Annotated in this window: 59 protein-coding genes and 1 pseudogene (1 of these 60 running past the window's edge); 39 read left to right on the top strand and 21 right to left on the bottom strand. The window is 65.6% G+C overall.

The window, feature by feature from the left end; all coding sequences use genetic code 11:
- Positions 1–403 carry the 5' portion of a GFA family protein gene (locus tag AC1DIO_RS26840; protein ID WP_441507294.1) on the bottom strand. It extends 26 nt beyond the left edge of the window, so the window shows 403 of its 429 coding nt (coding positions 1–403); the start codon lies at positions 401–403; its stop codon lies beyond the left edge, outside the window.
- 136 nt (positions 404–539) lie between these two features.
- Here AC1DIO_RS26840 and AC1DIO_RS26835 point away from each other — a divergent pair, with 136 nt between their 5' ends.
- From AC1DIO_RS26835 to lhpI, 7 genes and pseudogenes are all read left to right on the top strand, one after another.
- The gene (locus AC1DIO_RS26835) at positions 540–1,070 is read left to right on the top strand and encodes a GNAT family N-acetyltransferase (protein WP_441507293.1); all 531 of its coding nucleotides are present in this window, start codon (positions 540–542) and stop codon (positions 1,068–1,070) included.
- Positions 1,071–1,341: 271 nt separating this feature from the next.
- Positions 1,342–3,054: pseudogene (rpsA, locus tag AC1DIO_RS26830) on the top strand (30S ribosomal protein S1); the annotation flags it as partial.
- Between the two features lie 88 nt (positions 3,055–3,142).
- Complete coding sequence (locus AC1DIO_RS26825; RefSeq protein ID WP_441507292.1) at positions 3,143–4,432, top strand: Hsp70 family protein; 1,290 nt, start codon at positions 3,143–3,145, stop codon at positions 4,430–4,432.
- Positions 4,433–4,517: 85 nt separating this feature from the next.
- Positions 4,518–5,486, top strand: a complete 969-nt coding sequence (gene sppA / locus AC1DIO_RS26820) for a signal peptide peptidase SppA (protein ID WP_441507291.1) — start codon at positions 4,518–4,520, stop codon at positions 5,484–5,486.
- 28 nt (positions 5,487–5,514) lie between these two features.
- Complete coding sequence (gene ihfB / locus AC1DIO_RS26815) at positions 5,515–5,799, top strand: integration host factor subunit beta (protein ID WP_043231503.1); 285 nt, start codon at positions 5,515–5,517, stop codon at positions 5,797–5,799.
- A 49-nt stretch (positions 5,800–5,848) separates the two neighbouring features.
- Positions 5,849–6,187 carry a LapA family protein gene (locus AC1DIO_RS26810; RefSeq protein ID WP_441490233.1) on the top strand — a complete coding sequence of 113 codons (339 nt, stop codon included), beginning with the start codon at positions 5,849–5,851 and terminating at the stop codon, positions 6,185–6,187.
- A gap of 14 nt (positions 6,188–6,201) precedes the next feature.
- Positions 6,202–7,152: a bifunctional Delta(1)-pyrroline-2-carboxylate/Delta(1)-piperideine-2-carboxylate reductase gene (gene lhpI / locus AC1DIO_RS26805; RefSeq protein WP_441490232.1), complete on the top strand. Its 951-nt coding sequence runs from the start codon at positions 6,202–6,204 to the stop codon at positions 7,150–7,152.
- Between the two features lie 6 nt (positions 7,153–7,158).
- On the opposite strand, the gene AC1DIO_RS26800 is transcribed toward lhpI, so the two are convergent.
- A complete protein-coding gene (locus tag AC1DIO_RS26800) occupies positions 7,159–7,332 on the bottom strand; it encodes a DUF3309 family protein (protein ID WP_441507290.1) in 174 nt (57 codons plus the stop codon).
- Between the two features lie 97 nt (positions 7,333–7,429).
- Entirely contained in the window at positions 7,430–8,416 is a 987-nt protein-coding gene (locus AC1DIO_RS26795) for a Bug family tripartite tricarboxylate transporter substrate binding protein (RefSeq protein ID WP_441507289.1), read from the bottom strand.
- Between the two features lie 160 nt (positions 8,417–8,576).
- Here AC1DIO_RS26795 and mepA point away from each other — a divergent pair, with 160 nt between their 5' ends.
- Positions 8,577–9,524 (top strand): penicillin-insensitive murein endopeptidase, encoded by a 948-nt coding sequence (mepA, locus tag AC1DIO_RS26790; protein ID WP_441507288.1) that lies wholly within the window; start codon positions 8,577–8,579, stop codon positions 9,522–9,524.
- Positions 9,525–9,532: 8 nt separating this feature from the next.
- Here the strand turns inward: mepA and AC1DIO_RS26785 are convergent, their stop codons facing one another.
- Entirely contained in the window at positions 9,533–10,663 is a 1,131-nt protein-coding gene (locus AC1DIO_RS26785) for an extensin-like domain-containing protein (protein ID WP_441507287.1), read from the bottom strand.
- Between the two features lie 377 nt (positions 10,664–11,040).
- Between AC1DIO_RS26785 and AC1DIO_RS26780 the strand changes: the two genes are divergently transcribed.
- Complete coding sequence (locus AC1DIO_RS26780; protein WP_476854349.1) at positions 11,041–12,285, top strand: amidase; 1,245 nt, start codon at positions 11,041–11,043, stop codon at positions 12,283–12,285.
- A 332-nt stretch (positions 12,286–12,617) separates the two neighbouring features.
- Here the strand turns inward: AC1DIO_RS26780 and AC1DIO_RS26775 are convergent, their stop codons facing one another.
- Positions 12,618–12,926 (bottom strand): hypothetical protein, encoded by a 309-nt coding sequence (locus AC1DIO_RS26775; protein ID WP_441507285.1) that lies wholly within the window; start codon positions 12,924–12,926, stop codon positions 12,618–12,620.
- Positions 12,927–13,114: 188 nt separating this feature from the next.
- Between AC1DIO_RS26775 and AC1DIO_RS26770 the strand changes: the two genes are divergently transcribed.
- From AC1DIO_RS26770 to AC1DIO_RS26760, 3 genes are all read left to right on the top strand, one after another.
- Complete coding sequence (locus tag AC1DIO_RS26770; protein WP_441507284.1) at positions 13,115–14,107, top strand: Tim44 domain-containing protein; 993 nt, start codon at positions 13,115–13,117, stop codon at positions 14,105–14,107.
- Between the two features lie 201 nt (positions 14,108–14,308).
- Entirely contained in the window at positions 14,309–15,115 is an 807-nt protein-coding gene (gene dapB, locus AC1DIO_RS26765) for a 4-hydroxy-tetrahydrodipicolinate reductase (RefSeq protein ID WP_441507304.1), read from the top strand.
- Positions 15,116–15,125: 10 nt separating this feature from the next.
- Positions 15,126–15,749, top strand: coding sequence for an alpha-ketoglutarate-dependent dioxygenase AlkB family protein (locus tag AC1DIO_RS26760; protein WP_476854348.1), 624 nt, complete (start codon positions 15,126–15,128; stop codon positions 15,747–15,749).
- Positions 15,750–15,764: 15 nt separating this feature from the next.
- On the opposite strand, the gene AC1DIO_RS26755 is transcribed toward AC1DIO_RS26760, so the two are convergent.
- The 3 genes from AC1DIO_RS26755 to AC1DIO_RS26745 all read right to left on the bottom strand — a co-directional run bounded on the left by AC1DIO_RS26755 (position 15,765) and on the right by AC1DIO_RS26745 (position 19,917).
- On the bottom strand, positions 15,765–16,385 hold the full coding sequence (locus tag AC1DIO_RS26755; RefSeq protein ID WP_441490223.1) for a trimeric intracellular cation channel family protein: 621 nt from the start codon (positions 16,383–16,385) through the stop codon (positions 15,765–15,767).
- A 3-nt stretch (positions 16,386–16,388) separates the two neighbouring features.
- The gene (gene grpE, locus AC1DIO_RS26750) at positions 16,389–17,009 is read right to left on the bottom strand and encodes a nucleotide exchange factor GrpE (protein WP_441490222.1); all 621 of its coding nucleotides are present in this window, start codon (positions 17,007–17,009) and stop codon (positions 16,389–16,391) included.
- Between the two features lie 88 nt (positions 17,010–17,097).
- Complete coding sequence (locus AC1DIO_RS26745) at positions 17,098–19,917, bottom strand: [protein-PII] uridylyltransferase (protein WP_441507303.1); 2,820 nt, start codon at positions 19,915–19,917, stop codon at positions 17,098–17,100.
- 287 nt (positions 19,918–20,204) lie between these two features.
- Between AC1DIO_RS26745 and AC1DIO_RS26740 the strand changes: the two genes are divergently transcribed.
- The 4 genes from AC1DIO_RS26740 (at position 20,205) to AC1DIO_RS26725 (ending at position 23,438) form a co-directional block, all read left to right on the top strand.
- Positions 20,205–21,179: an aliphatic sulfonate ABC transporter substrate-binding protein gene (locus AC1DIO_RS26740; protein WP_476854355.1), complete on the top strand. Its 975-nt coding sequence runs from the start codon at positions 20,205–20,207 to the stop codon at positions 21,177–21,179.
- A gap of 29 nt (positions 21,180–21,208) precedes the next feature.
- Entirely contained in the window at positions 21,209–22,036 is an 828-nt protein-coding gene (locus AC1DIO_RS26735; protein WP_441490220.1) for an ABC transporter permease, read from the top strand.
- A gap of 12 nt (positions 22,037–22,048) precedes the next feature.
- Complete coding sequence (locus AC1DIO_RS26730) at positions 22,049–22,831, top strand: ABC transporter ATP-binding protein (RefSeq protein WP_441507282.1); 783 nt, start codon at positions 22,049–22,051, stop codon at positions 22,829–22,831.
- Between the two features lie 97 nt (positions 22,832–22,928).
- Positions 22,929–23,438 carry an OsmC family protein gene (locus tag AC1DIO_RS26725; protein WP_069877739.1) on the top strand — a complete coding sequence of 170 codons (510 nt, stop codon included), beginning with the start codon at positions 22,929–22,931 and terminating at the stop codon, positions 23,436–23,438.
- On the opposite strand, the gene AC1DIO_RS26720 is transcribed toward AC1DIO_RS26725, so the two are convergent.
- Positions 23,439–24,623, bottom strand: a complete 1,185-nt coding sequence (locus AC1DIO_RS26720; protein ID WP_441507281.1) for a DNA recombination protein RmuC — start codon at positions 24,621–24,623, stop codon at positions 23,439–23,441.
- 116 nt (positions 24,624–24,739) lie between these two features.
- On the opposite strand from AC1DIO_RS26720, the gene AC1DIO_RS26715 reads away from it, so the two are divergent.
- From AC1DIO_RS26715 to truA, 3 genes are read left to right on the top strand one after another with little or no spacing between them, the layout of a single operon-like run.
- On the top strand, positions 24,740–25,258 hold the full coding sequence (locus tag AC1DIO_RS26715; RefSeq protein WP_441490217.1) for a peptide deformylase: 519 nt from the start codon (positions 24,740–24,742) through the stop codon (positions 25,256–25,258).
- Between the two features lie 35 nt (positions 25,259–25,293).
- The gene (gene fmt / locus AC1DIO_RS26710; protein ID WP_476854347.1) at positions 25,294–26,223 is read left to right on the top strand and encodes a methionyl-tRNA formyltransferase; all 930 of its coding nucleotides are present in this window, start codon (positions 25,294–25,296) and stop codon (positions 26,221–26,223) included.
- A 56-nt stretch (positions 26,224–26,279) separates the two neighbouring features.
- A complete protein-coding gene (gene truA, locus AC1DIO_RS26705; protein ID WP_441507279.1) occupies positions 26,280–27,017 on the top strand; it encodes a tRNA pseudouridine(38-40) synthase TruA in 738 nt (245 codons plus the stop codon).
- Positions 27,018–27,024: 7 nt separating this feature from the next.
- Here truA and AC1DIO_RS26700 read toward each other — a convergent pair whose 3' ends face one another.
- From AC1DIO_RS26700 to AC1DIO_RS26690, 3 genes are all read right to left on the bottom strand, one after another.
- The gene (locus AC1DIO_RS26700) at positions 27,025–27,612 is read right to left on the bottom strand and encodes a hypothetical protein (RefSeq protein ID WP_441507278.1); all 588 of its coding nucleotides are present in this window, start codon (positions 27,610–27,612) and stop codon (positions 27,025–27,027) included.
- Between the two features lie 69 nt (positions 27,613–27,681).
- On the bottom strand, positions 27,682–28,884 hold the full coding sequence (gene dapE / locus AC1DIO_RS26695; protein WP_441490213.1) for a succinyl-diaminopimelate desuccinylase: 1,203 nt from the start codon (positions 28,882–28,884) through the stop codon (positions 27,682–27,684).
- Positions 28,881–29,306 carry a DUF805 domain-containing protein gene (locus AC1DIO_RS26690; RefSeq protein WP_441507277.1) on the bottom strand — a complete coding sequence of 142 codons (426 nt, stop codon included), beginning with the start codon at positions 29,304–29,306 and terminating at the stop codon, positions 28,881–28,883. The genes dapE and AC1DIO_RS26690 overlap by 4 nt, the downstream gene beginning before the upstream one ends.
- A gap of 188 nt (positions 29,307–29,494) precedes the next feature.
- Here AC1DIO_RS26690 and AC1DIO_RS26685 point away from each other — a divergent pair, with 188 nt between their 5' ends.
- The 11 genes from AC1DIO_RS26685 to AC1DIO_RS26635 all read left to right on the top strand — a co-directional run bounded on the left by AC1DIO_RS26685 (position 29,495) and on the right by AC1DIO_RS26635 (position 39,270).
- A complete protein-coding gene (locus AC1DIO_RS26685) occupies positions 29,495–30,109 on the top strand; it encodes a ribonuclease D (protein WP_476854346.1) in 615 nt (204 codons plus the stop codon).
- A gap of 208 nt (positions 30,110–30,317) precedes the next feature.
- Positions 30,318–31,034, top strand: coding sequence for an LPS export ABC transporter periplasmic protein LptC (gene lptC / locus AC1DIO_RS26680; protein WP_441490210.1), 717 nt, complete (start codon positions 30,318–30,320; stop codon positions 31,032–31,034).
- Between the two features lies 1 nt (position 31,035).
- Positions 31,036–31,833 (top strand): LptA/OstA family protein, encoded by a 798-nt coding sequence (locus AC1DIO_RS26675; protein ID WP_476775449.1) that lies wholly within the window; start codon positions 31,036–31,038, stop codon positions 31,831–31,833.
- 144 nt (positions 31,834–31,977) lie between these two features.
- Positions 31,978–32,790 carry an LPS export ABC transporter ATP-binding protein gene (gene lptB, locus AC1DIO_RS26670; protein WP_476854345.1) on the top strand — a complete coding sequence of 271 codons (813 nt, stop codon included), beginning with the start codon at positions 31,978–31,980 and terminating at the stop codon, positions 32,788–32,790.
- Positions 32,791–32,955: 165 nt separating this feature from the next.
- Positions 32,956–34,485, top strand: a complete 1,530-nt coding sequence (rpoN, locus tag AC1DIO_RS26665) for an RNA polymerase factor sigma-54 (protein WP_441507275.1) — start codon at positions 32,956–32,958, stop codon at positions 34,483–34,485.
- A gap of 166 nt (positions 34,486–34,651) precedes the next feature.
- Positions 34,652–35,239, top strand: coding sequence for a ribosome hibernation-promoting factor, HPF/YfiA family (gene hpf / locus AC1DIO_RS26660; RefSeq protein ID WP_476854344.1), 588 nt, complete (start codon positions 34,652–34,654; stop codon positions 35,237–35,239).
- Between the two features lie 85 nt (positions 35,240–35,324).
- Positions 35,325–35,786, top strand: a complete 462-nt coding sequence (ptsN, locus tag AC1DIO_RS26655; protein ID WP_441507274.1) for a PTS IIA-like nitrogen regulatory protein PtsN — start codon at positions 35,325–35,327, stop codon at positions 35,784–35,786.
- A gap of 115 nt (positions 35,787–35,901) precedes the next feature.
- On the top strand, positions 35,902–37,518 hold the full coding sequence (locus AC1DIO_RS26650) for a fumarate hydratase (protein WP_441507273.1): 1,617 nt from the start codon (positions 35,902–35,904) through the stop codon (positions 37,516–37,518).
- Complete coding sequence (locus AC1DIO_RS26645; protein ID WP_441507272.1) at positions 37,515–37,853, top strand: hypothetical protein; 339 nt, start codon at positions 37,515–37,517, stop codon at positions 37,851–37,853. Before AC1DIO_RS26650 ends, AC1DIO_RS26645 begins: the two co-directional genes overlap by 4 nt.
- Positions 37,854–37,889: 36 nt before the next feature.
- Positions 37,890–38,546, top strand: coding sequence for an MBL fold metallo-hydrolase (locus AC1DIO_RS26640; RefSeq protein WP_441507271.1), 657 nt, complete (start codon positions 37,890–37,892; stop codon positions 38,544–38,546).
- 112 nt (positions 38,547–38,658) lie between these two features.
- The gene (locus AC1DIO_RS26635) at positions 38,659–39,270 is read left to right on the top strand and encodes a LysE family translocator (RefSeq protein WP_476854343.1); all 612 of its coding nucleotides are present in this window, start codon (positions 38,659–38,661) and stop codon (positions 39,268–39,270) included.
- A 182-nt stretch (positions 39,271–39,452) separates the two neighbouring features.
- On the opposite strand, the gene AC1DIO_RS26630 is transcribed toward AC1DIO_RS26635, so the two are convergent.
- From AC1DIO_RS26630 to efp, 3 genes are all read right to left on the bottom strand, one after another.
- Complete coding sequence (locus AC1DIO_RS26630; RefSeq protein ID WP_441507269.1) at positions 39,453–39,938, bottom strand: GNAT family N-acetyltransferase; 486 nt, start codon at positions 39,936–39,938, stop codon at positions 39,453–39,455.
- Between the two features lie 6 nt (positions 39,939–39,944).
- Positions 39,945–40,463 (bottom strand): DUF1993 domain-containing protein, encoded by a 519-nt coding sequence (locus tag AC1DIO_RS26625; protein WP_441507268.1) that lies wholly within the window; start codon positions 40,461–40,463, stop codon positions 39,945–39,947.
- 94 nt (positions 40,464–40,557) lie between these two features.
- Positions 40,558–41,151, bottom strand: a complete 594-nt coding sequence (gene efp, locus AC1DIO_RS26620) for an elongation factor P (protein ID WP_441490200.1) — start codon at positions 41,149–41,151, stop codon at positions 40,558–40,560.
- A 91-nt stretch (positions 41,152–41,242) separates the two neighbouring features.
- Here efp and epmA point away from each other — a divergent pair, with 91 nt between their 5' ends.
- The 8 genes from epmA (at position 41,243) to AC1DIO_RS26580 (ending at position 46,817) form a co-directional block, all read left to right on the top strand.
- A complete protein-coding gene (epmA, locus tag AC1DIO_RS26615; protein WP_476854342.1) occupies positions 41,243–42,307 on the top strand; it encodes an EF-P lysine aminoacylase EpmA in 1,065 nt (354 codons plus the stop codon).
- Entirely contained in the window at positions 42,304–43,356 is a 1,053-nt protein-coding gene (locus tag AC1DIO_RS26610; RefSeq protein WP_441507266.1) for a lysine-2,3-aminomutase-like protein, read from the top strand. The genes epmA and AC1DIO_RS26610 overlap by 4 nt, the downstream gene beginning before the upstream one ends.
- Before the next feature lie 32 nt (positions 43,357–43,388).
- Positions 43,389–44,033 carry a DsbA family oxidoreductase gene (locus tag AC1DIO_RS26605; protein WP_441507265.1) on the top strand — a complete coding sequence of 215 codons (645 nt, stop codon included), beginning with the start codon at positions 43,389–43,391 and terminating at the stop codon, positions 44,031–44,033.
- A gap of 70 nt (positions 44,034–44,103) precedes the next feature.
- Positions 44,104–44,862 carry a hypothetical protein gene (locus AC1DIO_RS26600; RefSeq protein ID WP_441507264.1) on the top strand — a complete coding sequence of 253 codons (759 nt, stop codon included), beginning with the start codon at positions 44,104–44,106 and terminating at the stop codon, positions 44,860–44,862.
- A 25-nt stretch (positions 44,863–44,887) separates the two neighbouring features.
- A complete protein-coding gene (locus AC1DIO_RS26595; RefSeq protein ID WP_441507301.1) occupies positions 44,888–45,472 on the top strand; it encodes a histidine phosphatase family protein in 585 nt (194 codons plus the stop codon).
- Entirely contained in the window at positions 45,469–46,176 is a 708-nt protein-coding gene (gene pyrF, locus AC1DIO_RS26590; RefSeq protein ID WP_441490195.1) for an orotidine-5'-phosphate decarboxylase, read from the top strand. Before AC1DIO_RS26595 ends, pyrF begins: the two co-directional genes overlap by 4 nt.
- Before the next feature lie 41 nt (positions 46,177–46,217).
- Positions 46,218–46,505, top strand: coding sequence for a DUF1330 domain-containing protein (locus AC1DIO_RS26585; RefSeq protein WP_069877716.1), 288 nt, complete (start codon positions 46,218–46,220; stop codon positions 46,503–46,505).
- 3 nt (positions 46,506–46,508) lie between these two features.
- The gene (locus AC1DIO_RS26580) at positions 46,509–46,817 is read left to right on the top strand and encodes a DUF1330 domain-containing protein (protein WP_441490194.1); all 309 of its coding nucleotides are present in this window, start codon (positions 46,509–46,511) and stop codon (positions 46,815–46,817) included.
- Here the strand turns inward: AC1DIO_RS26580 and AC1DIO_RS26575 are convergent.
- The 6 genes from AC1DIO_RS26575 to AC1DIO_RS26550 are packed head-to-tail and all read right to left on the bottom strand — an operon-like array spanning position 46,802 to position 52,700.
- Complete coding sequence (locus AC1DIO_RS26575) at positions 46,802–47,683, bottom strand: glucosamine kinase nucleotide-binding domain-containing protein (RefSeq protein WP_441490193.1); 882 nt, start codon at positions 47,681–47,683, stop codon at positions 46,802–46,804. The two genes, AC1DIO_RS26580 and AC1DIO_RS26575, sit on opposite strands and share 16 nt — an antisense overlap.
- Positions 47,680–48,939, bottom strand: a complete 1,260-nt coding sequence (gene murA, locus AC1DIO_RS26570) for a UDP-N-acetylglucosamine 1-carboxyvinyltransferase (RefSeq protein WP_441507263.1) — start codon at positions 48,937–48,939, stop codon at positions 47,680–47,682. The genes AC1DIO_RS26575 and murA overlap by 4 nt, the downstream gene beginning before the upstream one ends.
- The gene (locus AC1DIO_RS26565; RefSeq protein WP_476767800.1) at positions 48,939–49,388 is read right to left on the bottom strand and encodes a GNAT family N-acetyltransferase; all 450 of its coding nucleotides are present in this window, start codon (positions 49,386–49,388) and stop codon (positions 48,939–48,941) included. Before AC1DIO_RS26565 ends, murA begins: the two co-directional genes overlap by 1 nt.
- Positions 49,385–50,203, bottom strand: coding sequence for an ABC transporter permease (locus AC1DIO_RS26560; RefSeq protein WP_441507261.1), 819 nt, complete (start codon positions 50,201–50,203; stop codon positions 49,385–49,387). Before AC1DIO_RS26560 ends, AC1DIO_RS26565 begins: the two co-directional genes overlap by 4 nt.
- Positions 50,203–51,153 carry an ABC transporter permease gene (locus AC1DIO_RS26555; RefSeq protein WP_441507260.1) on the bottom strand — a complete coding sequence of 317 codons (951 nt, stop codon included), beginning with the start codon at positions 51,151–51,153 and terminating at the stop codon, positions 50,203–50,205. The genes AC1DIO_RS26560 and AC1DIO_RS26555 overlap by 1 nt, the downstream gene beginning before the upstream one ends.
- 17 nt (positions 51,154–51,170) lie before the next feature.
- On the bottom strand, positions 51,171–52,700 hold the full coding sequence (locus AC1DIO_RS26550) for an ABC transporter substrate-binding protein (RefSeq protein WP_441507259.1): 1,530 nt from the start codon (positions 52,698–52,700) through the stop codon (positions 51,171–51,173).
- 153 nt (positions 52,701–52,853) lie between these two features.
- Here AC1DIO_RS26550 and AC1DIO_RS26545 point away from each other — a divergent pair, with 153 nt between their 5' ends.
- Positions 52,854–53,957 carry an anhydro-N-acetylmuramic acid kinase gene (locus AC1DIO_RS26545; protein WP_476767798.1) on the top strand — a complete coding sequence of 368 codons (1,104 nt, stop codon included), beginning with the start codon at positions 52,854–52,856 and terminating at the stop codon, positions 53,955–53,957.
- The last annotated feature ends 144 nt before the right edge of the window (positions 53,958–54,101 follow it).

Raw genomic sequence — 54,101 nt, 5'->3', positions numbered from 1 at the left:
TTTCCTCCACATGCCACCATCCGGGCCGCCCGTCGCGATAGCTGTGGGAGGTCGGCATCAGCTCCGCCGAGAGCGGCTTGTCGAAACAGCCGAGGAGCAGCGCCATGACGGGATCGTCATCGACTGCGCCGATGCTGCTTCCACAGGCCGGGCAGAAGGCCCGGCTCGAATAGTCCGACGAACGGAAGAGCGACGGTGCCCCGCCGGGGCCGGTCCAGGCGATTGCGTCCCTGGCGAACTCGACCCAGGCGACTGTCAGTGCTCCGGTATGGCGCTGGCATAGGGTGCAGGAGCAGGTGTGCGGCTTCTCGGCCGGGCCCTTGGCCTCGAAGCGGATCGAGCCGCAAAGGCATCCGCCGGTATAGTGCGTCGGCCTGGCCGTTCGCCGGTCGTCATGATTCACTGCCCCAACTCCCGCGGTGTCCTCACCGCCGGTTCGCCCTATCCCGTCGCCGCGTGGACTGGAACCCCCATCGGTCATCGGAGTATGTCCAACGCGATTGCCGAGTGCTGCGGAGCGATGAATGACTGGATGTGACATGGCCGAAATCACGATCCGCCTCGCCGTGCCGCAGGACGCCGGCCGCCTTCCGGAGGTCGAGCGTTCCGCCGGCCAGATTTTCCGAACCGTACCAGACCTGGCCTGGATCGCGGACGATGCCGTGATGTCGGCCGAGCCCCATCTCGTCAGCATCGTCGCTGGCACGAGTTGGGTTGCTCTTGACGTGACAGGCGAGGTCGTCGGMTTCCTCAGTGCCGAGCGGATCGACACCGAATTGCATGTCTGGGAGCTGGCGGTCCGTGCAGACCGCCAGGGCAGGGGCATCGGCACTCACCTGGTTGGCGCAGCCATCGGCCATGCCAGGGCAAGTGGGCTGCGGGCCCTCACACTCACCACCTTCCGGGCTCTTGCCTGGAATGAACGCTTCTATGTCCGGCTCGGCTTCGTGACGCTCGAGGACGGCGCGATCGAGGGAAGGCTCCGCGCGGTCCTGGAGCGCGAAGAGATACACGGGCTTCCCATCGCGCGCCGCTGCGCCATGCGCTTCGACCTGATTGCGAGCAGCTGACGGGCAAAACTCTTGCCGTGCGTCGCTTGATCGACTACATCCGCCTCGTCCGAAGGGCCGTGATCGATCACAGCCGGGGGCGGCCTTTGAGGCTGGCTCCCGTTTGGTGTTGGAAGCGAGCTCGTCGGATACGGATCATGTTCGACGGCTCAGCGCCGCCAGCCTCCCTGCGAGGCAGCCTCCATGAGGCGCCGTCGGAGACGGTCCGGACCGCAGCACCAACCCAAACGGCGCTTGCCGGCTATCGCGGGATACGCGACCGGCGTCAGGAGAATGCATGTCAGCCGTAGAAAGCTATCACGCGGGTCGCGAGGACTTCGCCGCCCTGCTCGAGGAATCCTTCGCCCGTAACGACGCGCTTGAAGGTTCCGTTATCAAGGGCATCGTCGTCGCCATCGAGAAAGATATGGCGATCATCGATGTCGGCCTGAAGACTGAAGGCCGCGTCGCCCTCAAGGAATTCACCGGCCCCGGCCGCGACCAGGACATCAAGGTCGGCGACGAGGTCGAGGTCTATCTCGACCGGGTCGAGAACGCCCTCGGCGAAGCCGTGATCTCGCGCGACAAGGCTCGCCGCGAAGAAAGCTGGGTCAAGCTCGAGAAGGCCTATGAGGCTCGCGAGAAGGTCACCGGCATGATCTTCAACACGGTCAAGGGTGGCTACACCGTTGACCTCGACGGCGCCGTCGCCTTCCTGCCGCGTTCGCAGGTCGACATCCGTCCGATCCGCGACGTCGGCCCGCTGATGGGCCAGCCGCAGCCGTTCGAGATCCTCAAGATGGATCGTCGTCGCGGCAACATCGTCGTTTCGCGCCGCACGGTTCTCGAAGAGACCCGCGCCGAGGCCCGTTCCGAGCTGGTCGCCAGCCTCGAAGAGGGTCAGGTCATCGACGGCGTCGTCAAGAACATCACCGAATACGGTGCGTTCGTTGACCTCGGCGGCATCGACGGCCTGCTGCACGTGACCGACATGGCCTGGCGCCGCGTCAACCATCCGTCCGAGGTCGTAACCATCGGTCAGACGGTCAAGGTCAAGATCATCAAGATCAACCAGGAGACGCACCGCATCTCGCTTGGCATCAAGCAGCTGCTGGCCGATCCGTKGGATGGCATCGCCGCCCGTTATCCGGTCGGTGCGCGCCTCAAGGGCCGCGTCACCAACATCACGGACTACGGCGCGTTCGTCGAAGTGGAGCCGGGCATCGAAGGCCTCATCCACGTCTCCGAGATGTCGTGGACCAAGAAGAACGTCCACCCCGGCAAGATCGTCTCGACCTCGCAGGAAGTCGACGTCGCGATCCTCGAGGTCGATCAGGTCAAGCGCCGCATCTCGCTCGGTCTCAAGCAGACCCTGCGCAATCCGTGGGAGGTCTTCGCCGAGACCCACCCGTCGGGTTCGGTGGTCGAGGGCGAGGTCAAGAACAAGACCGAGTTCGGTCTCTTCCTGGGTCTCGAAGGCGACATCGACGGCATGATCCATCTCTCCGATCTCGACTGGAACCGTCCGGGCGAGCAGGTCATCGAAGAATACAAGAAGGGCGATATGCTTCAGGCTGTCGTTCTCGATGTGGACGTCGAGAAGGAGCGCATCTCGCTCGGCCTGAAGCAGCTTGGCGGCGATCCCTTCGTGGATGCCGGCGAGTTCAAGAAGGGCCAGGTCGTCACCTGTGAGGTGATCGAGGTCAAGGAAGCCGGTCTCGACGTCAAGATCACCGGCACCGACATGACCACCTTCATCAAGCGCGCCGAAATCGCACGCGAGCGCTCCGAGCAGCGCCCCGAGCGCTTCGCGGCTGGCGAGAAGGTCGATGCCCGCGTCATCCTGTTCGACAAGAAGGCTCGCAAGATCCAGGTGTCGATCAAGGCGCTGGAAATGGCCGAAGAGAAGGAAGCGATCGCTCAGTTCGGCTCGTCCGACTCCGGCGCCTCGCTTGGCGACATCCTCGGCGCGGCCCTCAAGAAGGCCAGCACCGAGAAGAAGTGATCTTCGGGCCGCGTCTCGCGGCCTGACACATCCATCAGCCCGCGCGGAGAAATCCGCGCGGGCTTTTGTTTCGGCGAAAGGAAGCGGCATGAACGACATCGCGATCGGCATCGATTTCGGCACCACCAACAGCGTGGTCGCCCTGGCACGGCCGGATGGTTCGGTCTCGACCCGCAGCTTTGCGACGAAGCAGGGCGCCGTCGACGCCTACCGCTCGGCGCTGATGTTCTGGCGTGAGGGCCGGCCGCCGCAGGCCCGTGTCGTGCATGTCAGCGGACCTGATGCGCTCGACATGGCGCTGGGCATGACGACCGAGCATCGCTTTCTGCAATCGCTGAAGACGCATCTGTCCAGCCGCGCCTTCCAGGAGACGCGCCTGTTTGGAAAGCTGTATCGGCTCGAGGACCTGATCGGCGTCTTCCTCGCCGATCTCAGTGCCGGGCTCGACGATCTCTCGGAGACGCCACTGATCTCGGGCCGCCCGGTCGTCTTCGCCGGCGAGCGCCCGGACGAGGAACTGGCCGTGAAGCGCCTCTCGGCCTCCTATGCGAAGGCTGGCATGCCCAAGGTCGATTTCGCCTATGAACCGCTCGGCGCGGCCTACTGGTATGCGCGCGACCTGAAGACGCCCCAGACCATGCTGGTCGCCGATTTCGGCGGCGGCACGAGCGACTTCTCCGTGATGCGCTTCGAGCCTGGCGGGGCAGGGCGGCTGGAAGCGATCCCGCTCTCGCATGCCGGTGTCGGCGTCGCCGGTGACACCTTTGACTATCGCATCATCGAACACGCCGTTTCGCCGCGGCTCGGCAAGGGCTCGCAGTATCGTTCCTTCGAGAAGCTGCTGCCGATTCCCGCCCATTACCACGCGGCCTTCGCGCAGTGGCACAGGCTCTCGCTGATGAAGAGCCGCGAGACCATGGCCGAGCTCAAGGCGCTGATCCGCGACGCGGTCGAGCCCGGCAAGCTCGAGGATCTGCTGACCGTGATCGAATACGATCTTGGCTATGAACTCTATCGCGCCGTCTCGGCGGCCAAGGTTGCGCTGTCGTCGCAGGACGAGACCGTGCTGAACTTCCGCCAGATGGATGTCAGCATCGAGGGGACGATCCGCCGGACGGATTTCGAAAGCTGGATCGCCGAGGACGTCGCGTCGATCGAGGCGGCGCTCGATCGCGCCCTCGTCGAAGCCAAGGTCGAATCCGGTGCGATCGAGGCCGTCTTCATGACCGGCGGAACATCGCATGTCCCGGCCGTGCGCGCCCTGTTCGATCGTCGCTTCGGCTCGGAACGTGTTCACATCGGTGACGCCTTCCGGTCTGTCGCGAGCGGCCTTGCGCTATTGGCGCTCGATCGGCAAAGAGCGACGCTCGACGCCTGAGGCCGAGCGTCGCCTTGCCCCGTCGCTGCGGCGAGGCTACATCACGGGCCCAGCCAGCGTCCGTGACCCCAGGAGCGTTTACCCCATGTCGTCCGATGCAGACCTGCTCGCCGACCGCCGCAACCTGCGGCGTAAGCTGACGCTCTGGCGCCTGCTCGCCGTTCTTGGCGTCATCGCGGCGGCTGTCGTCGCGGGGCTGGCCTGGAGCGGCAACGCGCCCGGTTCGACCTCCCGCGCGCATATTGCGCGGGTCACCATTTCGGGTTTCATCTCAGGGGACAGGCGCACGCTCGATCTCATCAAGTCGCTCGAGGACAGTCGGGCGTCCGCCGTCGTGGTTCGGATCGACAGTCCCGGCGGCACCACCAGCGGTTCCGAGGCCTTGCACATCGCGCTGCGCAGTCTGGCGGCCAAGAAGCCGATGGTGGCGGTCGTTGACGGGCTCGCCGCCTCGGGCGGCTATATCGCGGCCATGGGCGCGGACCGCATCGTGGCGCGCCAGACCTCGCTCGTCGGCTCGATCGGCGTGCTCTTCCAGATTCCCAATGTCGGCCGCCTGCTCGACACCGTCGGGGTCAAGGTCGAGGAGATCAAATCGAGCCCGCTGAAGGCGGCGCCGAACGGCTTTGAGCCGACCTCGCCTGAGGCGCGCGCCGCGCTGCAACGTGTGGTCGAGGATAATTACGATTGGTTCAAGCGCCTCGTCGGGGACCGCCGCAAGCTCGGAGAGACCGAGATTGCCGTCGTATCGGACGGCCGCGTCTATTCCGGCCGGCAGGCCGTCGGCCTTAAGCTGGTCGACGAGATCGGCGGCGAGCCGGAGGCGATCGCCTGGCTCGAGCGCGAGAAGAATGTCGCGAAGGATTTGCCGGTGCGTGACTGGCGCCGCCGCAACGAGGCCTCCGCCTTTGGTCTGTGGAGCGCTGGCGAGGCGATGGCCCGCGCAGCCGGTCTGGAATCGCTGGCCGTGATCCTTGCGCGGGCTGCCGATCAGCCGGTTGGCCTGCGGCTTGACGCGCCCTTGGCGCTCTGGCAGCCTGTCGCCGAAAAGTGATGTTGATACAATCGGTTATATTGGACACATGATAAAATCTGAACTCGTTCAACGCATCGCCGAGCGCAACACTCACCTCTACCAGCGCGATATCGAGAACATCGTCACGGCTATCCTCGACGAGGTCGTCAAGGCGCTGGGGCGTGGTGACCGTGTCGAACTGCGCGGCTTTGGTGCATTCTCCCGCAAGGCCCGCGCCGCAAGGGTCGGCCGCAACCCTCGCACCGGCGATGCGGTCGAGGTCGAAGAGAAGTTCGTGCCGGTCTTCAAGACCGGCAAGGAGCTTCGCCAGAGGCTGAACGGCAAGCACTGACATCCAGCCGGATGTCAGGCTCGCTCGTGCGGCACGCGAGGAAAAATCCATGAAAGCTTTCTTCAAGGCGCTGATCCTCGTGCCGGTCGCCTTGGCGATCGTCCTCTTCTCGATCGCGAACCGGGGCCCGGTGCGGGTCTCGCTCGATCCGTTCAGCCGCGACGCGCCGACGCTGGCCTTCGATCTTCCGCTCTTCGCCGTGGTTCTGGCCGCGATTGCTGCGGGGGTCCTGATCGGCGGCCTCGCCTCATGGATCGCGCAGGGCAAGCATCGCAAGGCGGCGCGACGCAATCGTCGCGAGGCCGAGGCTCTGCGCAGCGAGGCGCAGTCATTGCGGGCCGCTGTGCCCGATTCCGCCCTGCCGGCTCTGACCAGCCGCAACAACTGATTGACGAAAGACAGATGCGCGTTATCCCCGCGGCGGAGATCGACCGCCTTCTCACTTTCCCCGCCTTGATCGATGCGCTGGATGGAGCCTTTCGCGGCGACATCGTCACGCCTGTGCGCCATCACCACGAGATCGAACGGCCGGCCGATCATGCCACGCTTCTGCTGATGCCGGCCTGGACCGGGCCGACCGCGCCGGAGGCTTTCCTCGGCACCAAGGTCGTCACGGTCTATCCGTCGAACGGCTCGCTGAGCCTGCCGAGCGTGATGGGCACATACTTGCTCATGAACGGTTCGACGGGCGCGCCGCTCGCCGCGCTTGATGGCGCGCGCCTCACGGCCTGGCGGACGGCCGCGGCCTCCGCGCTCGCCGCACGCAAGCTCGGGCATCCCCATGGCAAGCGCATGCTGATGGTCGGCTCGGGCGCGCTGGCGCCTTTCCTGATCAAGGCGCACGGTGCCGTGCGCGATTTCGAGGATATCGCCATCTGGGGCCGCCGGCGCGAGGGAAGCGAGGCGGTGGTGGAAGCCCTGGCCGCGGAGGGTATTACCGTTCGCGTCAGCGACGACCTCGAGGGCGACGCACGGCAGGCCGACCTGATTTCCTGCGCGACTCTGTCGCGAGAGCCCATTGTCATGGGCCGCTGGCTGAAGCGCGACGCCCATCTCGACCTCGTGGGCGCCTTCAATCTGTCGATGCGCGAGGCCGATGACGAGGCTCTGCACCGTGCGCGCGTCTTCATCGACACTGAAGCCGCCCTGGTGGAGGGCGGGGATGTGGCGGTCGCGATCAAGGCCGGTGCTTATGAGGCGGACAAGGTCGCCGGCACGCTGGCTCAACTGTGCCGCGGCGAAGTCGCCGGGGCCAATGAGGACGGCGAGATCACGCTGTTCAAGTCGGTCGGTACCGCGATCGAGGATCTCGCCGCGGCCATGCTGGTCTGGCACCTCGCCAATCCTAGCTGAATCCCGTCAGACACGGACGGGCACGCCCCCGATTGCACCTAGCAGCCAAAGCACCAGAACGACCATCAGAACGACGCCGACGACACCGCCGAGGCCGGCATTGCCGTAGCTGCGATGGCCATAATACCCGCCGCCGCCGAGCAGCAGGATGACCAGCAGAACGATAACGAGTGTAGACATGACGCGCCCCTCTCCCTGTCGCATCGCGCTGCCGCGATGCGACAGGATGCGACAGGGAAACGTCTGGGGTGTACCGAGAGTTCCCCAGGAGTGCCGCTTACTCCACCTTGACGCCGACCTCGCGGATCAACTCGCCCCACTTCTTCATTTCCGCCTGCAGAAAGGCGCCGAGCTCTGCCGATGTGTTGCCGACGGGTTCGGCCGCCAGAAGGTCCATCTTGGCCCGAAGCGCTGGATCGGCGAGCCCGGCCTTGGTGTCGGCATGGATCTTGTCGATGACGGCCTGCGGGGTCTTTGCCGGAGCGAAGAGCGCGAACCAGGAGGAGACATCGAAGCCCGGAACGACGTCGGCAATCGGCGCGAATTCCGGAGCGGTCGCCGAGCGCCTCGCCGTGGTGATGCCGAGGCCGCGGATCGACCCCGAGCGGACATGGGGCAGCGCCTGGGTGATGTTGTCGAAGATCAGGTCGACCCGCCCGCCGATCAGGTCCTGCGTTGCCTGCGCGGTTCCGCGATAGGGCACGTGGACCATCTTGGTGCCGGTCAGCTTCTGGAACAATTCGCCGGAGAGATGGACCGAGGTCCCGACGCCGGATGAGGCATAGGTCAACTTGCCGGGATTGGCCTTGGCATAGGCGACGAGCTCAGCCGTGTCCTTGACCGGGAGATCCTTGTTGACGACCAGCAGGTTCGGCACCAGCGCAACCATGGTGATGGGGGCAAGATCCTTGGCCGGGTCGTAGTTCAGCTTGGCGTAGAGATACTGGTTCGTCGCCATGCCGACGGAGACGATCAGGAAGGTGTCGCCATTGGGCTCCGCCTTGGCGACGACATCGGTGCCGATATTGCCACCGGCACCGGGCCGGTTCTCGACGACGATGTTTGTGCCCCATGCCTGGCCGAGCTTGTCGGCGACGAGGCGCCCAAGCACGTCCGTCGCTCCCGCTGGCGGGAAGGGCACGACGAGTTTCAGCGTCCGGCCCTGCGGCCAGGAGCCCTGCGCAAAGCTCGCCGTGCCGGGCAAGGCCAGGCTTGCACCAAGCCCTCCAAGCAGCGCGCGGCGGTTGATCGTGGTGTCCGTCATCAGCGTTATCTCCTCCCATGGGCGCGCGATCTTCTTCTGGGCGAAGGCGCCCGATCGCTGCGTAGCCAAGGCTGCAACCCTGCGTAGGCGTTGTCCATGCCTGATACGTGTGACGTTTCTCGTGCTTGACCTGATCTCCAAAACCCGGCGTTCTCGGGCGATGCAGAGCACGAATCGCCCGCTCCTGGCCCTGTCCGCCTTGCTCCTGGCCGCGCTGACGGCACCGGTCGTGCATGCGCAGTCGACTGCGGAGGAGGAAGCGAAGCGCCGGACGGCCAATATCGCGGCCTTTCCCGAGGCGGCGCGTGCCCTGTTCGGGCAGAAGACGACGCCGGCCAGCATGCAGGCCCGTGCCATCGGCTCCTATGCGAGGGGGTGTCTTGCCGGTGCGACGACGATGCCGGTCGACGGCGAAAGCTGGCAGGTGATGCGGCTGGCCCGGAACCGCAATTGGGGCCATCCTGCGCTGATTTCCTATCTGGAGACGCTTGCCCGCAACGTCCCCAGGATCAACGGCTGGCCCGGCCTGCTGGTTGGCGACATCTCCCAGCCGCGCGGCGGCCCGATGCTGACCGGCCATGCTTCGCACCAGATCGGCCTCGATGCCGATGTCTGGCTCACGCCGATGCCGAAGCAGCGCCTCGACAGTGACGCGCGCGAGAATATGTCGGCGGTGAACATGGCGCGAGCCGACTGGCGCGATGTCGACCCGAAGAACTGGACGCCCGCCCATACCAGGCTGATCAAGTCCGTGGCTGCCGAAGCGCGTGTCGAGCGCATCTTCGTCAATCCCGCGCTCAAGGTTGCATTGTGCCGCGAGGCTGGTGCGGATCGCTCATGGCTCGAGAAGGTCAGGCCGATGTGGGGCCATAACTACCATTTCCATATCCGGCTGAGCTGTCCGGCGGGAATGGAGGGGTGCTCCGGCCAGGAGCCGCCGAATTTTGGCGACGGCTGCGGCGCGGAACTGACCGGCTGGGTCGAGCGGCAATACAAGGCGATCTTCAATCCGCCCAAGCCGCGCCCGGGACCGAAGCCCAAACCGAAGCCGCCGATGTCCGTCGATGCATTGCCGGCGGAATGTCGGCAGGTGCTGGTCTCCCGCTGACGCTGCCCTCAGTAGCGCCGGCCGCCGCCGGTTTGCGCCCGGCCGTAAGCGAAGGGGTCGTTGCCTGGCGAGATCTGCGGCTGTGCCTGCTCCTCGCCCTGCATGTCCATGACGCCATTGCCCTCATCATCGCCTACGATCAGTTCTTCGGCCGGCGGGACGGAGCCCGGCAGCCTCAGCGGGCCTTGCGCCGCGCTCGGTGGTGTCTCCGGTCGGTAGCGCGGCGGGTTGAGCGGCTGCTCGTCGAGATAGCGCCGCTGTGCATCGAGGCTCTGGCCGCCTTGATGGTTTGCGACCGGATAGCCGCCGTTGACCGCGCCGGGGGGGCGCAAGCCGTCGCTGGGCTGCCGTAGCATGCTGCCTGAGGCGCCTGCCACCATGGGTGGGAGGTTGTCGCGCATGGACTTCTGCGCGGTCGAATAGGTGCGTGCCGGGTCCGGCGGCGGCAGGTTGTAGTTCGGGGTGTATTTGATCACCGGCTTGCAGATCTGCCGGCCCTTGGCGTGGCGCGCCAGATCGATGTGGAAGTGATCGTAGTGGAACATGTCCGCACCCGGCCCGAGCACGGTCGAAAACTGCTGGCAAGCGCCGACGAAAACCTCGCGCAGGAAGGCCTGCTCTTCAGGCGAGCCGTGCCAGCCGTCCTTGACGGTGATGTTGCGCCCGTCATTCAGCCGGAAGGAGAACACGTCGACGGCATTGCCGAAGGCATGCTCGGATGTGCGGCTGGTGCCGGTGCCGTTGTTCATCGCCCGGCAGGAATAGGAGCCTGCCCTGAGCTCGATCACCTGCGCGCCGAGTACGTTCTGCGCCGCTGGTTGCACCACTTCGGCCAGCCACTTGTCGGTGGTGGCGACGATGGGGCAACCGAGCGTGGCATTGCTGGTGAGGTGAACCGAGCCACCCGAGAAGGCGGAGACACGGAGCGGCCTGGTCATGCCGCAGGTGCCCGGCCCGTCGATCGGCTTCTCGCGCAGGCTGACATAGGACGAGAGCGGGACCTGACGGGAGGCCATGCAGGCGGCTTCCGCCTGGTCGCGCCAGGCGGCACGCTGTGCTTTCTGGAACTTGCCGCAGCCGGCAAGTCCAGTGGCGCCGATGACGCCGAGCGCGAAGAGGGCGAGATGAACGCGTCGCATGACCGATCAAATGCGACCCGGTTGGTGAACGGTTTCTCAACCCAGTGAGCCCCGTACGCCACAGGCGGATTAACTTTGGAGCGGCGGTTAACGAGTGGTTAGCGGGCCAGTCCGGCCTGACCTAAGGCGATCCGGCGCATCGACGTCATGCGCCAAGGGGGATGTCCGGCGGTATCGCAGCGCGCTGAAATCATGCCAGCATCTGCTCTCAGCATCGGCCCCTAAAAGTGGAATGCAGTTTTTGGGAAAGCCGATGCAACGCAGAAGACATCGGCCCCTAAACGTGGAACGCGGTTTTCGGGAAAGCCGATGCAGACACAGGTGGTTGGATCATCGATCCGACGATCCAACCAAAGCCAGCCCTTCGAGGATCTCGCATGCTGTCCGTTCGCGCCATTGCCCATCAGGTTTCCAGCGGCGCCGTGAGCGCGTCGGCCGCGCTGGCCGATTGCGCCACCCGCATCGCTGCCAAGGAGCCCGACATTCGCGCCTTCGCCAGTCGGCCCGAACGGCTGGAGCCCGGCTCCGGCCCGCTCGCGGGGGTCGCATGCGGCGTCAAGGACATCATCGACACCGCCGATCTGCCGACCKGCATGGGCTCCCCGATCTATGATGGCTGGCAACCGCGCGCCGACGCGCCGATCGTGATGGCGCTCAAGGCCGCCGGGGCGACAATCGCGGGCAAGACCCACACCACCGCCTTTGCCTTCCTCGATCCGGCGCCGACGCGCAATCCGCATGATCTTACCGCGAGCCCGGGAGGGTCGTCGGCAGGTTCGGCGGCGGCGGTCGCAGCCGGTATGATCCCCTTGGCGATCGGTACGCAGACCGGGGGCTCGGTCATTCGGCCCTCGTCCTATTGCGGTGTCGCAGGCATCAAGCCGTMCTATGCGTTGCTGCCGACCGTCGGCATCAAGCCCTTCTCCTGGTCGCTCGATACCGCCGGGCTGATGGCAGCGAGCGCCGACGATCTGGGTTTTGCACTCGCGGCCCTGACGGGCCGGCCTGAGCTGGACGCTGACATGGCGAGGCTGGAGGGCTCGCGGATCGGCGTGACGCGCCAGCCCTTTGCCGGGGAGCCGGAGGCGGGTTCCGAAGCCGCGCTGGCCGCGGCTCTCGCTCTTGTCGCGAAGGCGGGAGCGACCGTGGTCGAGCTCGCGACGCCGCGGGCCCTGGTTGAAGCCTTCCACGCCCATGGCCCGCTGCAGGATTTCGAGGCCGCGCAGGCGCTCTCCTGGGAGTATCGCAACCATCGCGGCGTGATCCCGCCCAAGCTCTCGGCCTATCTCGATGCGGCGGGAGCCGTTTCGCCGACGCAGTATGACGACGCGCGTGCGCTATCGCGCCGCGGGCGTGATGCCTGCCGTGACCTCTTCGCCGGGGTCGACGTCGTCGTGAGCTATGCCGCGCCAGGCGAAGCGCCGGATACGCTGGGCTCGACCGGCGATTCCCGCTTCAACCGATTGTGGACTTTGCTCGGCACGCCATGCCTGACGATTCCAGTGACGACGGGGCCTCGCGGATTGCCGGTGGGGGTTCAGATCATCGGTCGTTTCGGAGCGGATGAGCGCGTCATCGCTGTGGCGAAGGCTTTGGAAAGACTTGTCGTCTCAAGGAGATGATCTTCTTTGTCCACAAATCAAATCAATGATTTAATGAAGTGTTAGGGATACAATAGGCTCTGCCACGCCGCCGTCATGAGGCAGCCCCCTTGCGGCCATCGTCAGTTCTGCTAGCTTCGGTGACAGGTCAATGACAAAGGAGGATGCGATGAGCCTCACGCTGAGTCTCGACCGGTTGGCGATGGGCGCGGCCTTTGTGTTCATGATCGCCATCGTGTTGGGGGCGTTCTGACTGCCGTCAGTCTTAAGTCGAATGGACCGCAAGAGCGTTTGAAAAAAGACGCCGCCGAACACGGGTTCGGCGGCGTTTTTCTTATGCCGGAATGGGTCGATCAGCTTTCCGGGCAGGGATTCTCCGTGATCTGCCAGGACATCATGTTGATGACCCGGCCGCATTCGGCGAGCCGCCGCCCCTGCGTCGTCTTGATGCAGGCGGTCAGCCCTTCCGCAATCTTCCGTCCGTCGCTCCAGCAGAAGCAGAGCGGCTCGGGCGCCTGCGCGAGCCGCGGTGGATCGAGGGCGACAGCCGGTTCACCCGCTCTCGGTGCAGTGAACGGGGCAAGTGTGAGCAGCGTGGCAAGGGCGAGGCAGCGCAGCGCGTGCGGTGCTTTCTGGCGCGGCCTCCGTGACATCCGGATCATGGCACACTCCTTCGCCGGCCCGCGCACGGGCGATTGGGCGAATGAGCCAGTTTAGCACGGCTCCGGGCCCCGCATGAAACATTGATTATTATTTTGGCTCACGCGCTTGGCCGCCCCGACCTTGCGCAAGGGCAGGGCGCGCGCCATATTTCGCGGCAGCGGGCCCAACGGGGGCTCCGGGAGGAACCATGTCACTGATTTCACTTGCTCGGCGTGGCCGGGTCGTCGCCGTGGTCGCTGGTGCGCTTTTGCTCGTTCCCGTGCTGGCCGAGGCTCGTCCTGGTGGCGGCAAGGGTTTCGGCAGCCGCGGCACGCGTACCAATTCGGCTCCGGCCCCGACGAATACAGCGCCGACGGGCGCACAGCCTTTCCAGCGTAGCGCTGCTCCGACGCCGTCTCCGTCGATGGCGGGTCCGGCCGCTGGCGCGGCGGGTGCTGCCGCACAGGCGGCGCGTCCGTCCATGGCACGTAACCTGATGATGGGCGTCGGCGCCGGCCTGCTCGGCGCTGGCCTGTTCGGCATGCTTTCGGGCTCGGGCTTCTTCAGCGGCCTGGCTTCGCTGGCCGGCATCTTCGGCTTCCTGTTGCAGATAGCGCTGATCGGCGGCCTGATCTTCCTCGCGATGCGCTTCTTCCGGCGCCGGTCCGAGCCGCAGCTCGCCACCGCTGGCGGACCGATGTCGCGTGAGGCCGCCCAGCCTCAGCCGAATCCGCGCATGTCTGCGATGGGCGGCCTCGGTGGCGGCGCGCCGCGCGCGGCGTCCAAGCCGGTCGAGATCACGCTCGCGGGCGAGGATTTCAGCAGCTTCGAGCGGCTGCTCGGCGAAGTGAACACGGCCTATTCGAACGAGAACCAGCAGGTTCTCCGCGAGAAGCTGACGCCCGAAATGGCCGGCTATTTCGCTGATGACATTGCCGAGAACGCCGCCAAGGGGCTGGTTGATCGGGTCTCCAACGTCAAGCTGCTGCAGGGCGATCTCTCGGAAGCCTGGCGGGAGGACGATTTCGAGTTCGCAACCGTTGCGATGCGCTTCAGCCTGATCAACGCGCTGACCGAGCGCGCCACCGGTCGCATCGTCGAGGGCAATGCGACCGTCCCGCAGGAGGTCACGGAACACTGGACCTTCGTGCGCTCGCGCGGCGGTGACTGGAAGCTCTCGGGCATCCAGCAGGCTGCCTGACGCGACAGGCATCGTAGCAAGGATCGACGGCCGGGAGCTTCCCCGGCCGTTTTCGTTTCGGCGCTGTGCGGGCCGGTCTTGTCGCCTTGTTCGAGCATCCACCCGGGGACGAAGGCAGAGTGGTTTCGCGTGATGCGGTGATGCTCTATAGCCGCTGCGTCACCATCCTCGACTGGTCAGGAGCTTCCCCTCATGAGCGACATGCGTCTCGTCGTTGTCGGCGCCGCCGGGCGCATGGGGCGAATGCTGATCAAGGCGATCACCGAGGCCGAGGGCTGCACCGTTTCGGCCGCGATCGAGCGTTCGGGCTCCGCTGCGCTGGGGCAGGATGCCGGCATTCTGGCGGGCTTGCCTGCACTGGGGGTGCCGGTGACCGACGATGCGCTGCCGGCCTTCGTTGAAGCTGAGGGCGTGCTGGATTTCACGGCGCCTGAGGCCACGGTCGCTTTTGCGGCCCTCGCCGCGCAGGCCCGCATCGTCCACGTCGTCGGGACCACGGGTATGGAGCCGGTCCATCTCGCCAAGCTCGAGGCGGCTGCGCGCCATGCTGCGATCATCCGCTCCGGCAATATGAGCTTGGGCGTGAACCTGCTGGCAGCCCTGGTCCGCAAGGTTTCTGCCACGCTGGGTACGGACTGGGATATCGAGATCGTCGAGATGCATCACCGGATGAAGGTCGATGCGCCATCGGGCACGGCGGTGCTGCTCGGCGAGGCCGCGGCACAGGGGCGGGATGTCTCTCTCGCTGAGACCCGCGTCGCCTCGCGCGATGGCCATACCGGCGTCCGCCCTCCCGGCGCGATCGGGTTTGCGGCGTTGCGCGGCGGCACCGTCGTTGGCGATCACAAGATCATCTTCGCTGGTGCGGGCGAGCGGCTGGAACTGGCGCATGTCGCCGAGGACCGTGGCCTGTTTGCGCAAGGCGCGGTCAAGGCGGCGCTCTGGGGCAGGGGGCGTAAGCCCGGCCTCTACTCGATGGCTGACGTCCTCGGCCTCGATACCCTGTGACGGCGCGCCCGTGACCAGGCTTGCCGTCGCTCCCGGCGTATTTCATTGGCCGGGCTATCTTTCACCCCAGATGCAGTCGGCGCTGCTGGCCGAACTGCGCGAGGTTGCCCGGCAGGCGCCATTCTTCTCACCGCGGATGCCGAAGACCGGCAAGCCGTTCTCCGTGCGAATGACCAATTGCGGCTCGCTGGGATGGGTGTCGGATCTGGCCGGCTATCGTTACCAGGCCCAGCATCCCGAGACCGGCGCGCCCTGGCCGCCGATGCCGGCCGTGTTGCTCGATGCCTGGCGTGCGCTTGCCTGTTACCMGCACCCTCCTGAGGCCTGCCTGGTCAATTTCTACGAGGCGAGCGCGAAGATGGGCCTGCACGAGGATCGTGACGAGCGGGAGTTCGACGCGCCGGTGCTGTCGCTGTCGCTCGGCGACACGGCGGTCTTCAGGATCGGCGGCACGGAACGCGGCAGCAAGACCGTCTCGCTGAAACTTGCCTCGGGCGATGCATTGCTTTTCGGTGGCGAGGCGCGCCTTGCCTATCACGGGATCGACAGGATACTGGCGGGCTCGTCAGCCCTGCTGCCGCAGGGGGGGCGGATCAATCTGACCTTGCGGCGCGTGACGAAGCCAGGAGGGTGATCGGGGTGAGGCTGATCAGGCAGAACCTGAGCCAGGCAGATTCGGAAACGACCAGCCGAGCAGGATCGAGCCGGCGCGCAAGCCAAATCCGGCTGCTATGCCCCCGAGCATTACCAGGAGCGGGCTGACGCCGAGACCGGACAGGAACGCCGTCATGGTTGCCCCAGTCGCCGCCGCCGTAACGTAGAAATCCCGGCTCCATAGCACCATTGGCCTGTCGCCGGCGAGGATGTCGCGCAGGATGCCGCCGAAGGAGGCGGTCACCGCTCCCAGCGCCACCGCCGAGAGGACCGGGACGCCGGCCATCAGCGCCTTCTGCGTGCCGACGACCGCGAAAAGCGCAAGCCCCGCGGCATCGGCCCAGACGAGCATGCGCTTGCCCATCCAGCCATCAAGCGTGCCGGGACGAAAATAGGCCGTTGCCCAGGCCGCAAGCGCGACGATCGTGCAGACKATCACGTCCGACGGCGCCTGCACCCAGCCGACGCCGCGGTCGAGCACGAGATCGCGCAAGGTGCCGCCGCCGACGCCAGTGACGGTCGCAAGCAGGATGAACCCGAACGGATCCATCCCCTTGCGGACCGCGACCAGCGCTCCCGTCAATGCGAAGACGGCAACGCCGGCAACCTCCAGCACGGTTCAGTGGCCTGTATTGGTGTCGCCGCCGGCCTCGGCCGAAGGCGCCTTCGGAGCGCCGGCGGAGACGCCCACCAAGGCCGGCCGCAACACGCGCTCGCCGATCTTGTAGCCGGTCTGCACGACCTTCGAGACAAGGCCCTTGGCGATGCCGGCGTCGGGCGCCTCGAACATTGCCTGGTGCAGATGTGGGTCGAACTTCTCGCCATGGGGGTCGATGCGGCGCACGCCATGGCGTTCCAGGGTCTTCAGCAGTTCGCGTTCGGTGAGCTCGACACCTTCGACCAACGCCTTCAGGGCCGCTTCGCCCTCGGTGCGAGCGGTCTCCGGCAGGCTCTCAAGCGCGCGGCGCAGATTGTCGGCCGAACCGAGCAGGTCTCGCGCAAAGCTCGTCACCGCATAGGCCTTGGCGTCGGCAATCTCTCGCTCGGTGCGCCGACGCAGGTTCTCCATGTCGGCCAGGGTGCGCAGCAGCTTGTCCTTGAGGTCGTTGCGCTCGGCTTCGACCTGCCCGAGCTGGGCTTCGAGCCCGGACTCGAGCGGGGCCGGCTCGTTTGCCTCTTGGGCGGCCATCTGGGCGGCCATGTCCGGCTTCGGTTCGTCGGTCGCAGGGTTCCGCGTCATCGCCTCATCCAATTCAAATCATGGGGCTGGTCGTCACTCGGGAGCGCGACAGCGTTCGAGGCCGATATCGGCCTTGTGGTCCGCGAAATCAAGCACGGGCGGGCACGCGCGTCTTTCCGCCCTGCGCCTTCTCGTGGTCAAAAGCGAAAACCTCCAGCAGTGCCTTGCGGATGCTGAGCTGCCGCGCCGTGCCGGTGATCTTGGCGTTGGTCAGGTCGGTCACGTAGAAAACGTCGACGGCCTTCTCGCCGAACGTGGCGATATGGGCCGAGGCAATATTGAGGTTGAGCTTTCCGATCGCGGTGGTGAGATCGTAGAGCAGGCCCGGGCGGTCGAGGCCGGAAACCTCCAGGACAGTGTGCCGGGTCGAGAGCACGTTGTCGATGATCACCTCCGGCGCGACCTGGAAAGTGGCGCCACGCGGCGGCGGCGCGCGGCGCTGCGCCACCAGATCGGCGATCTTGATCTCGCCCTTCAGCGCCCGTTCGATCGCGGCGGCGATGCGGCCGGCCCGGCGTAGCTCGTCGTCATCGCGCTCGAACGCGCGCGAGATGAAGATGGTATCGAGCACGAGGCCGTCGGTAGTCGTGAAGATCTGGGCGTCGACGATGTTGCCGCCGGCCGCGGCGCAGGCGCCGGTGACGATGGCGAGCAGGCGCGGATGGTCGGGCGCCAGAATGGTCAGCTCCGTGATGCCGCGGAACTGGTCTGTCTCGACCAGGGTTGCCGTGGTGCGCCCTTCAGCCTCGGCCCCGCGCAGGAAGCGCGCCTGCTTCTCCTGACGCGGCAGGTCGACCTTGATCCAGTAGGGCGGGTAATGGCGCGCGAGATAGGCCTCGCGTTCCTCCTCGTCCCAGTCGGCCAGCGCCGCCCTCAGCGCATCCTGTTTCTGTTCGACGCGCGCGCGGCGCTCGATGCCGGAATGACCGCCGGCCAGCACGATTTCGGTCTCATAGTAGAGCGTGCGCAGGAGTTGGCCCTTCCAGCCGTTCCAGACGCCGGGCCCGACCGCCTTGATATCGGCAACCGTCAGGATGAGGAGGAGCTTCAGCCTTTCGAGGGTCTGCACGGTGGCCGCGAAGCTCTCGATCGTCTTGGGGTCGCCGAGGTCGCGGCTCTGGGCGACGGTCGACATGTCGAGATGGTGCTGGACCAGCCAGGCGACCGTCTCGGTCTGCGCCTCGCTGAGCCCGAAGCGTGGGCAAAGCTTGCGCGCGATCCGGCTGCCGGCTTCCGAATGATCTTCCGGCTTGCCCTTGGCGATATCGTGCAGAAACAGCGCGACATAGAGCGCCCGGCGGTTGGTGATGGTCGGGAAGATCGAGTTCGAGAGCGGATGCTCCGCCTCGAGCGCACCGGCCTCGATTTCGGAGAGAACGCCGATCGACCGGATCAGATGCTCGTCGACGGTGTAGTGGTGATACATGTTGAACTGCATCATCGCGACGACGCGCCCGAATTCGGGCACGAAGCGGCCGAGCAGCCCCGACTCGTTCATGCGGCGCAGCACCGCCTCCGGCGCGCGCCGCGACGTCAGGATATCGAGAAAGATCCGGTTCGCTTCGCGGTCGTTGCGCAAATGCGGCGTGACCAGTTTGAGGGATTGCGTCACCAGGCGGCTTGCATCGGGATGAATGGCGACGTCGTTTCGGCTGGCGATCTCATAGAGCCTGAGCAGGTTGATCGGGTCGCGCTTGAAGGCGTCGCCGTCGACGACGTTGAGCCGCTGGCTCTTCAGCGTGAAGTCGGGATGGCCGAGCGCACGCACCTGCCGCCGCTTGGTGAAGGTGCCGAGCAGGCTAGACAGGCTCGCCCGCGGCTTCTGCTGGCGCGCCTCGAGGGCGGCGCAGACGATCGCGGTCAGGTCGCCGACATCCTTCGCCACCAGGAAATAGGCCTTCATGAAGCGCTCGACCGGGGCCTGGCCGCTGCGGCCGGCATAGCCGATCGCCGTCGCTACCTGCCGCTGCAGGTCGAAGGAAAGGCGCTCCTCTGCCCGGCCTGTGATGAAATGCATCCAGCAGCGCACCCGCCAGAGGAACTCCTCCGAGCGCTGGAACATCAGCAGTTCCTTGCGGTCGAACAGCCCGGCGGTGACCAGTTCATCGGCGTCATGGACGCGGTAGGCGTATTTGGCGATCCAGAACAATGTGTTGAGGTCGCGCAGGCCGCCCTTGCCGTCCTTGACGTTGGGCTCGACGAGATAGCGCGATGATCCCGCGCGGCGCACGCGTGCTTCGCGTTCGGCAAGCTTGGCTTCGGTGAAGGCGGGCGCCGAGCCTTCGACCACCTCGGCGTCGAAGCGGTGCACCATCTCGTCGAAGAGCGCCCGGTCGCCGGTGAGGAAGCGGGCCTCGAGCAAGGCGGTGCGGATCGTCATGTCGGCGCGCGCTTCGCGGATGCAGTCGTCGACCGAGCGCACGGAATGGCCGACCTTCAGCTTCAGGTCCCAGAGGGGATAGAGCATCGCTTCGACCACGCTCTCGCCCCAGGCCGTCTGCTTGTGCGGGAACAGGAAGAGCAGGTCGACATCCGATCCTGGCGCCAGTGTACCGCGGCCATAGCCGCCGACGGCGACGACCGCGATCCGCTCGGAGGAGGACGGGTTTACGGCGGGGTAGAAGTGCTCGCTCGCCGCCACATGCAGGCAGCCGACGATGCCGTCCATCATCGCCGACAGGCGCTGGGCACAGGCGAGGCCATTGCGCTCCTCGCTCAGGATTTCCTTGGCGGAGGCGTGACCTTCCTCGAGTGTATGGCGCAGGCAGGCGACCAGTTCCTGCCGCAGATCGGCGGCCGATGCCTTGCGCATCTTGCCCGCCAGCCGGGCAACGGCGGCGGCAGGGTTCGCCAGCACCTCCGCGAGGGCAAAGTAAGGGGTATCGGCGCTGATCGACACGGACGGCATGACCTTCGGATATCGCGCAGGACGGCTTCGAACCAAGCCGCTCGTAACATGGTGACGGGATTCCCAGAAACCAGAAATTACACGCAACAGAACGTGTATTATATCATTTAACAGTCTATCTGAGTTTGTTTGACAAACAGAACGATCGGACCTAGAAAGAGGACACGCGCCGATTTGAGCCACCAGCTTGCGGGCGCGAAACAAGTGCAGCTAAAGCGTGGGGTAGGATAGGCTCGACCTCTCCCGATCCCTTCGCGTCACCGAAATGGGGATCGACAATGAACGTCATCAAGGCAGTCAGCCGCCGTCTTGTACTCGCCGGGCTTGCCATGGCCGGTGCAGGTCTGGGCGCTCTCAGCGCCAATGCCCAGGCGCCGAAGGAAATCCGCATCGATTACGCCACCTACAACCCCGTCAGCCTGGTGCTGAAGGAGCGTGGCACGCTGGAGAAGGCACTCGCTTCCGAGGGCATCACGGTGCGCTGGGTGCAATCCGCCGGATCGAACAAGGCGCTCGAATTCCTCAATGCCGGCTCGATCGATTTCGGTTCGACGGCCGGCGCTGCCGCCTTGATCGGCAAGATCAATGGCAACCCGATCAAGTCGATCTATGTCTATTCGCGGCCTGAATGGACGGCGCTGGTTACCGGGGCCAAGAGCGAGATCACGAGGGTTGCCGATCTCAAGGGCAAGCGCGTCGCCGTCACCCGCGGCACCGATCCGCATATCTTCCTGGTACGGGCACTCGCTGAGGCCAAGCTGACCGAGAAGGACGTCAAGCTCGTGCTGCTTCAGCATGCCGATGGCCGCCTCGCGCTTGAGCGCGGCGATGTCGACGCCTGGGCCGGGCTCGACCCCCTGATGGCTGCAGCCGAGGTCGAGAGCGGTGCAAAGCTGTTCCACCGGAAGGCCGAGGACAACACCTGGGGCATCCTGAATGTCCGCGAGGCCTTCGCCAACGAGCATCCGGCGCTGGTCCGCAAGGTGCTGGCCGCCTACGAGGAGGCCCGTGCCTATGCGTTGGCCAACCCGGCCGAGCTGAAGAAGGTGCTCGTCGACTATACCAAGCTCTCCGACGCGGTCATCGAGCGCCAGCTTACCCGCACCGAACTGACCCATTCCGCGATCGGGCAGGCCCAGGCCRACACCATCCTTGCTGCTGGTCTCGCACTCAAGGAGGCGGGCGTCCTGCCGGCGACGACCGACGTCAAGGCGGTGGTCGACAGCCTGCTCGACCGTCGCTTCGCTGCCGCCAATAACTGAGCCCGGACGAGCAGACACAAGCCGGAACGATGAGCACGCTGGGACTCGATACGGTTGCCGAGGGTAGGGGGCGTCCGGATGTCTTCCGGAAACCCCGCGGCCTCGGTTTGGCCGGCCTGCTGCTGCCGCTTCTTCTGGCTGCTCTCTGGGAGTTCCTGGTCGGTGCCGGCTTGGCCAATGGTCGTCTGATGCCGCCGCCGAGCGTGGTCGGCAAGACGCTCTGGCAACTCGCCGTCTCGGGCGAACTCCTGACCCATGCGTCGGCCACGCTCTGGCGTGTTGCCGCCGGCTTCGGGCTGGGAGCGGCTGTCGGCACGCTGCTCGGCGCGCTGACGGGGGCCCTGCCTCTGGCGCGCAGCGTGCTCGATCCGACCTTGCAGGCTCTGCGAGCGATTCCCTCGATTGCCTGGGTGCCGCTCTTCATCCTCTGGTTCGGCATCTTCGAAGCGTCGAAAATCGCGCTGATTGCCGTTGGCGTGTTCTTCCCCGTCTATCTCGGCGTGGCGGCGGCGATCCTCTCGATCGATCGCAAGATCATCGAGGTTGGGCGCGTCTTCCGGCTCGGCCGCTTCGCCATGGTGCGGCGGGTGCTGCTGCCGGCGATCCTGCCCGCCTGGTTCACCGCGCTGCGCTCGGGCCTCGGCCTTGGTTTCATGTTCGTGGTTGCGGCCGAGATCATGGGAGCGAGCGAGGGCCTTGGTTATCTGCTTGTGGACGGCCAGCAGCTTGGCCGTCCCGACACCATCATCGCGGCCATCATCGCCTTCGCCGTGCTCGGCAAACTGGCGGATGGCCTGCTTCTCGCCATCACGCGGCCTTTCCTCGCCTGGCAGGATCTGGGTCGCGACAAGCTCTGAAAGGCATCCTCGATGCTGAGCTTCGACAGCCTCTCCAAAACCTATGCCGACGGCACACAGGCACTGTCTGCTGTCACCACCACCGTGGCCGCCGGCGAGATCCTCGCGCTTGTCGGCGGCTCCGGTTGCGGCAAGACCACCTTACTGCGGCTCGTCGCCGGGCTGGACCAACCAAGCGCCGGCCGCGTCAGCCTCGACGGCGAGGCGATCCTGGCGCCACGCGCCGATGTCGGCGTGATCTTTCAGGAGCCGCGCCTCTTCCCCTGGCTCAGTGTCTCCGAGAATGTCTCCTTCGGCCTGTCGCATCTGACGCCCTTCGCACGCGAGGGACTGGTCGCGAATGCGCTCGTGCGTGTCGGGCTCGCCGGCTACGAGAAGCGCTGGCCGCGCGAACTGTCCGGCGGGCAGCAGCAGCGCGTCGCCATCGCGCGCGCCCTGGTGACACGGCCAAAGCTGCTTTTGATGGACGAGCCCTTCTCGGCGCTCGACGCCACGACGCGGGCAAGCCTGCACGGCCATCTGCTGGCGCTCTGGGAGGAGAGCCGGCCGACCGTCGTCATGGTCACCCATGATGTCGAGGAGGCGGTGACATTGGCAGATCGCATCATCGTCATGCAGCCGAACCCCGGCCGCATCTTCGATGAATTCGACAATCCTCTCGCCCGTCCGCGCGACAGGCTCTCTCCAGCCTTCGAGGCGAGCAAGCGCGAGGTCCTGCGCACTCTCGATCGCTCCCTCGCGAACGGAGAGCCGCATCAGCACAAGGCCGCCGAGACCGCAGGCATGTGGTGGTGAGGCGCGAGACGCCCATGCCGGGTTGGGGCTGGCCCCGCGTCGGCGACAGGCTTATCACGGCGGCACATCGCCGCTCGTCTGAAGAAGGTTGAGAACCATGGACGTCACCGCGCTTCGCGCCCTCCAGGCTCCGCTCAAGGACAAATACCGCGAGGCGCCCGACGCCGCGGTGATCACGCTGAAGGCCCGTGGCGAACTCGACGACCAGCATATCGCCTGCAAGGTCGAGACCGGCCGCGCGATCGCCCTGGCCGGGCTGCACCCGGCGACCGGCGGAACCGGTGCCGAGCTCTGCTCCGGCGACATGCTGCTTGAGGCGCTGGTCGCCTGCGCCGGCGTCACGCTGAAGGCGGTMGCGACCGCCCTTGAAATCGAACTGAAGAAGGGAACTGTCAGGGCCGAGGGCGATCTCGATTTCCGCGGCACGCTCGGCGTCGTCAAGGATGCGCCCGTCGGCTTCAAGGCGATCCGCCTGTCCTTCGATGTCGAGAGCGACGCCCCACAGGACAAGCTCGACACTCTGCTCAAGCTGACCGAGCGCTACTGCGTCGTCTTCCAGACGCTGAACGTCAAGCCGGAGCTTTCGGCCGTGCTCAACCGCGGCTGATCACTCGGCGGCCTTCAGCTCGAGCCCCTTGGCGAAGGGTAGCGACGGCTCGCTCTTCGCCGGCTCATCGAATTCGAGCGCGCCGATCTTGTCGCCGCGGCTGGTGATCTTGCCGGCCGAGGTGCGGATGCCGGCGACATCCTCCTGCGCCTGGCGAAAATGCTGGTCGAGCTTCTCGGCCCGCTCGCCGAGCCGGCGGACATCGGTCAGGAGCCTGCCAACCTCGGTCTGGATGACGCGAGCCTCCTCGCGCATGCGGGCATCGCGAATGAGCGACTGCATCAGCTGGATCGCCAGGGCGAGCAGGGACGGCGACACGACCATGACGCGGGAGCGATGGGCCTTCTGGATCACGTCGTCGAAATGCTCGTGCAGGTCGGCATAGATCGATTCGGACGGCACGAAGAGCAGGGCCATGTCCTGCGTTTCGCCGGGCACGAAATAGCGCTCGGCGATATCCTTGACGTGCTGGCCGACATCGCCGCGCACGCGCACGCCCGCTGCCTTCTTTGCCTCCTCGCCACGCGCTTCGCGCAGCATGGTGAAGCTCTCCAGCGGGAATTTGGCGTCGATGACGAGGCCGCGCCCGTCTCCTGGCAGGGTGACGAGGCAGTCCGGCCGGTTGCGGTTCGAGAGCGTCGGCTGGAACGAGAAGAAGGCGGCGGGCAGCCCGTCGCGGATGATCGCCTCCATCCGGCCCTGGCCATAGGCGCCACGTGCCTGCTTGTTGGAGAGCACGTCCTTGAGGGTCACCACTTCGCTGGTCAGGTCGGTCAGGTTCTTCTGGGCAGCGTCGATGACCGCAAGCCGTTCCTGCAGCTTGCCGAGGCTCTCCGTGGTCTGCTTGACGTTCTGCTCGAGCCCGGAGCCGACCTGCTGGCGCAGGCCGTCCATCCGCTCGGCGACGAGGCGGGCAAGGTCGGCCTGCCGCGTCGAGAGAATCTCGGCCATCGTCTGCATCCGGCCCGTCATCTCGGCTTGCATGCGGTTCATCTCGGCGACCTTGTCGTCCATCTCGCGGGCGCGTTCGGCAGCGATGACGGCCTCGATCGCTCGCCCGCGCGAACTGCGCCAGAGCGACAACGCGACGAGCACAAGCAGAAACAGGCTGCTACCGGCGAAGGCAAGGGCGGCCTCGCTCCAGGTGACCGGCCGCTCGAGCAGCGTGAAGGCAATTCCGTTCATGACGGCAGATTAGCCGATTCGCGTGCGCATGCCGAACGAAAGCGGAACGGTTTGACCACCCGCCAACAAGTGCTTATGTCCGCGGCGTCAGCAAGAAAAACCGGTTCGAGCGCCCTATGGCTATTCGCCCTCTCGTCATCCTGCCCGATTCAGTCCTGCGCCAGGTCTCGAAACCTGTCGAGGCCGTCACGCCCGAGATCAAGGCGCTCGCCGCCGACATGCTCGAGACCATGTATGACGCACCCGGCATCGGCCTGGCAGCGATCCAGATCGGCGTGCCGCTGCGCCTGCTGACGATCGACCTCGCCAAGCCGGAGGAGGAGAAGGCGCCGATGACCTTCATCAATCCGGAAATCACCTGGTCTTCCAAGGAGCTGAACATCCATGAGGAAGGCTGCCTTTCGATCCCCGAATATTACGAGGAGGTCGAGCGTCCGGCGCGGGTGAAGGTTCGCTATCTCGATCTCGACGGCAAGGTGCAGGACATCGAGGCGGACGGCCTGCTCGCCACCTGCCTTCAGCACGAGATCGACCATCTCAATGGCGTGCTCTTCATCGATCACCTGTCGCGGCTGAAGCGCGAGCGTGTCACCAAGCGTTTCGCCAAGGCGGCGCGTCGCGACAGCGCGGCCTGAATGATCCGTATCGATCAGAAAGCGGCGCTGTTCGCATGAGTTTGCGCGTCATCTTCATGGGCACACCGGATTTCGCCGTGCCGACCCTGACCGAGATCATCGGCCAGGGCCACGAGGTTGTGAGTTGCTACACCCGCGCCCCGGCGCAGGCCGGTCGTGGTCTCGATCTGAAGCCGTCCCCGGTGCATCGCGCCGCCGAGCGCTTCGGCATTCCGGTGTTCACGCCGAAGACGTTGAAGACCGACGAAGCTGCCGAGGTGATCGCCTCGCATCAGGCCGACGTCGCGGTCGTCGTCGCCTATGGCATGATCCTGCCGCAGGCGATCCTTGATCTGCCGGAACTGGGCTGCCTCAACCTGCACGCGTCGCTTCTCCCGCGCTGGCGCGGCGCTGCCCCGATCCAGCGGGCCATCATGGCGGGCGATGCCGAGAGTGGCATCTGCGTCATGAAGATGGAGGCGGGGCTGGATACCGGCCCGGTCGGCATGGTCGAGAAGCTTGCGATCGGCCCCGATATGACGGCCGGCGAACTGCATGATCGGCTGGCTTCGCTTGGCGCCGACCTGATGGTGCGCGCCCTGGCTGCGCTCGGGCGTGGCGGGCTGCAGTTCACTCCACAACCCGTCGAGGGGGTGACCTACGCTGCCAAGATCGCCAATGCCGAGGCGAAGCTGGACTGGGCGCGTCCAGCGCAGCAGGTCCATGACCTCGTGCGCGGGCTCTCGCCCTTTCCAGGCGCCTTTGCCGAGGTCKATCTCGGAAAGGGGCCGGAGAGGCTCAAGATCCTGCGTACGGCGCTGGCTGGCGGCGCTGCCGAGCCGGGCACGCTGCTGGACGGTGAGGGCACGATCGCCTGCGCCGAGGGCGCAGTGAGGTTGCTTCAGGTTCAGCGCGCCGGCCGTGCGCCCATGAGCGGGAGCGAATTCCTGCGCGGCGCGCGGCTCGATCCCGGCCATCGGATCTAGGGCGCCCGCATGATGTCGCCCAAAGTTCGGTTCCCAGTTTTCGGCATCATATTCTGATGCCCCGCTACAAGCTCGTCATCGAGTATGATGGAACGCCGTTCTCCGGCTGGCAGCGTCAGCTCAACGGTCCGTCGGTTCAACAGAGCATCGAGGAAGCGGTCGAGGCCTTTTGTGGTCATGCCGTCCGCCTGCACTGCGCCGGGCGCACCGATGCCGGCGTCCATGCGACGCATCAGGTCGCCCATGTCGTTCTGGACAAGGAGTGGCGCACCGATGTCGTGCGTGACGCGAGCAATGCCCGCCTGAAGCATCTGCCGGTCGCGGTTCTGAGCGCCGAGGCTGTGTCCGACGAATTCGATGCGCGCATCTCGGCTAGGCGCCGCTATTACATCTACCGCATGCTCGACCGACGCGCACCGCCGGCGCTCGATCGGGACCGACTCTGGCATGTCCCCTTCAGACTTGATCATGAAGCCATGGACCGCGCTGCCAAGGCGCTCGTCGGTCACCACGATTTCACGACATTTCGGGCCGCCGAATGTCAGGCGAACGGGCCTGTTCGGACGCTCGACCGGCTCGATGTGACGCGGGAGGGTTCGGAGATCGTGATTTACGCCCATGCCCGCTCCTTCCTGCATCATCAGGTCCGCTCGATGGTCGGCTGTCTGAAGATGGTGGGAGCGGGGCGCTGGCCTGAAAACAAGGTCGGCAAGGTGCTGGCCGCGCGCGACCGCTCGCAATGCGCGGCGCTTGCTCCATCCTGCGGGCTCTATCTCGCCGGCGTCGATTACTGAGCCGGGCTCAGATGCCCGCCAGGCCGAAGACGCGGATGATCGAATAGTCGGCCATCACGCTCGCCAGCAGGATTGCGGGCGCGACATGGCCTTGCGCGCCGAAGGCGGCACGCGCCACGCAATAGCGAAGGCGCAGCACGATGACCGCGAAGGCGATCGCCTGCATCGTCGCGATGGCGGGGTTCGACCAGCCGATTGCAAAGACAGTGGCGGGTACCGCCATCAGGCTGGCCGAGACGATGCCGGCCCAGTTCCAGGCGATGACGAAACTGGTCAGCCGCGGCGAATGGGCGAGGTTCGGGGCGAGGCCTATCAGCAGCGCCGGTACTGCGATGATCGCCAGGCACTGGGCGCCCAGCACGCGGGCAATGAGGGCGGGGGAATCGAACATGTTCCCGGCGTTGGACAGCCCGGCAATCTGCCGTTCGGCCGCCAGGATCGCGACCAGCGCTGGCACGGTGAGCACGAGCGCGGCAAAGGAGCGCCAGAACCCGTCGCGGCTGAGATCGAGTTCCTTCAGCGCCTCGGCGCCGTCGGTCATCAGGCGCCATGAACCGCGTAGCGAGCGCAGCACGTCATCGGCAGCAAGAGCCATGGCCGGGTACTCCGGATACGTGGCATTAGACTTTCGTCTAATGCAGTAAACGGCGTATCCGGTTTGGGGTCAAGCGCCTTGTTGCGTTGCAGCAAAGTAGCTTTCGAGCAGGCGGTGCGTGATCCGTTCCAGGCAGAGCAGGTCGGAGACCGCGACCCGTTCGTCGATCTGATGCATGGTCTGGCCGACCACGCCGAACTCGACGACCGGGCAATAGCTCTTGATGAAGCGGGCATCGGAGGTGCCGCCCGTCGTCGAGAGTGCCGGGCGCGTGCCGGTCTCGGCTTCGACCGCATCGGCGACCAGCGCGACGAACGGCCCCGGCTCGGTCAGGAAAGCGACCGCATTCGTCGGCTGAACTTCGAGCTCGTAGCGCACCTGGTTGCCGGCAGCGTCCCGCAGCCGCCGGTCGAGCTCGGCGGCGAGGCTCTCTGGCGTCCAGATATCGTTGAATCGGATGTTGAAGACAGCCTTTGCCTGGGCTGGAACGACATTCGTCGCGGGATTGCCGACATCCAGAGTGGTCACCTCGAGATTGCTCGGATCGAAATAGGCCGTTCCGGTATCGAGTGGCGTCGCATCGAGCGCTGCCAGCAGGCGCACCATGCCGCGGATCGGATTGTCTGCGAGGTGCGGATAGCCGACATGGCCCTGCTTGCCGTGAACGACCAGCCGGCCGGTCAGCGAGCCGCGGCGGCCGATCTTGATCATGTCGCTCATCGTCGCCGGGTTGGTCGGCTCGCCGAGCAGGCAATGGTCGAAGCGTTCGCCGCGTGCCTTCGCCCAATCCAGCAGCTTGACGGTGCCGTTGACGGCAACCGATTCCTCGTCCCCCGTGACGAGAAAGGCGATCGAGCCCGGCGCATCCGGATAATCGCGGCGGAAGCGCAGCGCAGCCGAGATCATCGAGGCGAGCCCGCCCTTCATGTCGCAGGCACCGCGTCCATGCAGGACACCGTCTTCGACCTGGCCGGAGAACGGGTCGCGCGACCATTGCGCGAGGTCGCCCGGGGGAACGACATCGGTATGGCCGGCTATGACCAGAACGGGCCCCTCGGTGCCGATCCGGGCATAGAGGTTTTCGACATCCGGCGTGTCGGGCTCGCTGAATACCGGCCGATCGACCGAGTACCCAGCCGCGCTCAGAACGGTGTCGAGCAGAGCAAGTGCTCCCCCCTCAACTGGTGTCACGGAGGGGCATCGCACGAGCGCCTGCGTCAGGGCGACGGGATCGAGCGGGTCGAAGGGAAGTGGAGGAGGGAGCGGCTTCATTCCGCCGGTTTAGCACCCGCTTCTGTCTCTGCAACGGACTCGGGCGCAATGCAGCCCGGCAGCAAACCGAGATCGATCAGCGCAACGAGCCAGAGCAGCAGGGAGAAGGTGCCGAGTGTTTTGGCCGCTGCTGCTTCGAGATGGCCGGGGCCAAGTCCGGACAGTACGATCGCGATGACCAGCGTCGGCCCGTAATACCACGGCCGTCCGCGGTCCCGGCCGCGTTTGGCGGCAAGCGCCGACCAGGGAAACAGGGCGAAAGCCCCGGCAAAGGCCGTGATCTGGGGGCCATGCTCCGCGCCAAGGCGAGCGCTGCCGATGTCGGCGAGGACGAGCGCGAGAGCAACCAGGGCCGTGCCCGACCAGAAGGCGGGGCGTCCGATGCGGCCCTCGAAGCCGGTCAGGAGGGTGAGAAGCGGCAAGGCGATGATTCCGTTTCGGAGACTGTCTCACGCCGGCCCTCAGCCCTGAAGCTCAGGGTGAAGAATGCGTTAACGCGATGGCCCCGCGGCGATCCCGGCGCGCAGAAAAGGCTTGAACGTGGGCTCGGCGCCCGCTAGCTGCGGCAGGGGCCTTGTCCCGCGTGTTTTGGCCCAGTGAGGTTCTTGTCATGACCATCCGTCTGCATCGCGGTKATCTGCCGGATGATTTCCTGCCGGGCTCCGTCGTTGCGATCGACACCGAGACGCTTGGTCTCAACCCGCATCGCGACCGGCTCTGCGTGGTCCAGCTCTCGCGCGGCGATGGCTCTGCCGATGTGGTCCAGATCCTTCGGGACGGTCCTGCGCCTGCGAACCTGATCCGACTGCTGTCGGACCCTTCCGTGCTGAAGCTGTTCCATTTCGCGCGGTTCGACGTTGCCGTTCTGAAGAACGCCTTCGGCGTCACCACCGGCCCGGTCTACTGCACCAAGATCGCCTCGAAGCTGGTGCGGACTTATACCGACCGGCACGGCCTGAAGGACCTTGTCAGGGAACTGCTCGGCATCGACTTGTCGAAGCAGCAGCAATCCTCGGATTGGGGCGCCGATACGCTGTCGGAGGCACAATTGGCCTATGCGGCTTCGGACGTGCTGCATCTCCACGCCCTGCGCGAGAAGCTCGAGGCCATGCTGGTGCGCGAGGGGCGCTCGCATCTCGCCGAAGCCTGTTTCAATTTCCTTCCGTTCCGCGCGGAGCTCGATCTTGCCGGCTGGGCCGAGAACGACATCTTCGCTCACGCTTGACAAATTCTAAGTCTTCTTGCGTCAGTCTCCACGCGAACGAAGCGCGTAGGGGCCCGCAGGTCGTTCGCCGGCTGACACGAAAAAGCCGTTAGCGACTGCCATTGCGCGGGGCATGACTGTGGCGATGACAACGGGCGACTGGACCGCCCCCGAATCGAAACGTGCGAGTCGACGTCGCGCTGCGTTCAAGGCAGCGCAGCGGCACACCATGCTCGTCCGCTTCCTCCGCCGCGCGATTCCCGTCGGTGCGGTCGTGGCCGTGCTCGGCCTGATCGTGACGCCGTTCCTGCATCCATTGTCTGGCGTCTCCGGCGTGTCGATCGGTTCCGTCGGCATTTCGGGCGGCAAGGTCAAGATGGAGTCGCCGCGCCTCTCGGGCTATCGCAAGGACAACCGGCCCTACGAGGTGACGGCGCTCGAAGCGCTGCAGGACATTCGCAATCCGACCGAAATCGAGCTGTCGACAATGACAGCCAGGATTCAGATGCAGCAGGAGGGCTGGGTCACGGTCAACGCCCGCACCGGCCTGTTCAACTCCCAGAAGGAGAAGCTGAAACTGGTCGATGACGTGAAGGTCCGTACCGAGTCCGGCTATGATATGCGGATGCGCAGCGCCGATATCGATTTCAAGGCGGGGACCGTCGTATCGCGGGAGCCGGTCAAGGTTCTGCTCGGTTCGACCACCGTCGAGGGCGATACCCTGGACGTGAAGGACAATGGCGCGCTGATCGTCTTCGACGGCCGTGTCCGAGTCGTGATAGAGAATGCACCGGCTCGCGCCTTGGCCGGACCTGAACGCGAAGGCAGCACGCCGGCTCCGGAACTGCTAGGACCGGTCAAGGCGCCTGCCGCGCCGAACCGGGAACCGGCAGCGGTCGACGGTAGTTCTCCGGGCAATGCCCCTGCAACTGGGACGAGACAGTGATATGCGGTCCGCATTCGAAGCTGCATCAGTGAATCCTGCGATGTCGAAGGGCTGGCAGCCGGTATGGCTACTTGCGGCAGCGCTGAGTCTTTCATGCGTTGCCGAGGCGGTCGCCCAGACCCCGCAGCCACGCTCCGATGCCTCCAAGGTTGCGCAGGCGACACCGCCTGCGGCTGGAAAGGCCAAGCCCGCCCGCGGCGGCGGGGGGGCGAATTCGCCTCTTGGCGGCCTTGGTGGCGACAGCAAGGAGCCGATCAAGATCGATGCTGACAAGCTCGATGTGCTCGACAAGGAAAATCGCGCGGTCTTCACCGGCAATGTCGTGGCGGTGCAGGGCGAGACCACGGTGCGGTGCTCGGTCATGACCGTGTTCTACGAGGGGCGCGGCGCTGGGACCGTACCAGGAGCATCGCGTCCTGCAACGCCGGCGCCAGCCGCAGCGGGGGGCGCGCCGCAATCCAATGATAGCAGCATCAAGCGCATCGAATGCGATGGTCCGGTGACCGTGGTCTCGAAGACGCAGGCTGCGACCTCAGACAAGGCGGTGTTCGACCGCGCCAACAACAAGGTCATCATGACCGGGAATGTCGCCCTGAATGACGGGCCGAACATCACCCGTGGCGAGCGACTGGTCTATGACACGGAGACCGGCGTCGCCAATATCGAGAACAACAAGGGGCGCGTGCAGGGCTTCTTCGTTCCGAATTCCGGCGAGGCCGGCAAGGACGCGGGCAAGAACACTCCGCCCAAGCCCGGTGCCGCGGCCCCCGCTCGCCCGGCGAGCCCGCCGACCAACTAGCCGCTCCGGTCCGGCGCATGCCGGGCCGACTGCCTTTCACATCAGCGAGCCCTGCTCTCAGTGACAGTCCATTCCATGCCGCAATCCGACAGTTCGACCCTGCCCGCTCAGGCTACGGCACCCCGGAGCGAGCAAAGCCCCGGCATGTTCGGGCGCTTGCGCGGACTGTTCGGCGCAAAGGCGCKGGACAGCGAGGCCGAGCCGGCAACATCATCTGCCGCATCGATCGGTGGACCGGGTATTCTCGCTGTCAGCGGCCTGCGCAAGAGCTATGGCGGCCGCACGGTGGTGAGCGAGGCGAGCCTCTACGTCCGGCAGGGCGAAGCGGTGGGCCTGCTCGGTCCAAACGGCGCCGGCAAGACCACGATCTTCTACATGGTCACTGGTCTGGTGCCCGCCGATCTCGGGGTCATTTCGCTGGAAGGCAACGATATCACCGGCTTGCCGATGTATCAGCGCGCGAGGCTTGGAATTGGCTACCTGCCGCAGGAGGCCTCGATCTTTCGTGGCCTCACTGTCGAGGACAACATCCGGGCCGTCCTTGAAGTCGTGGAGCCGAACCGCAAGAGCCGTGAGCGTCAGCTCGATACGCTTCTGGAAGAGTTCACGATCTCTCGCCTGCGCAAGGCTCCTTCCATCGCGTTGTCGGGCGGCGAGCGCCGCCGTTGCGAGATCGCCCGCGCCCTGGCCGGGCGGCCGTCCTTCATTCTTCTCGACGAGCCCTTCGCCGGCATCGATCCGATCGCCGTTGGCGACATTCAAGCGCTGGTGCGCCAGCTGACCGATCGTGGCATCGGCGTACTGATCACCGACCACAATGTCCGTGAGACGCTCGGCCTCGTCGATCGCGCCTATATCATCCATTCCGGCCGCGTGCTCACCGAGGGCTCTCCGGCCGAGATCATCGCCAATCCGGACGTCCGCCGTGTCTATCTCGGCGAGGATTTCAAGCTCTGATCCAGCCGGCCGTGATGCCGCTGCCATAATCTCGGCAGAATGCTGCACTGCATTAATTTCTCTGCACAAAGCGCGTGCAGAGGCTTTGACGCGCCCGCGTTGCGCGGCTAGGCTTTGTTCCGAAGGCAAGAAACATGCCGAGGCGGATGAGAGGTCAAGAGCGCAATGGCGATGATGCCGCGCATGGAGCTGCGCCAGGGACAGTCCCTGGTGATGACGCCGCAGCTGCTGCAGGCGATCAAGCTCCTGCAACTCTCGCATCTCGAACTTCAGAACTTTGTCGAGGGTGAGCTGGAGCGGAATCCGCTGCTGGAGCGCGACGACGCGCCTGAGGCTCCTATACAGCTCAATGGCGGCGATAGCCCCCTGGCGGCTGATCCAGAGAGTTTTGCGCGTGCCGAGAGCCTGAACACCCAGGACGGCATGGAAGGCCGGCTCGGCACCGGGCTCGACAACGTCTTCCAGGGTGAACAGCCGACAATCGCCCGCCTCGACACGAAGGGGGCCGACAGCCTGCCGATCACCGGCGGCGCCTATGGCGGCTCCGGTGGTTCGTTCGAGGACGGGTCGGAAGGCTTCGAGTCCAGCCTGACCTCGGAACTGTCCCTGCGCGATCACCTCAGCGCACAGCTCGATCTCGCGATGACCGATCCTGCGGAGCGACTGATCGGCAGCCACCTCATCGATGCGGTCGATGATTCCGGCTATCTCGGCGAGCCGGTGCCTGAGATCGCAGAGCGGCTCGGTGTGAGCACGGACAAGGTCGAGCACGTGCTTGGCGTCATCCAGGGCTTCGACCCCTCCGGTGTCGGGGCGCGCGATGTTCGCGAATGCCTGTCGATCCAGCTGCGGGAGCGCGACCGCTTCGACCCGGCCATGCAGGCTCTGGTCGCCAACCTCCATCTTGTCGCCAAGCGTGATTTCTCGGCGCTCAAGCGCATCTGCGGCGTCGACGATGAGGATATCGCCGACATGGTCGCAGAAATCCGCAGGCTTGACCCCAAGCCTGGACGGGGTTTCGGCGGCTCGGCGGCCGAGACCGTCGTTCCGGATGTCTTCATCAGGCCGGCGCCGGACGGTTCCTGGCTGGTCGATCTCAATCCGGATACCCTGCCGCGCGTGCTGATCAACCAGACCTATCATGCCCGCGTCTCCCGGGCGGCGCGGAACGACCTGGACAAGGCCTTCATCGCCGAATGCCTGCAGACGGCGAACTGGTTGACGCGTAGCCTCGAGCAACGCGCCCGCACCATCCTCAAGGTCGCAAGCGAGATCGTGCGCCAGCAGGATGGCTTCTTCGCGCATGGCGTCGAGCATCTGCGGCCGCTGAACCTGAAGACGGTCGCGGATGCCATTGGCATGCACGAATCGACAGTCTCGCGCGTCACCTCGAACAAATATCTGATCTGTTCGCGCGGTGTGTTCGAGATGAAATATTTCTTCTCGGCAGCGATCGCCGCGACCGGTTACGGCGAGGCGCATTCCGCGGAAGCCGTTCGCTTCCGCATCAAGCAGATGATCGACGACGAAGTCCCCGCCGAGGTGCTGTCCGACGACGCGATCGTCGCCCGGTTGAAGGAAGGCGGCATCGATATTGCTCGGCGCACCGTGGCGAAATACCGCGAGTCCCTGCGCATTCCGTCCTCTATGGAGCGTCGGCGCGAGAAGGTGGCGATGGCGCTGGGAGGGCGCTGAACCCGCTCGGCTTTTTCTCCGCCCGAGTGAGCCCGATCGGATGCCTTTCGCTGCCGTCGGCTGGCGGCGACTATTCCGCAGCGCTCATTGACAATGGCGACTCCCCGTCCTTACCTCAGTGAGATGATCGATCACTGATCATGGCGACAAGAAGGGGAAGCACTCCATGAGCTTGCGAATCTCCGGCAAGAATCTCGATGTCGGCGAGGCCCTGCGGGGCCAGGCMGAGGAGCGCGTGGCCGCCGCCCTCAGCAAGTATTACGAGGGCGGATATCAGGGCCATGTCACCGTCGACAAGGACGGTACCGCCTTCCGGACGGACGGGGTCTTGCATCTCTCCTCCGGCATCACACTCGAAGCGTCCGCTACGGCGCATGATCCGTATGCGAGTCTCGACAAGATGGCGGAGCGCATTGAGAAGCGGTTGCGTCGGTACAAGCGGCGGTTGAAGGATCGCTCATCCGCAATGAATGGTCGTGCCTCCGGGGTGGAAATCCCCAGCTATGTGATTGCGGCCCCTGATGATGAAATCGAGGAGGCTGAGGCCGTTTCTGGCGGTGACAACCCTGTTATCGTGGCGGAATCGACCAAATCCTTCCACGAATTGACCGTTAGTGATGCAGTCGCCGAGCTTGACCTCACTGGTGCGCMMGTCGTGATCTTCCGCCATGCTGGCAATGGGCGGATGAACGTCGTATACCGCCGCCGCGATGGCAACATCGGCTGGATTGACCCGCCGGCCTCGCTGTCTTGAGCCCCGGCAGGCGGTAGCCCCGGTTATCACTCCTGACCCGTGGCGCTGGGTGAGAACCCGGCACGGGACATGCATGGACTGGCGCATGACCCTCACTGATCTTCTGACGCCCGCAGCCGTGGTCTCCCCGCTGCGGGCCAATGGCAAGAAGCAGGCGCTGCAGGAACTGTCCCAGCACGCCTCCGTGCTCACTGGGCTGCCTGAGCGCGAGCTTTTCGAGGCCCTGCTGCAACGAGAACGCCTTGGCTCGACCGGGATTGGCGACGGCATCGCGATCCCCCACGGGCGCATGCCTGGAATCGACCGGCTCGTCGGGCTGTTCGCCCGCGCCGAGAAGCCGATCGATTTCGAGGCGCTGGATGGCCAGCCCGTCGATATCATTTTCGTGCTGATCGCGCCGGAAGGGGCGGGGGCTGATCATCTGAAGGCGCTTGCCCGCGTCGCGCGCGTCCTGCGCAATCAGGCCGTGCTGGAGCAGGTGCGGCGCGCCCATGACCCGGCCGCCATCTATGCGATCCTGGCGGAGACCGCCGCGAAGGCTGCCTGACACTGGAACCGTTCAAGCCTGGGCTTGGACTGGAGGGCGCAAGCCGCTATGACGCCGGCATGACCGGCGCCGCATGCTGTAGCCGCGGCGCATCCTGTTTCGGAGCCAGTTCCTCATGGCCTACACGCATGTCGATCTCTTCCCTCTCGGCGAGGACAAGACCCCCTATCGCAAGCTCGGCGACGCGGGCGTCACAGTCGAGACGATTGGTGACCGCGAGGTCCTGAGCGTTTCGCGCGAAGCGATCCGCCAGCTCAGCGAACAGGCCTTCATCGACATCAACCACCTGTTGCGCCCGGGCCATCTTGCCCAGCTGGCCAAGATCCTCGACGACCCCGAGGCGACCTCGAATGACAAGTTCGTTGCCTTCGATCTCTTGAAGAACGCCAATATCGCGGCTGGCGGCGTGCTGCCGATGTGCCAGGACACCGGCACCGCGATCATCATGGGCAAGCGCGGTCGCAAGGTCTGGACCGATGGCGATGATGAGTCGGCGCTGGGCGAGGGCGTGGCCGATGCCTACTACAAGCGCAATCTGCGCTATTCGCAGGTCGCGCCCCTCTCCATGTTCGAAGAGAAGAACACGGCGACCAACCTGCCGGCGCAGATCGATATCTATGCCGAGGGAGAGGACGCCTACAAATTCCTCTTCGTGGCCAAGGGCGGCGGTTCGGCCAACAAGACTTTCCTGTTCCAGGCGACGCCCTCGCTCCTCACCAAGGACCGCATGATCGCGTTCCTGAAGGAGAAGATCCTGACGCTGGGCACGGCCGCCTGCCCGCCCTATCACCTTGCCATCGTCATTGGCGGCACCTCGGCCGAGCAGAATCTCAAGACCGTCAAGCTCGCCTCGACCAAATATCTCGACGAACTTCCGACAAAGGGTTCTCCCTCGGGGCACGCTTTCCGCGATCTCGAGATGGAGGAGGAGATTCACAGGCTGACGCAGTCGCTCGGCGTCGGTGCACAGTTCGGCGGCAAGTATTTTTGCCATGACGTTCGCGTCATCCGCCTGCCGCGTCACGGCGCCTCGCTGCCGATCGGCCTTGGCGTGTCCTGCTCGGCCGATCGCCAGGCCAAGGGCAAGATCACCCGGGAGGGCATCTTCCTCGAGGCTCTCGAGACCAATCCGGCCAAGTACCTGCCTGAGGTCGAAGACGCGTCGCTCGGTGGCGATGTCGTCAAGGTCGATCTCAACCGGCCGATGAGCGAAGTCCTCGCGACGCTCAGCAAATACCCGGTCAAGACCCGGCTTTCGCTGACCGGCACCATCGTCGTCGCCCGCGATTCGGCCCATGCCAAGATTCGTGAGCGGCTCGAGAACGGGCAGGGCATGCCCGATTATTTCAAGAACCATCCGGTCTATTACGCCGGTCCGGCCAAGACGCCCGAGGGTTTGGCCTCCGGCTCCTTCGGTCCGACGACGGCCGGGCGCATGGATTCCTTCGTCGATCAGTTCCAGTCCTTCGGTGGCTCGATGGTCATGCTCGCCAAGGGCAACCGCTCCTCGGCGGTGCGCGAGGCTTGCGCCCGGCATGGCGGCTTCTATCTCGGCTCGATCGGCGGCCCGGCGGCGCGCCTCGCTCAGGACTGCATCCGCAAGGTCGAGATCCTGGAGTATCCGGAGCTCGGCATGGAGGCGGTCTGGCGCATCGAGGTCGAGGATTTCCCCGCCTTCATCGTCATCGACGACAAGGGCAACGACTTCTTCAAGGAGCTGAACCTCGGATGATGCGGCTTTCGGCTGGCCTTGCCCTGATCCTTGTTCTCGCGGCGCCTCCCGTCCTGGCGCAGGGGAGGGCTGGCGCTCCGGCGGACTGCCAGCGGGATCTCTTCCAGAACGAGGCCGGCATGCGCCGTGAACTCACCCGCCTGCAATCTGCCGGCACAGCCGACCAGGCCACGCAATGCCGCGTCTGGCGCGAGCATGTCACCTATCTTCAGGGCGCGCGCTCCGTCTTCGCAACCTGCCAGGCTGGACGGCAGCGCGAGGAGAATGTCGCGCAGATGGACACCTCCATCTCCGAATACCGGGTGCTTCTCGCCAATCGCTGCAAGGCGCGCTGAGCAGGTGCCCACCCCTTACGGAAAGGCAAAGATCGCATGACCGAGCAGGCTGCCACCCCCCTGAATGTCGCCGTCGTACCGGTGACTCCGTTCCAGCAGAATTGCTCGGTCATCTGGTGCACCCGCACCAAGGAAGCAGCGGTGGTTGATCCCGGTGGTGATGTCGACCGCATTCAGGACGCGCTGAAGGAACTCGGCGTCAAGCCGGTCGCGATCTGGCTGACCCATGGCCATATCGACCATGCCGGCGGTGCGGCCGATCTTGCCGATGCGCTCGCTGTGCCGGTCATTGGTCCGCATGAGGCCGACAAGTTCCTGCTCGACGACCTGCCGGCTTCGGGGCTGCGCTTCGAGATGCGCGGCATTCGTCCGGTCACGCCGACGCGCTGGCTTGCCGAGGGCGAAACGGTGTCGATCGGCGATGTCGCCTTTTCGGTGCAGCATGTGCCCGGCCATACGCCCGGCCATGTCACCTTCTTCCAGAAGGACGCGCATTTCCTGCTTGCGGGCGATACGGTGTTCGCAGGCTCGGTGGGGCGCACCGATTTTCCCTATGGCAGCCATGAGACGCTGATTGCCGGCATCAAGGCCAAGCTCCTGCCGCTGGGCGACGATGTCCAGTTCCTGCCGGGACACGGGCCGGCGAGTACGCTCGGTGAGGAGCGGCAGAACAACCCATTCCTGCAGGATTGAGGGCACAGGCGCTCCGCGCCCGGTGCTCGTACAGGTTGTGGAGGGCGCGCGCCACAGCGATTGACGTAAGGGCGTAGCTCACTAGTTTGGCGGCATAGCACGGAGCGCCGCCATGAGCCTCGAATTCCTAATCACCTCCCTCATCATCGTTGCCTCGCCGGGCACGGGCATGATCTACACCGTGGCAGCGGGCCTCTCGCGGGGCGCGCGCGCAAGCGTCGTCGCGGCCTTCGGGTGCACGCTCGGCATCGTGCCCCACATGCTCGCGGCGATCATGGGATTGGCGGCGCTGCTGCACACGAGCGCGCTTGCCTTCCAGATCTTCAAATATCTCGGTGTGGCCTACCTGCTCTACATGGCCTGGAACACACTCCAGGAACGCGGGGCCCTGCAGGTCGAGCAGAAGGTCGACACGCGCTCTGCACTGCGCGTGACGATCGATGCGGTTCTGGTCAACCTGCTCAATCCGAAGCTCTCGATCTTTTTCTTCGCATTCCTCCCACAGTTCGTCAGCGCGGATGCGACCAATCCCATGCCGGAAATGCTCGCGCTGAGCGGCGTGTTCATGCTGCTGACCTTTGTGGTCTTCGTGGTCTATGGGTTGTTGGCAGCGTCTGTCCGCAACCACGTCATCTCCCGGCCGCAGGTGATGACCTGGATGCGGCGCATCTTTGCCGGCGCCTTCGTTGCACTCGGTGCGAAGCTTGCCGTGGCGGATCGCTGAAACCTGCGTCCCGGGGCCCTCGGGCCCCGGAAACGCCAACGGCCATGTCCAGAACGGGCGCGCGTACATCCGGCGTCACACGTTCGGCTCATGGCCGTCTTCAACGAGGATGGAGGACAGTGGAACGCCCTCGACATCGCCGTGAACATCAAATGGGGAGGGGCTGTCCCGATTTCAAGGGCTTATGACGCGCTCGGCCGCCATTCATAGAGAATGTCCGGCTCTCCTTCGACATTTCGGCAGCCATCGTTCATGTCGATGGTCTTGAAGCCGTGCTTCTCGTAGAAGGCGCGGGCGCGTGCGTTGCGCTGGAAGCAGAAGAGATGCAGCCGCTGTGGGCTGCGCTCCCTGGCCTTGGCGAGGAGCTGTGAGCCGAAGCCTTGCCGATAGTGACCGGGCTTCAGATAGAGTTGATCGAGATCGTCGCCGTCGAGCGCCATGAAGCCGACGACCTCGTCGCCCAACCGGGCAACCCAGTTCTCGCCGCGCGCCAGGCGATCATGGATGATCCAGTCGCGCACTGCCTCATCGCTATGGACTCGGCGCAGCCAGGGCAGTGCATCAGCCCGGGCGGCGAGGTAGAGATCGGCGATGGCGGCGGCGTCCGACGCAGCCGCGCGCCCGATAATGGCCAGGTCGCCCGATTTCGTCGAGACAGCCGCGGCCATCAGGCGTTACGCCTCGAAGACGTCGGCGAGGAAGTCGCGCTTGCCGATGTCAAATCCGTTCTCGCGCAGGATCGCGTAGGCGGTGGTGGCATGGAAATAGAAATTGGGCACGGCAAAGCGGGTCAGATAGGCCTCGGCCGTCATCGTGACCGTCTGCTGCGGACCGCGCGGGAAGGTAACGTCCTTGCCGATGCCGCTTTCGAGGGCGGCATCGTCGATGCTCTGCACGAAGGCGAGCGTCTTGGCGATCCGCTCCTTCAGTTCCGGGAAGGTCTTCTCCTCATCCGGGAATTTCGGGTTCTCGCCGGCGCTCACGCGCGCCGCAGCATTCTTGGCGAAGTCGCAGGTGAGCTGGATCTGTCGGGTGAAGGGCAGCATGTCCAGCGCCAGGCGGCTGTTGAGCAGGACCTCGGGCTGGATCTTGCGGGCTTCCGCCTGCGCCACAGCCTTGTCGAGAATGGCGTCGAGCGCCTTCAGGGTCTGGATAATGCCCGCGAAGGCGGCGGCATGAACGGAAATCGGCATGATGCAGGATCCCTCAAAAACGAAACGGGCCCGGAAGGGCCCGTTCCACTATCGATAATACTGCTGGCCCGTCGATGACAGGGGCAGGGCTGCATCAGTCCTTGGCGCGCTCGACATAGGAGCCGTCAGCCGTCATCACGACGATGCGGGTGCCGGGTCCGATGTGGGGCGGCACGGCGGTGCGCACGCCGTTGGTCAGGATCGCGGGCTTGTAGGAGGACGAGGCAGTCTGACCCTTGGTCACCGGCTCGGTCTCGGCAACCTCGACCGTGACGCGCTGCGGCAGCTCGATTGCGACAGCCTTGTCCTCGAAGACCGAGAGAGAGACCTTCATGCCTTCCTGCAGATAGGGCGCCGTGTCGCCGACCACGGAGTTGTCGACATGGATCTGGTCGAAGGTCTCGGGGTTCATGAAGACGTACTGTTCGCCGTCCTGGTAGAGATAGGTGAAATCCCGGTCTTCGACATAGGCGCGCTCGACCTGCTCGGTCGTCTTGTAGCGCTGCGTCATCTTCACGCCGTCGGAGATGCGGCGCATGTCGATCTGCGTCGTCGGGGTGCCCTTGCCGGGAAAGAAGCTCTCAGCCGAGATGACGGAGCAGAGATGCCCGTCGAGTTCGAGAACGTTGCCCTTGCGAACGGAGCTGGCGATGACCTTGACCACGTGAGTTTCCTTGCTGGTGCGCATCGAGCGCGCGCGCTATGCGGATTTCGTCGCCGCGGAACTACCGCATTCGCGGGCGAAACGGAAGCTTGCAGAGATTCTTAACCGAGGTTCGATGGTCGAKGGACATCCGCCCTGGTGGCGGCGGGACATTCATGCCGACCGCCGGCCCGCATTGCTGGCGCGCGGACGCATCAAGGCAGCGCTGAGACGCTGGTTCGAGGCGCGCGACTTCATCGAGGTCGAGGCGGCGATCCTGCAGGTCTCGCCGGGCAACGAGACACATCTGCACGGCTTCGCGACCGCGCTGATCGACGATGCCGAGGGCGTGCATCCCTATTACCTGCACACGTCCCCGGAATTCGCGGCCAAGAAGCTGCTGGCGGCCGGCGAAAGCCGTATCTTCGATTTCGCCCGGGTGTTCCGCAATCGCGAACGCACGGCGCTGCACCATCCCGAATTCACCATGCTGGAATGGTACCGCGCCGGCGAGGATTACGACGCGCTGATGGCCGATGCCGCGGCTCTGCTGGCCGAGGCGGCCCGCACCGCTGGCGCAAGTCAGCTGCACTGGCGGGGGCTGGTCGCCGATCCTTTCGCCGAACCCGAGCGCCTGACCCTGCATGATGCCTTTGTCCGACATGCCGGCATCGAGCTGCTCGCGACCATCGCGGAGAACGGGGCGACCGATCGAGAGGCTCTCGCCGCAGCTGCGCTGGCTGCCAATATCCGGCTTGCTGGGGACGACAGCTGGTCTGACATTTTCAGCCGGGTTCTCTCGGAGAAGATCGAGCCGCATCTTGGTCGCGGTTGCGCCACCATCCTTTGCGAATACCCGATCTCGGAGGCGGCCCTGGCGCGGCCGAAGCCGGACGATCCGCGTGTCGCCGAGCGTTTCGAGCTCTATGCCTGTGGTGTCGAGCTTGCGAATGCCTTTGGCGAACTGACGGACCCGGCCGAACAGCGTCGGCGGTTCGAGGCGGACATGGACGAGAAGCAGCGCATCTACGGCGAACGCTACCCGCTCGATGAGGATTTCCTCACAGCGCTGGATGCGATGCCTCCGGCCTCCGGCATCGCGCTCGGCTTCGATCGGCTGGTGATGCTCTGCACCGGTGCGCGCCGGATCGAGGACGTGCTCTGGACGCCGGTAGCCGAAGCGGGCAGGACACGCCGATGACCGCCCATACCCCTCTTCGCAGCATCGACGCGCTTGTGGCGCGGGGGCTTGTCGTGCCGGCGCGGCGTGAGGCGCTGGATGCGGTTGCCGAACGTTACGCCGTTTCCGTCACTCCCGCGATCGCGGCATTGATCGACCCGTCCGATGCGGCCGATCCGATCGCGCGCCAGTTCATCCCCGATGCGGCGGAACTGCTGACCATGCCGCAGGAAATGGCCGACCCGATCGGAGACGACGCGCATTCGCCGGTCGAGGGGGTGGTTCATCGCTATCCCGACCGCGCGCTGCTGAAGCTCGTCCATGCTTGCCCGGTCTATTGCCGCTTCTGCTTCCGGCGCGAGATGGTCGGCCCCGGTGGCGCCTCGCTTGCCGGAGAGAAGCTCGACGCGGCGCTGGCCTATCTCGCGTCGCGGCCGGAGATCTGGGAAGTCATCATGACGGGGGGCGACCCGTTCATCCTCTCGGCGCGCCGCGTGCGCGAGGTCGCCAAGCGGCTGGCGGCGATCCCGCATATCAAGGTGACGCGCTGGCACACGCGGGTGCCGGTGGTCGACCCCGAGCGGATCACGGCCGATTACGCCCGCGCCCTGCGCGTGCCCGGCAAGGCGAGCTACATCGCCATTCATGCCAACCATCCGCGCGAATTCACGCCGGCGGCGCGTACCGCGATCGCGCGCCTCGCCGATGCCGGCCATGTCCTGCTCAGCCAGAGCGTGCTGCTCAAGGGTGTCAATGCCGATATCGAGACCTTGGCTGCGCTCATGCGCGCCTTCGTCGAGAACCGGGTGAAGCCCTATTACCTGCACCATCCGGATCTCGCACCGGGCACCTCCCATTTCCGGCTGTCTCTGGCGGAGGGACAAGCGCTCGTCAAAAGCCTGCGAGGCCATCTTTCGGGCCTGTGCCAGCCGACCTATATCCTCGATATTCCCGGAGGGGCCGGCAAGATTCCGGTCGGTCCATCCTTCCTTTCGGGCTGCGAGATGCCGGGCGCCGAGGCGCAGGCTGAAGACCGTTTCGGTACGCAGCATTCCTACCCGCCAGCTTGAGTACCAGCGCGGCGCATCGCCAAGGAGCGATCATGCAAGAGAAAATGCCCATCGCCATCGTGTCGGATGTGGTCTGCCCGTGGTGCTTCATCGGCAAGGCGCGGCTCGAGACGGCGCTGGCCAATCACGGCCTGACCGACCGCGTCGCCATCACCTGGCTGCCCTATGAACTCAATCCGGACATGCCTGCGGAAGGTGCGGACCGGGCGAGCTATCTCGATGCCAAGTTCGGGCCCGGCAAGCGCAAGGAAATCGAGATCAGGCTCTCGGAAGCGGCACTCGAAAGTGGTGTGACGTTCAACTGGTCGAAGGTCATGCGTACGCCCAACACCCGTATGGCCCATATGCTGATCGCGGCCGCGTCCACCGTGCAGCGCGGCAGTGAGATGAAGGCAGCCCTGTTCAAGGCCTATTTCCAGGACGGGCGAGATATCGGCGATCTGGAGACGCTGGTGGCGATCGCGACCGAACTCGGGTTCGAGGAAAATGCGGCTCGCGACGAACTCACCAATGATGAATTGCGTGAGACGATCATCGGCCTCGAGGCCCACGCCCAGAAGGTCGGGGTGACCGGGGTGCCTTTCTTCATTGTCGACGGCAAGCTCGCGGTTTCGGGCGCGCAGACGCCGGATGTCTGGACCAAGGTCTTTGCCCAGCTTGCGCGCGAGACGGCGTGAGCGAGAATATCTCCGGTTTTCGTTTGCCTCCGCGCTGGTCTAGAAGGGGCCGGCGGGGGGCAGAGTCGAGATGAGATCGGACGCGACGACACGGGCCGTTACGACTGCGGACGGCCGATTGACGATCGAGGGCGAGCGCAATGCGTTCGTACAGAGCCCGGCCCGGCACCTCCTTCTTGAAACGGGGCCGCTCGATGTGGTCTCAGGCTATGCCAGCCAGAACGGTTCGCTCGGTTCCGCTGCTAGACTTCGCGGATTTGGCTCCCTGGGGCGCGATTGGCTCGGGCGTGCCGGATTTGCGGACCGTGCTCAGCACGTCGCGCTGAGCATACGGGCCCTTCCTGAAACCGGCGAAGGCAAGATGCTGCTCAGGCTGGGTTTTGACGACGAAGCGGATGCTCCGCATGCCGGGGCCTTTTCGGCCGATCTTTTCGTCTCCGCACCGGTCTATGCCGAATTGAAGAGCGATCTGCAGGCGGGCCTGGTCGATGCCATCTCGATCTCGGCGGCGACCAATCTCTGGATCAGCGATGCCGATCGCGATCCGCCGGCCGGCGGCCCTGTGACCTGGTATCTCGGTATCGAGGCGGACGGTCGCACGAGTGGCAGTGCCAAGGGGCTGGTGCAGAGCCTGAGCTGGTCTCAGCGCGGGCGCAGGCAGGAAGAGCCGCATCCGGTGCTTGCTGTCCATCCCACTGGAGCTGCGGGTGAAGACCCGGAGGACGGTATCGAGTTCCGCAAGCTGCGCCAGATGACCGTGCTCAATCGCTGGATGATGAATCTGCTGATTGCGCTGATCGCCATCATGTTCGTGCTGGCTTTGAAGTGATGTTCATGTGCGAAGGTCCGATGTGATGGGTGTCGTCCGCTATCTCAGCCACCCCCAGGTCAAGATTGATCCAGCCGTGCCTGTGCCCGATTGGGGGCTGTCGGATATCGGCCGGGCACGGGCCCAGGCCTTTGCGGCTGCGCCTGGGCTCGTCGGAACCCGGCTCGTCGTCTCGTCGGCCGAGCGCAAGGCGATCGAGACGGCCGAATGCGTCGCGGAGCAGCTCGGCCTCACCGTCAAGATCCGCGAGGCCATGCACGAGAACGATCGGTCGGCCACGGGTTTCCTGCCGCCGTCGGAATTCGAGAAGGTGGCCGACGAGTTCTTCGCCAATCCCGAGCTGAGCGTTCGCGGCTGGGAGCGTGCGCTCGATGCGCAGTTGCGGATCGTTCGGGAAACAGAAGCCGTACTGGCCGCGGCGGGGGATGGCGACATTCTGCTCGTCGGCCATGGCGGGGTCGGCACCTTGCTGCTCTGCGCTACGTCTGGCTGGCCGATCAAGCGCCTGCGCGATCAGCCCGCAGGCGGTGGCAATCTCTTCGCATTCGACGTAACGACGCGAATCGTGCAGCACGGCTGGCAATCGATTGAGGAGTTCGCAGCGTTATGACCGCCAAGATCAACGATCTTCGTGACCGCATGATCGTGGCGCTCGACGTGCCGACGATCTGGGACGCCTACCGCATCGTGTCCGAACTGGGCGATGGGGCGAGTTTCTACAAGATCGGCTACCGCCTCGCCTTTGCCGGCGGGCTCGACCTGTCCCGTCAGCTGATCTCGGAGGGCAAGAAGGTCTTTCTCGACCTCAAGCTGCACGACATCGGCAACACGGTCACCGAGGGGGTCGATTCCCTGACCAAGCTCGGCGTCACCTTCCTCACCGTCCACGCCTATCCGCAGACCATGCGCGGAGCGGTCGAGGGGCGGGCCGACTCCGATCTGAAGCTGCTCGCCGTCACCGCGCTCACCTCCTACGATGATGGCGATCTGCGCGATGCCGGCTACGGCCTCGCCGTGCGCGATCTCGTGCGCCTGCGTGCCCAGCAGGCCCGCAGCGCGGGCATCGACGGTATCGTCTGCTCCGCCGCCGAGACCGAGATCGTGCGCGACATCATTGGTCCCGACATGGTCATCGTGACGCCCGGCATTCGCCCCGCGGGAAGTGCCGCCGGCGACCAGAAGCGGACCCTGACGCCCGGCGAGGCGATCCGCGTCGGCGCCGACTATCTCGTCATCGGGCGCCCCATTATCCGCGCGGCTGACCCGCGTGCGGCGGCTGCCGCGATCATGGACGAGATCGCCGCGGCTTCGTAGTCTGGCCGGATCAGGTTTCAACCAAAGAACGGAAGCTGGAAATGCCCAAGGGATATGTCATCGGTCGCGCCATGGTCTCCAACGCGACGCTCTGGGCGGTCTACGCCGCCAAGGCCTCCGAGGTGATCAAGCAGTATGGCGGTACGCCGATCGTGCGTGGCGGCCAGATGACGGTGGCCGAAGGCGAGGGCCGGGCCCGCAACGTCGTCATCGAATTCAAGGATTTCGAGACGGCCAAGGCCTATGCGAATTCGCCGGAATATGCTGCGGCCCGCAAGGAGCGCGAAGGCGCTGGCGAGATCGATCTCGTTGTCGTGGAAGGGCTCTGAGCCATGGCGAAGGGATATTGGGTCGCCCGCGTCGATGTCGAGGATCCGGAGGCATACGCCAGGTATCGCACCCTGAATGCCATCGCCTTCGCCAAATTCGGCGCGAAGTTCCTGGTGCGTGGCGGCGAGTACAAACTCGCGCGCGGCGAGGGACGCAAGCACAACGTCGTCATCGAGTTCAAGGACGAGGCAACGGCGCGCGCCTGCTACGAGTCGCCTGAATACCAGGAGGCGACCAAGCATCTGGCGCAGGCGGGTCAGTCCGACCTCGTCATCATCGGGGGCTATGACGGGCCTCAGCCCGGCGCGTGATGCCTCCGCACCAGCGATAGCGCGCCTGCAATCGCATCGCCTCTGACGGCGGAGAGCCTGCGCCTGACATCGGGCGCAAGCCAGGCCTCCATCGCGGAGGACAGGCCGCCGATCAGCGCAACGCGTGGCACCTCGCGCTCGAACAAGGTGCGCACCATGGCGTCGATCAGGGCCGCGCCATTCTGCATGATGGCCCGGGCATGCGAGTCGCCGAGGTCCGCATGGCGCAGCACCAGGGGCGCGAGCGTCGCGTAATCCGTGGCGTGGGCCTTGTCCATCCAGGCGATGACCTCGAACGGATCGCCCTGGAACCTGGCCAGGACGTCCGTCGTGAAGCGCGTTTGCGGCTCCCGGCCGTCATGGGCACGCAGCGAGACGCGAATGGCGGCAAGGCCGAGATCGGCGCCGCTGCCCTCGTCACCAACCGGGAAGCCGTAGCCGCCAATCCGAATCTCGCGTCCGTCGACGCGGGCGAGGCCGATCGAGCCGGTGCCGATGATGATGATCCCACCGTCCTCACCGGCATGAGCGCCAAGGCAGGCGCCGAGCCCATCGCTCTCGAAGACTGTGACGGCGAAGGGGCTTGTCCAGCCTGCAAGCTCCTCCTGCATGCCCTTGCGGCCGATGCCGGCAAGGCAGATTCCGGCGCGGACCCGACTGAACTGATCCTCGCTGAGGCCAGCCTCGCTCATCGCGCCGCGCGCTGCCTGCATCACCGCGGCAAGCGAGGCCTCCAGACCGAGACGGAGCGAGGCCGGCCCCGCGATGCCCGAGCCGAGCACCTCTCCCTGGGCGGTCTCGAGCCGGCAGCGGCAGCCAGTGCCGCCGCCATCGACACCAAGATACAGATCGGCCACAGCGCTCATGCGCCGACCCGTTCGATATCGGCGCCGCAGCGCCTGAGCTTGCGGTCGAGAGCCTCATAGCCGCGGTCGAGATGGTAGATGCGGCTGACCACGGTCTCGCCCTCGGCAGCGAGCCCTGCGAGCACGAGGCTGACCGAGGCGCGCAGGTCGGTCGCCATGACCGGCGCCGCCTTGAGCGCTTCGACGCCGCGCACCATGGCGCTGGTACCCTTCAGCGTGATGTCGGCGCCGAGCCGGACCAGCTCCGGGACATGCATGAAGCGGTTCTCGAACACCGTTTCGCGGATCAGCGAGGTACCGTCCGCCACGCTCATCAGCGCCATGAACTGCGCCTGCAGATCGGTCGAGAACCCGGGATAGGCCTGGGTCATGATGTCGATGCCGGTGAGACGGCCTGGCCGCGACACCATCAGCCCGCGATCGGTCGGCCAGAGTCTGACGCCGGCGGCTTCGAGCGCTTCGCCGACGGCTGCGAGATGTTCGAGCCGTGCGCCGACCAGTTCGAGTTCGCCGCCGGTGATCGCGGCCGCAACCGCATAGGTGCCTGCCTCGATGCGGTCGGCGACGATCTCATATGTCGCTGGCCTGAAGCTCTGGGCGCCCTGGACCTGCAGGCGATGGCTGCCGATACCCTCGATCCTGACGCCCATTGCGACGAGGCAGCGGGCGAGGTCGAGGACCTCCGGTTCCTTCGCCGCGTTGACGATCTCGGTTTCGCCGCTGGCAAGGCCCGCCGCCAGCAAGGCGGTTTCGGTGGCTCCGACCGAGGAGAAGGGAAAGACGATGCGCGCGCCGCGCAGACCGGCGGGAGCATTTGCCTCGATATAGCCGCCGGCGACGCTGATTTCGGCGCCGAGGGCCTCAAGCGCCTTCAGGTGAAGGTCGACCGGGCGTGCGCCGATCGCGCAGCCGCCGGGCAGGGAGACGCGGGCATGGCCGAAGCGGGCGATGAGCGGCCCCAGCACCAGAATGGTCGCGCGCATCTTGCGGACGATGTCATAGCTCGCATCCCGCGGCGCGGCTTCGCTGGCGTTGAGCGTCAGCGCATCCGCCGCGCGCCCGGAGAAGCTGACGCCGTACCCTTCCAGCAGGGCCTGCATTGTCCCGATATCGACCACATCAGGCAGGTTGCGCAGGGTCAGTGGCTTGTCGGAGAGGAGCGCGGCTGCAAAGGCAGGCAAGGCGGCATTCTTGGCGCCGCGGATATCGACGGTTCCGGACAGCCGCTGGCCGCCGCGGATCAGGAGCTTGTCCATCAGGGGGCCTCTTGCGCGCGTTCGGGGGACTTCTCATAGCGCAGGAAGCGGTGCTCCGCGCCGGCGAAATCGCGGCTGTACTCGCTGGCTCGATGCCAGCCAGCCCGCTCATAGAAGCGTCGCGCGCCCATATTGGCCGCGAAGACCTCGAGCGAGCAGGCGCCATTCGCCTCGGCATGGGAGAGCAGGGCTGCTCCATGGCGGCGGCCGGTCTCGGCCACGAAAAGCATGATGACATGACCGTCGAGCAGCAGCAGGACGCCTCTGACGCCGCCATCGTCCAGGACTGTGAGATGCTCCAGGTCCCGTTCGAACCGGGCCTCGAAATGCGCAACGTCATAGGTCGACGCCGCATCGCCGATGATGGGACGGAAGCTGGTCTGATAGGCTTGCGCAAGGATGGCTGCCGCCGGAGCGATATCGCCAGGCTCTGCCTTGCGGATGATCACGACCGGCCCCGCAGACGGGGATCGAGTTCATCGCGGAGCGCGTCGCCGAGCAGGTTGAAGCCGAGCGAGAGGAAGAGGATGCCGAGCCCGGCGAAGATCGCGTTCCAGGGCGAGAGCAGCACGAAATTGCGCCCTTCCGCCAGCATCAGCCCGAGCGAGGGCGTCGGCGGCTGGGTACCGAGGCCGAGGAAGGAGAGCGAGGCCTCGACCAGGATGGCGGCCGACAGCAGCAACGAGGTCTGGACCAGGATCACGGAGGCCAGATTGGGCAGGATATGGCGCAGCATGATGCGCAGGTCCGAGGCGCCGATCGAGCGGATGCCGGCGACGAAGTCGCTCTCGACCAGAACGAGGGCCGGGCCACGGATCAGTCGTGCGAAGATCGGCACATAGACGACCGCAATCGCGATGGCGGCGCTTTCCGTTCGCGGCCCGAGCATGGCGATGATGCCGATGGCGAGCAGCATCACGGGAAAGGCGAAGAGAATGTCCATCAGCCGCATCACGATGCGCTCGCACCAGCTGCGATAGAAGGCTGCGAGGAGGCCGAGGCCGCCCCCGACGAGCAGCGCGAGGCCGACGGCGATGCCGCAGGCGATCAGGGCGGTGCGGTAGCCATAGAGGATGCGCGCCAGGATATCGCGGCCGAGATGATCGGTGCCAAGCCAATGCGCGAGGCTCGGCCCCTTCAGGCGGGCGACGATGTCCTGGGCGAGCGGGTCATAGGGCGCAATCAGGGGGGCGGCGAGCGCCAGCACGATCTGCAGCGTGACGATGATGCCCGCTGCGATGGCGATACGGCGGCTCTGGCTCATCACGTAGTCCTGAGCCTTGGGTCGATCAGCGCATAGGCGAGATCGACCAGGGCGTTCACCAGCACGAAGCCGACGGTGACGATGAGGATGGTGGCCTGGACCAGCGGGTAGTTCCGCTCGGCGATGCCGCCGAGGATCAGCCGCCCGAGGCCCGGAATCGAGAAGACCTGCTCGACCACGATCGCGCCCCCAAGCAGATAGCCCGTCATGATGCCGACGCTGGTGACGAAGGGAATGAGCGCGTTGCGGAGCGCATGCCGGTAGAGCACCGCGGTCTCCGAAAGCCCCTTGGCGCGGGCCGTGCGGATATAGTCCTGGCTGAGCGCGTCGAGCATCGCTGTGCGGACAAGGCGCGACAGATTGGCAAGGATCGGCAATGCCAGCGCGATCGCCGGCAGCAGCAGCCGCTGCAGGTTACCGAGCGGGTCCTCGCTGAACGGGACATAGCCGAGCGAGGCGAAGCTTGGGGCCAGGCTTGCCACGGTGATCAGCATGACGATGCCGAGCCAGAAGGACGGGATGGTGAGCCCCGCGATCGCGCCGATGCGCAGGACGAGATCAGCCCGTCCGCCGCGCCAATGCGCCATCAGGCAACCGACGGGCACAGCGAGGCCGGCGCCGATGACGAGCGCCAGCACGGTGAGCTGCAGGGTCGGCCAGATCTGGGCCGTGATTTCCTGGAGCACCGGCCGGCCGGTCCAGATCGAGGTGCCGAAGTCACCGTGGAGCGCTCGCCCGAGCCAGCTCAGATATTGCTCGAGCAGCGGCCGGTCGAGCCCGAGTTCGCTGCGCATCGCCGCAACGCGTTCCGGCGTCACTTCGGTATTGGCGCCGAGCATGATCGCGACCGCATCGCCCGGGATCAGCCGGATCATCATGAAGACGATCACGGAGATTCCGAAGAGCACGATCGCGAGGTCGAGGCAGCGCTGGAGCAGATGGCGGAGCATGCCTCGACCGTGCCGGATCAGCGCAGGCTGGCGCGGCCGAGCGAGACCAGCGAGCGGTTGGCGTAGATGTCATAGCCCTGCAGGTTGCCGCGCACGGCGCTGAACAGGGTGGGATAGGCGATATGGGCCGCCGGGCCCGAGCAACCGAGGATCTTTTGCGCGTCGCGATACGCCGCCTGCCGCGCTGGCTTGTCGAGTGTCGCGCGGCCCTTGTCGAGCAGCGCATCGAGCTCGGGGTTGCTGTACTTGAAGACGTTGGTCGATCCTCCCGTGCGGAACGCGCGGTAGAAATAGTCGTCGGGCTCGATGCTGCCGGCATTGGTCGAGGCGAAGAGGTCGAAATTCGAGTTGCGCCAGTCCTGTACGAACTGGCCTAGCTCGGGGTTCTTCAGCTCCACCTTGAAGCCGGCCTTGCCGAGCTGCTGCTGCACGACCTGGGCGATGTCGCGGATGTCCTGCCGCGGCAGGACCGTCATGCTGACCGAGATCGGCGTGGCGATGCCGGCTTCCTTGAGCAGTGCCTGGGCCTTGGCCGGATCATGCGTGTAGCAGGGCAGGTCCTTCACATCGACCGCCCAGTCCTTCAGCACGGGAGGCAGCGGGGCAGCCGGTGCACCGCTGCCGAACAGCGCTGCGTCGATGATCTCCTTGCGGTTCAGGGCGTAGTTCAGCGCCTCGCGCACCTTCGGATTGTCGAAGGGCGGCTTGGAGACGTTCATGCCGATCAGCGTGTAGGCGAGCTCCATCGTCTCGCGGATCGCCACATTGGGCTTGCCCTTGAGCTGAAGCGCGGTGGCTGCATCGATATGCGGCAGCAGCGCGAACTGGCCATTGCCGATTCCGACCTGGCGCGTGGCCGCTTCGGGAACGAAGTTGAACTTGACGCCTGCAAGCTTCACCTCGGCCGCATTCCAGTAGCCGGCATGCTTGGCGAGTCGGATGAAGCCGTTCGGCTGCCATTCCTCGAACTTGAACGGGCCGGTGCCCATCGGCGCGCGCTGCAGCGCGTCCTTGTTGCCCTCGAGCCCGCGTGGGACGATCGCGATGCCGGTCAATGATGCGAGCAGCGGGGCCGACGGCTCCTTGAGCTTGAGCTTGAGCGTGGTCGCGTCGACGGCCGTTGCGCTTTCCAGCGCTCCGAGGCGGCTCGCGAGCGGCGAGCCGACATCCTTCGAGAGCACCCGCCGCAAGGACGAGGCGGCGTCTTCCGCTTCCATCGGCTTGCCGTCATGGAAGGTCACGCCGGAGCGGAGCTTGAAGGTCACGGTCTTGCCGTCGGCGGACGCGGTCCAGGACTCGGCCAGGCCGGGGATGATGTTGAGGTCCTTGTCGAGCGCGGTCAGTCCTTCATAGATCGGGCCGAGCACGAGCTGCGACGAGGCGAAGGCTGTGACGATATGGGGATCGAGCCCTGCGGGAGAAGCCTCGACGGCGACCTCGAGCACCTGGGCGGACGCAGCACCGGCGATCAACGCGAAGGCCGTGGCAGCGATGCTGCTGCGCAGCGCGCGGCATCGTCCCGAACCCTGCTTCATGGCGCGATACATGGCCCATCCCTCCCGGCAGACGGCGCATTCTCGGGCGCTCGTGCGATCAGTTTCGCATATGGACCACTTAGGGACCAATCTGGACAACGCTTAGCCGATCGCCTAGAGCCAGTGCAAGCCTTGAAGCTTGCCATGGGCATTAGGGAACGGAAGATGCGCGATCTGGCCAAGCAGACACTGACCGCGATCGGCGTGATCAGCGGCACGTCGATGGACGCGATCGACGTCTCCATCGTCGAGAGCGATGGCCGCGAGACGCTCCGCTTCGGCGCCGGCGCTTCCTACCCTTATCCGGCACAGACGCGGCGTGAACTTCAGGCTCTGATTGCCGAGGCCGAACGAGCGGTCAAGGAACCGCTGCTCGAGCTGGAGGCGGCTGTCACCGCCGCCCATCTCGATGCGGTCAGGCGCTTCATGGCCGAACAGGCGCTCGATCCGCAGAGCATCGACCTCGTCGGCCTGCATGGCCAGACCGTCTACCACCGGCCGGAAATCCGCTTCACCCGCCAGCTCATCGACGGGCCGGCGGTTGCAAGAGCGCTTGGCGTCCCGACCGTCGATCGCTTCCGCTACGCCGACGTTGCGGCGGGCGGCGAGGGGGCTCCCTTCGCGCCGCTCTATCACCGTGCGCTGGCGCAGGGGCTGGAGCAGCCCGTGATGGTGCTGAACCTCGGTGGCGTCGGCAATGTCACCTATATCGACGGCGACGACGTGATCGCGTTCGACACCGGTCCGGCCAGCGCGATCCTTGACGATTTCGTCTTGCGGCGGTTGGGCCGTGAATACGATGCCGGCGGGGCACTGGCGGCGAGCGGGCAGATGCGTGAGGACCTCGTGGCAGATTTCATGGCGAATCCGTTTTTCGAACGCCCAGCGCCGAAATCTCTGGACCGCAATGATTTTCATCGCCGCGCCAAGGGCGTGGAAGCTCTCTCCGACGCCGATGGCGCCGCAACCCTCGCCGCCTTTACGGTGGAAAGCGTGGTCGCCGCGCTGCGTCATGTGCCGAAGGCGCCGAGGCGCTGGCTGGTCACGGGCGGCGGTCGCCTGAACAGTCATTTCATGGCGAGGCTGCATGAGCGCCTCGGTGTGCCGGTCGAGCCCGTAGAGGCTGCTGGCTGGGCTGGCGATGTCATCGAGGCGCAGACCTTCGGTTATCTCGCGATCCGCTCGGTCAAGGGCCTGCCGCTCAGCCTGCCCGGCACGACCGGCGTGCCGGAACCGCTGACCGGCGGGCGGCTCAACCTGCCGAGCTAGGCTCAGGACCTATTAATTTTGCTTGAGATGTGATTCACGGTGTCCTGGAGGATGCCGTGATGGATGATTTGTTTCTGCTGAGCGAGCGGCAGATGACGCGGATATCGCCGCATTTTCCGCTGTCGCATGGCGTGCCACGGGTTG

The organism is Allobosea sp. 05T439, from assembly GCF_056396005.1.
Note: the sequence above shows the minus strand (reverse complement) of the source record. Positions and strands in the feature narration are given on the sequence as shown.

What these genes read in the sequence shown, in the direction of transcription:
- AC1DIO_RS26745 (WP_441507303.1), bottom strand. Translation starts at nt 19,917, where the DNA reads ATGCCGTCCGTGTCGATCAGCGCCGATACCCCTTACTTTGCCCTCGCG.
- truA (WP_441507279.1), top strand. Translation starts at nt 26,280, where the DNA reads ATGCCCCGCTACAAGCTCGTCATCGAGTATGATGGAACGCCGTTCTCC.
- AC1DIO_RS26555 (WP_441507260.1), bottom strand. Translation starts at nt 51,153, where the DNA reads ATGCTCCGCCATCTGCTCCAGCGCTGCCTCGACCTCGCGATCGTGCTC.
- AC1DIO_RS26545 (WP_476767798.1), top strand. Translation starts at nt 52,854, where the DNA reads ATGCGCGATCTGGCCAAGCAGACACTGACCGCGATCGGCGTGATCAGC.
- AC1DIO_RS26650 (WP_441507273.1), top strand. Translation starts at nt 35,902, where the DNA reads ATGGCCTACACGCATGTCGATCTCTTCCCTCTCGGCGAGGACAAGACC.
- AC1DIO_RS26605 (WP_441507265.1), top strand. Translation starts at nt 43,389, where the DNA reads ATGCAAGAGAAAATGCCCATCGCCATCGTGTCGGATGTGGTCTGCCCG.
- AC1DIO_RS26825 (WP_441507292.1), top strand. Translation starts at nt 3,143, where the DNA reads ATGAACGACATCGCGATCGGCATCGATTTCGGCACCACCAACAGCGTG.
- AC1DIO_RS26770 (WP_441507284.1), top strand. Translation starts at nt 13,115, where the DNA reads ATGTCACTGATTTCACTTGCTCGGCGTGGCCGGGTCGTCGCCGTGGTC.
- AC1DIO_RS26730 (WP_441507282.1), top strand. Translation starts at nt 22,049, where the DNA reads ATGCTGAGCTTCGACAGCCTCTCCAAAACCTATGCCGACGGCACACAG.
- AC1DIO_RS26775 (WP_441507285.1), bottom strand. Translation starts at nt 12,926, where the DNA reads ATGATCCGGATGTCACGGAGGCCGCGCCAGAAAGCACCGCACGCGCTG.
- rpoN (WP_441507275.1), top strand. Translation starts at nt 32,956, where the DNA reads ATGGCGATGATGCCGCGCATGGAGCTGCGCCAGGGACAGTCCCTGGTG.
- AC1DIO_RS26715 (WP_441490217.1), top strand. Translation starts at nt 24,740, where the DNA reads ATGGCTATTCGCCCTCTCGTCATCCTGCCCGATTCAGTCCTGCGCCAG.
- AC1DIO_RS26610 (WP_441507266.1), top strand. Translation starts at nt 42,304, where the DNA reads ATGACCGCCCATACCCCTCTTCGCAGCATCGACGCGCTTGTGGCGCGG.
- ptsN (WP_441507274.1), top strand. Translation starts at nt 35,325, where the DNA reads ATGACCCTCACTGATCTTCTGACGCCCGCAGCCGTGGTCTCCCCGCTG.
- AC1DIO_RS26575 (WP_441490193.1), bottom strand. Translation starts at nt 47,683, where the DNA reads ATGAGCGCTGTGGCCGATCTGTATCTTGGTGTCGATGGCGGCGGCACT.
- AC1DIO_RS26560 (WP_441507261.1), bottom strand. Translation starts at nt 50,203, where the DNA reads ATGAGCCAGAGCCGCCGTATCGCCATCGCAGCGGGCATCATCGTCACG.
- AC1DIO_RS26595 (WP_441507301.1), top strand. Translation starts at nt 44,888, where the DNA reads ATGGGTGTCGTCCGCTATCTCAGCCACCCCCAGGTCAAGATTGATCCA.
- lptC (WP_441490210.1), top strand. Translation starts at nt 30,318, where the DNA reads ATGCTCGTCCGCTTCCTCCGCCGCGCGATTCCCGTCGGTGCGGTCGTG.
- AC1DIO_RS26800 (WP_441507290.1), bottom strand. Translation starts at nt 7,332, where the DNA reads ATGTCTACACTCGTTATCGTTCTGCTGGTCATCCTGCTGCTCGGCGGC.
- ihfB (WP_043231503.1), top strand. Translation starts at nt 5,515, where the DNA reads ATGATAAAATCTGAACTCGTTCAACGCATCGCCGAGCGCAACACTCAC.
- AC1DIO_RS26625 (WP_441507268.1), bottom strand. Translation starts at nt 40,463, where the DNA reads ATGCCGATTTCCGTTCATGCCGCCGCCTTCGCGGGCATTATCCAGACC.
- murA (WP_441507263.1), bottom strand. Translation starts at nt 48,939, where the DNA reads ATGGACAAGCTCCTGATCCGCGGCGGCCAGCGGCTGTCCGGAACCGTC.
- AC1DIO_RS26630 (WP_441507269.1), bottom strand. Translation starts at nt 39,938, where the DNA reads ATGGCCGCGGCTGTCTCGACGAAATCGGGCGACCTGGCCATTATCGGG.
- AC1DIO_RS26720 (WP_441507281.1), bottom strand. Translation starts at nt 24,623, where the DNA reads ATGAACGGAATTGCCTTCACGCTGCTCGAGCGGCCGGTCACCTGGAGC.
- AC1DIO_RS26585 (WP_069877716.1), top strand. Translation starts at nt 46,218, where the DNA reads ATGCCCAAGGGATATGTCATCGGTCGCGCCATGGTCTCCAACGCGACG.
- dapE (WP_441490213.1), bottom strand. Translation starts at nt 28,884, where the DNA reads ATGAAGCCGCTCCCTCCTCCACTTCCCTTCGACCCGCTCGATCCCGTC.
- lhpI (WP_441490232.1), top strand. Translation starts at nt 6,202, where the DNA reads ATGCGCGTTATCCCCGCGGCGGAGATCGACCGCCTTCTCACTTTCCCC.
- AC1DIO_RS26795 (WP_441507289.1), bottom strand. Translation starts at nt 8,416, where the DNA reads ATGACGGACACCACGATCAACCGCCGCGCGCTGCTTGGAGGGCTTGGT.
- efp (WP_441490200.1), bottom strand. Translation starts at nt 41,151, where the DNA reads ATGCGCACCAGCAAGGAAACTCACGTGGTCAAGGTCATCGCCAGCTCC.
- AC1DIO_RS26550 (WP_441507259.1), bottom strand. Translation starts at nt 52,700, where the DNA reads ATGTATCGCGCCATGAAGCAGGGTTCGGGACGATGCCGCGCGCTGCGC.
- dapB (WP_441507304.1), top strand. Translation starts at nt 14,309, where the DNA reads ATGCGTCTCGTCGTTGTCGGCGCCGCCGGGCGCATGGGGCGAATGCTG.
- AC1DIO_RS26735 (WP_441490220.1), top strand. Translation starts at nt 21,209, where the DNA reads ATGAGCACGCTGGGACTCGATACGGTTGCCGAGGGTAGGGGGCGTCCG.
- AC1DIO_RS26700 (WP_441507278.1), bottom strand. Translation starts at nt 27,612, where the DNA reads ATGGCTCTTGCTGCCGATGACGTGCTGCGCTCGCTACGCGGTTCATGG.
- grpE (WP_441490222.1), bottom strand. Translation starts at nt 17,009, where the DNA reads ATGACGCGGAACCCTGCGACCGACGAACCGAAGCCGGACATGGCCGCC.
- AC1DIO_RS26645 (WP_441507272.1), top strand. Translation starts at nt 37,515, where the DNA reads ATGATGCGGCTTTCGGCTGGCCTTGCCCTGATCCTTGTTCTCGCGGCG.
- AC1DIO_RS26600 (WP_441507264.1), top strand. Translation starts at nt 44,104, where the DNA reads ATGAGATCGGACGCGACGACACGGGCCGTTACGACTGCGGACGGCCGA.
- AC1DIO_RS26580 (WP_441490194.1), top strand. Translation starts at nt 46,509, where the DNA reads ATGGCGAAGGGATATTGGGTCGCCCGCGTCGATGTCGAGGATCCGGAG.
- AC1DIO_RS26635 (WP_476854343.1), top strand. Translation starts at nt 38,659, where the DNA reads ATGAGCCTCGAATTCCTAATCACCTCCCTCATCATCGTTGCCTCGCCG.
- AC1DIO_RS26640 (WP_441507271.1), top strand. Translation starts at nt 37,890, where the DNA reads ATGACCGAGCAGGCTGCCACCCCCCTGAATGTCGCCGTCGTACCGGTG.
- mepA (WP_441507288.1), top strand. Translation starts at nt 8,577, where the DNA reads ATGCAGAGCACGAATCGCCCGCTCCTGGCCCTGTCCGCCTTGCTCCTG.
- AC1DIO_RS26810 (WP_441490233.1), top strand. Translation starts at nt 5,849, where the DNA reads ATGAAAGCTTTCTTCAAGGCGCTGATCCTCGTGCCGGTCGCCTTGGCG.
- pyrF (WP_441490195.1), top strand. Translation starts at nt 45,469, where the DNA reads ATGACCGCCAAGATCAACGATCTTCGTGACCGCATGATCGTGGCGCTC.
- AC1DIO_RS26675 (WP_476775449.1), top strand. Translation starts at nt 31,036, where the DNA reads ATGCGGTCCGCATTCGAAGCTGCATCAGTGAATCCTGCGATGTCGAAG.
- AC1DIO_RS26785 (WP_441507287.1), bottom strand. Translation starts at nt 10,663, where the DNA reads ATGCGACGCGTTCATCTCGCCCTCTTCGCGCTCGGCGTCATCGGCGCC.
- sppA (WP_441507291.1), top strand. Translation starts at nt 4,518, where the DNA reads ATGTCGTCCGATGCAGACCTGCTCGCCGACCGCCGCAACCTGCGGCGT.